Annotated in this window: 31 protein-coding genes and 4 pseudogenes; 23 read left to right on the top strand and 12 right to left on the bottom strand. The window is 37.2% G+C overall.

Going from position 1 to position 42407, the window contains the following annotated elements; translation table 11 throughout:
- Positions 1-68: 68 nt before the first annotated feature.
- Positions 69-506, top strand: a pseudogene (locus tag BC008_RS02280) (ATP-binding cassette domain-containing protein); the annotation flags it as partial.
- Positions 507-618: 112 nt separating this feature from the next.
- On the opposite strand, the gene BC008_RS02275 reads toward BC008_RS02280, so the two are convergent.
- Positions 619-1656, bottom strand: coding sequence for an NADP(H)-dependent aldo-keto reductase (locus tag BC008_RS02275; protein WP_027846956.1), 1038 nt, complete (start codon positions 1654-1656; stop codon positions 619-621).
- A gap of 504 nt (positions 1657-2160) precedes the next feature.
- Complete coding sequence (locus BC008_RS02270; protein WP_058183028.1) at positions 2161-2355, bottom strand: helix-turn-helix transcriptional regulator; 195 nt, start codon at positions 2353-2355, stop codon at positions 2161-2163.
- Between the two features lie 454 nt (positions 2356-2809).
- Between BC008_RS02270 and BC008_RS52590 the strand changes: the two are divergent.
- From BC008_RS52590 to BC008_RS02250, 5 genes and pseudogenes are all read left to right on the top strand, one after another.
- Positions 2810-3127: pseudogene (locus BC008_RS52590) on the top strand (N-acetyltransferase family protein); the annotation flags it as partial.
- Between the two features lie 27 nt (positions 3128-3154).
- The gene (locus tag BC008_RS51105) at positions 3155-3835 is read left to right on the top strand and encodes a hypothetical protein (protein WP_235595779.1); all 681 of its coding nucleotides are present in this window, start codon (positions 3155-3157) and stop codon (positions 3833-3835) included.
- A 1210-nt stretch (positions 3836-5045) separates the two neighbouring features.
- Positions 5046-6794, top strand: coding sequence for a group II intron reverse transcriptase/maturase (ltrA, locus tag BC008_RS02260; protein ID WP_235595778.1), 1749 nt, complete (start codon positions 5046-5048; stop codon positions 6792-6794).
- Between the two features lie 101 nt (positions 6795-6895).
- Positions 6896-7447, top strand: a pseudogene (locus BC008_RS02255) (ParA family protein); the annotation flags it as partial.
- Positions 7444-7710, top strand: a complete 267-nt coding sequence (locus tag BC008_RS02250) for a hypothetical protein (protein ID WP_027846101.1) — start codon at positions 7444-7446, stop codon at positions 7708-7710. The pseudogene BC008_RS02255 and the gene BC008_RS02250, both read left to right, overlap by 4 nt.
- A gap of 114 nt (positions 7711-7824) precedes the next feature.
- On the opposite strand, the gene BC008_RS02245 is transcribed toward BC008_RS02250, so the two are convergent.
- On the bottom strand, positions 7825-8793 hold the full coding sequence (locus BC008_RS02245; protein ID WP_058183024.1) for a hypothetical protein: 969 nt from the start codon (positions 8791-8793) through the stop codon (positions 7825-7827).
- A gap of 142 nt (positions 8794-8935) precedes the next feature.
- Positions 8936-9622 (bottom strand): annotated as a pseudogene (locus BC008_RS02240) (transposase); the annotation flags it as partial.
- Positions 9623-10141: 519 nt separating this feature from the next.
- Between BC008_RS02240 and BC008_RS02235 the strand changes: the two are divergent.
- The 3 genes from BC008_RS02235 (at position 10142) to BC008_RS02225 (ending at position 12899) form a co-directional block, all read left to right on the top strand.
- Positions 10142-10498: an Hsp20/alpha crystallin family protein gene (locus BC008_RS02235; protein ID WP_058183034.1), complete on the top strand. Its 357-nt coding sequence runs from the start codon at positions 10142-10144 to the stop codon at positions 10496-10498.
- Positions 10499-10658: 160 nt separating this feature from the next.
- The gene (locus tag BC008_RS02230; RefSeq protein ID WP_058183031.1) at positions 10659-11084 is read left to right on the top strand and encodes an Hsp20/alpha crystallin family protein; all 426 of its coding nucleotides are present in this window, start codon (positions 10659-10661) and stop codon (positions 11082-11084) included.
- A 261-nt stretch (positions 11085-11345) separates the two neighbouring features.
- Positions 11346-12899 carry an FAD-binding domain-containing protein gene (locus BC008_RS02225; protein ID WP_235595777.1) on the top strand — a complete coding sequence of 518 codons (1554 nt, stop codon included), beginning with the start codon at positions 11346-11348 and terminating at the stop codon, positions 12897-12899.
- A gap of 39 nt (positions 12900-12938) precedes the next feature.
- On the opposite strand, the gene BC008_RS02220 is transcribed toward BC008_RS02225, so the two are convergent.
- Together BC008_RS02220 and BC008_RS02215 are read right to left on the bottom strand one after the other, a co-directional pair.
- Entirely contained in the window at positions 12939-13574 is a 636-nt protein-coding gene (locus tag BC008_RS02220; RefSeq protein ID WP_027846878.1) for a glutathione S-transferase N-terminal domain-containing protein, read from the bottom strand.
- 375 nt (positions 13575-13949) lie between these two features.
- The gene (locus BC008_RS02215) at positions 13950-14597 is read right to left on the bottom strand and encodes a GerMN domain-containing protein (RefSeq protein WP_058183018.1); all 648 of its coding nucleotides are present in this window, start codon (positions 14595-14597) and stop codon (positions 13950-13952) included.
- A 235-nt stretch (positions 14598-14832) separates the two neighbouring features.
- Between BC008_RS02215 and BC008_RS02210 the strand changes: the two genes are divergently transcribed.
- Positions 14833-16305, top strand: coding sequence for a hypothetical protein (locus BC008_RS02210; RefSeq protein WP_027843989.1), 1473 nt, complete (start codon positions 14833-14835; stop codon positions 16303-16305).
- Positions 16306-16468: 163 nt separating this feature from the next.
- On the opposite strand, the gene BC008_RS02205 is transcribed toward BC008_RS02210, so the two are convergent.
- Entirely contained in the window at positions 16469-16957 is a 489-nt protein-coding gene (locus BC008_RS02205; RefSeq protein WP_027843990.1) for a cupin domain-containing protein, read from the bottom strand.
- Positions 16958-17233: 276 nt separating this feature from the next.
- Between BC008_RS02205 and BC008_RS02200 the strand changes: the two genes are divergently transcribed.
- The 4 genes from BC008_RS02200 to BC008_RS02185 all read left to right on the top strand — a co-directional run bounded on the left by BC008_RS02200 (position 17234) and on the right by BC008_RS02185 (position 25899).
- Entirely contained in the window at positions 17234-19996 is a 2763-nt protein-coding gene (locus BC008_RS02200; protein ID WP_058183016.1) for a PAS domain S-box protein, read from the top strand.
- 132 nt (positions 19997-20128) lie between these two features.
- Positions 20129-23218 (top strand): PAS domain S-box protein, encoded by a 3090-nt coding sequence (locus tag BC008_RS02195; RefSeq protein WP_058183014.1) that lies wholly within the window; start codon positions 20129-20131, stop codon positions 23216-23218.
- 371 nt (positions 23219-23589) lie between these two features.
- Positions 23590-24456, top strand: a complete 867-nt coding sequence (gene rsmA / locus BC008_RS02190; RefSeq protein WP_058183012.1) for a 16S rRNA (adenine(1518)-N(6)/adenine(1519)-N(6))-dimethyltransferase RsmA — start codon at positions 23590-23592, stop codon at positions 24454-24456.
- 114 nt (positions 24457-24570) lie between these two features.
- Positions 24571-25899: a tetratricopeptide repeat protein gene (locus tag BC008_RS02185; RefSeq protein ID WP_058183010.1), complete on the top strand. Its 1329-nt coding sequence runs from the start codon at positions 24571-24573 to the stop codon at positions 25897-25899.
- Positions 25900-26107: 208 nt separating this feature from the next.
- On the opposite strand, the gene BC008_RS02180 is transcribed toward BC008_RS02185, so the two are convergent.
- On the bottom strand, positions 26108-26866 hold the full coding sequence (locus tag BC008_RS02180) for a nucleotidyl transferase AbiEii/AbiGii toxin family protein (RefSeq protein ID WP_027843991.1): 759 nt from the start codon (positions 26864-26866) through the stop codon (positions 26108-26110).
- Positions 26863-27072 (bottom strand): hypothetical protein, encoded by a 210-nt coding sequence (locus BC008_RS02175; protein WP_235595776.1) that lies wholly within the window; start codon positions 27070-27072, stop codon positions 26863-26865. Before BC008_RS02175 ends, BC008_RS02180 begins: the two co-directional genes overlap by 4 nt.
- A gap of 220 nt (positions 27073-27292) precedes the next feature.
- Between BC008_RS02175 and ispE the strand changes: the two genes are divergently transcribed.
- Both ispE and BC008_RS02165 read left to right on the top strand, forming a co-directional pair.
- Positions 27293-28243 carry a 4-(cytidine 5'-diphospho)-2-C-methyl-D-erythritol kinase gene (gene ispE, locus BC008_RS02170; RefSeq protein WP_027843993.1) on the top strand — a complete coding sequence of 317 codons (951 nt, stop codon included), beginning with the start codon at positions 27293-27295 and terminating at the stop codon, positions 28241-28243.
- 52 nt (positions 28244-28295) lie between these two features.
- Positions 28296-28622, top strand: a complete 327-nt coding sequence (locus BC008_RS02165) for a DUF3082 domain-containing protein (RefSeq protein WP_027843994.1) — start codon at positions 28296-28298, stop codon at positions 28620-28622.
- 194 nt (positions 28623-28816) lie between these two features.
- Here BC008_RS02165 and BC008_RS02160 read toward each other — a convergent pair whose 3' ends face one another.
- Complete coding sequence (locus BC008_RS02160) at positions 28817-29677, bottom strand: sterol desaturase family protein (protein ID WP_027843995.1); 861 nt, start codon at positions 29675-29677, stop codon at positions 28817-28819.
- Between the two features lie 465 nt (positions 29678-30142).
- Here BC008_RS02160 and BC008_RS02155 point away from each other — a divergent pair, with 465 nt between their 5' ends.
- Both BC008_RS02155 and BC008_RS02150 read left to right on the top strand, forming a co-directional pair.
- Complete coding sequence (locus BC008_RS02155) at positions 30143-31312, top strand: sensor histidine kinase (protein WP_235595775.1); 1170 nt, start codon at positions 30143-30145, stop codon at positions 31310-31312.
- Between the two features lie 142 nt (positions 31313-31454).
- The gene (locus BC008_RS02150) at positions 31455-32093 is read left to right on the top strand and encodes a response regulator transcription factor (protein ID WP_027843997.1); all 639 of its coding nucleotides are present in this window, start codon (positions 31455-31457) and stop codon (positions 32091-32093) included.
- Between the two features lie 242 nt (positions 32094-32335).
- On the opposite strand, the gene BC008_RS02145 is transcribed toward BC008_RS02150, so the two are convergent.
- Together BC008_RS02145 and BC008_RS02140 are read right to left on the bottom strand one after the other, a co-directional pair.
- Complete coding sequence (locus BC008_RS02145; protein WP_063800733.1) at positions 32336-32752, bottom strand: formylglycine-generating enzyme family protein; 417 nt, start codon at positions 32750-32752, stop codon at positions 32336-32338.
- A 65-nt stretch (positions 32753-32817) separates the two neighbouring features.
- Positions 32818-33846 (bottom strand): KAP family P-loop NTPase fold protein, encoded by a 1029-nt coding sequence (locus BC008_RS02140; RefSeq protein ID WP_161938066.1) that lies wholly within the window; start codon positions 33844-33846, stop codon positions 32818-32820.
- 161 nt (positions 33847-34007) lie between these two features.
- Here BC008_RS02140 and BC008_RS02135 point away from each other — a divergent pair, with 161 nt between their 5' ends.
- The 5 genes from BC008_RS02135 (at position 34008) to BC008_RS02115 (ending at position 42365) form a co-directional block, all read left to right on the top strand.
- Positions 34008-34589 carry a YdeI/OmpD-associated family protein gene (locus BC008_RS02135; protein WP_027845558.1) on the top strand — a complete coding sequence of 194 codons (582 nt, stop codon included), beginning with the start codon at positions 34008-34010 and terminating at the stop codon, positions 34587-34589.
- Positions 34590-35110: 521 nt separating this feature from the next.
- Entirely contained in the window at positions 35111-36598 is a 1488-nt protein-coding gene (locus tag BC008_RS02130) for a hypothetical protein (RefSeq protein ID WP_058183007.1), read from the top strand.
- Positions 36599-37231: 633 nt separating this feature from the next.
- Positions 37232-39799 carry a DUF4114 domain-containing protein gene (locus BC008_RS02125; RefSeq protein WP_058183005.1) on the top strand — a complete coding sequence of 856 codons (2568 nt, stop codon included), beginning with the start codon at positions 37232-37234 and terminating at the stop codon, positions 39797-39799.
- 287 nt (positions 39800-40086) lie between these two features.
- Complete coding sequence (locus tag BC008_RS02120) at positions 40087-41118, top strand: substrate-binding domain-containing protein (RefSeq protein WP_058183003.1); 1032 nt, start codon at positions 40087-40089, stop codon at positions 41116-41118.
- A 776-nt stretch (positions 41119-41894) separates the two neighbouring features.
- Complete coding sequence (locus BC008_RS02115) at positions 41895-42365, top strand: AMP-binding protein (RefSeq protein ID WP_027845559.1); 471 nt, start codon at positions 41895-41897, stop codon at positions 42363-42365.
- Positions 42366-42407 lie beyond the last annotated feature (42 nt).

The raw sequence follows: 42407 nt of genomic DNA, 5'->3' as shown, positions 1-42407 counted from the left end.
TTGGAATTGTCCAGACTAATCACTTCTCGATCTATCTTACCTTACGTCCTAACTAAGCTGGCGATTGCTATATTTTTCAGGCTCACAACTTACTGGCTTGTTTAACTGCTCAACAAAATGTGGGTATGTCACTACGCTTACATCCAGATCTACCCCTTGAGACCCGAGTTTATCGCTCGAAAGCGATTCTAGAGGCGGTTGGTATGGGCGATCGGGTCAATTATTATCCCGATAATCTTTCAGGAGGACAAAAACAACGAGTTGCGATCGCAAGAGCATTGGTTAGCGAGCCGAAAATAGTTCTTGCGGACGAACCAACTGCAGCCCTGGATAGTAAGTCTGGGCGGGATGTGGTTGATATCATGCAAACGCTGGCGAAACAACAAGGTTGTACAATTCTCCTGGTAACACACGATAATCGCATTCTCGATATTGCTGATCGCATTGTGCATATGGAAGACGGTCGCTTGGCTCGAGATACAGCTCTAGTAGGTAGTGACAGGTAAATGACCCCAACTTGCTACGGGGAAGTTAGGTTCCAGTTTCTCATCCGCACGTAGCGTGCGTGAACAGAGGAATGTCGCTGCAACTTAGACTATTACGTATTGTTATAATTTATCAAGGAGTTGGATTGGGATAGCGGGCGTGAACCGCATTAATTTCTGTTAATATTTCCTCTGATAAATTGACATTAATACTATCAAGATTTTCCTTGAGTTGAGCCATCGTCGTTGCCCCAATAATCGTACTCGTAACAAACCAGCGTGATCGCACGAATGCCAGTGCTAATTGAGCCGGAGTTAAATTAAACTTCTCCGCAATTTCCACATAGGATTTCACTGCTAAAGGCATATTACCTTTGTCATAACGCATACCAAAGCCTTTAAATAAATCCAAGCGGGTGTTAGCAGGAATACCATTTAAATATTTGCCGGTTAATAATCCAAACCCCAAAGGACTATAAGCCATTAAACTTACATTATGAAACCGACAAGCTTCCGCTAAATGAATACTATAAATCCGATTAATTAAACTAAAAGCATTTTGAATCGACACAATCTTGGGTAAATTGAGTTGCTGTGCCAAATGAGTAAATTCACAGATTCCATAGGGTGTTTCATTACTCACGCCTAAATAGCGAATTTTACCTTCCTTAATTAAATCTGCAAACACTTCTAACTGTTCCACAATCGGAATCGTTTCCCGTTCTTTGGCGATATCATATTCCCATTCCCCAAATATCGGCGTGTAGCGGTCGGGCCAGTGAATTTGATATAAATCGATATAATCTGTTTTCAGGCGCTTGAGGCTATCATTAACCGCTTGGGTAATATTTTGCCGATCAACTTGGCATTTACCATCACGAATCCAAGTAAAATGACGGCTAGGTCCAGCAACTTTCGTCGCAACAATAATTTTATCGCGCTGTTGCTGATGTAACCATTCACCAATATATTCCTCTGTCCTCCCCTGAGTGTCTGCACTTCCCGGTACAGGATACATTTCCGCTGCATCGAGAAAATTTACTCCACAAGCAACTGCATAATCTAGCTGCTCCTTTGCATCTTCCAGGGTATTCTGTTTCCCAAAGGTCATCGTCCCCAGACAAATTTCCGAGACCAGTAAATCACTATCCCCTAGTTTGTTGTACTTCATCTGCTTGCCTATGAGGTTACGCTAAAAATTGTAAAAGATTTAAGTTTAGTGTGACGGTAAAACTGAAAAGCTTCTTCATCCTCGAACTTTTTTCAGCTTTATTTTATTTTCCCTGGGAAAGTCCCCTCTGTATTGTTTGATATGGGTAAAGCTTTTTGTAATGATGGTAAATGAATGGAACATCAGTCCCTGTGGAAATGACTTTCATCTCCTACGTACCTTGAATATCCCGTTGCACGGCAACATAGTAATATCAAAATGACCGACTTCGTCGGAAGGAAGAAGGAAGACGGAAGAGGGAAGATGTCAATAAGCGCGTTTTCCATAAACGCAGTGCTGGCGTAGCCAAAAAATCTTCCATCAAGCATTGCTGACGCAACGCTACGCTAACCGACCCCGAAAGGATGCAAGCCCCGTCCTTCCAGGACCCAGAAGGTTAGAGCCTACGGCGTCGGCGAAGCCTCTGACTAACGTCACGCTATAGCTTCGCTACCTACGGATCCGCTAAGGGAGGAGTACAAGCAACTTTGGACGCGCTGCGCGTTCAGCTTGCTGCGTGCAAACGGCAACATAAAACCTTCTTCCTTCTTCCTTCTTCCCTCTTCCTTCGCTGTGACCTGCATCTGAATAACCAATCTTGTCTGCGATCGCATAAACGTTTAAATCTGTTTCTAATAACAGCAGGCGCGCTGTAAACATCCGACCTTATTAATAAAGTAAATTGTGAATCTGAGTTTATGATGAGAATTTGTAGAAATCTACATAAGAAAGCCGATAGGGGATTCTAATCGTAAATATTTCCTTTGCTCTGAGTTAATAATTTTTCCGCGATAAGATAAGCCTAAACGATTAATATATAGGATTTGATAATTTGAGGACGAATGAGTCCTGCTTGCTTCATTCTATTTTTCTAAATTTGTTGAAATCTTTGCAGCCAATTACTTTCAGCTTATCAAGCGTGCCATTCGTCTATGAGACAAGACTGGTAAGTTCTCAAGTTCTGTTAATTAACCTCTGCAATTATTTGTGGTATTTGTACTTGTTTAAAGGTTTGTATAATAGGCTGAAGAATTACCAGCATACTATGTCCCAGATATCTGATGTCGATATTCGTCCAATGCGAGATGACGAGCGACAGAATGTGTATGCCATAATGCGTCGAGCTTTTCCACTTGTTGATCGATGGTTCTTTTCGTGGACACCGAATGTCCTGGTAGCTGAACAGGGTGGGCAACTGCTGGGAGCTATTGTGCTCAAGTTATTCCCTCTACCACATAATCGTAAAGGAGGTTCGATCTCTTGGGTGTTCACAGCACCAGAGGTACGCGGACGGGGATTGGGGCAACGTCTCGTTGAGAGTGGGCTCGACTTCTTTGAGCGGCAAGGTTGTGATGAGATTCTGACCACTGTTGAAGGTTTCAACACTAGCTCGAGTAAACTATTTGCCACGCGCGGTTTCAGGATACTTTCACCGGGAACTCAGTTCAGACGCTACGGATTGGCGACATTTGCAGTATGGGTAAAGGTCTTTCATTATTTGGATGTTGGTCACTTCTTGTGGGTACGACGTACCTCACCGGAAGCAGATAGTGCAACCTTGCAGTGGTGGGGGACTATTTTAGCAAATTCTTTGATTGGTTTGTTGATGTTATGGCGACTTGACGGTTCCAAGGCAATTAGTTTGGGTATGTGGATGGTTCTAACGCTGATGCTCGTTGTGTTGTTTGGTCTGCGTTATCTGGGCATGTGTTTGATGGCGCAGAAGCAAGGTCTTAAAGTTCGTTTCCGTGCATGGGAATCAGGATTTCCACTCAGCATAATCATCACACTGATATTTGCTGGGGCGATATACCCCATACCAGGTGGCGTTTATCCCACAACAAACCAATGGCGATATCGAGACTTGCTTCCGAAGTTGGGTTGGATCGCATTAGCTGGAACTCTTCCAGTATTAATCATGCTATGGGGAGTCTGTGCAATCTTGCAGTTGAACGTGCCACCACCTTACTTCAGACCTTGGCTGAGCATAATGCTTCTGTTGGGCAAGCCGTTGCTTCTCTTTGATATTGCAATCCCGTTTTTTCCATTTATCAGCTTCAATAGTCGGCGGTTGTGGGATTGGAACAAAATTATCTGGGTAGTTATGACTGCAACGGTTGTCGCGCTATTTTTGGTTTAGGTCTTATTAAATTAAAAAATATGAATGGTTGAATTGTAAGCAAGCAGTAAACACGTTTTTGGTGGGACTGTGCCAAAAGAAAAATTCTGTGGAATAAGATTGAACCCGTCTATAGATAAGTTGTATGGTCAATTTTTCAACCCCACTTCAACATCGTTTTTTCTAAAACCCTCAAAATCAGTCATGACATTTACTCCTATTTGAAAGCAAATTTCTACTCAAGTCATAGTTAAACATCTATATGTTTATTTTTTTAGCTACTTTTTCTTTAGCTCATTATTATTCAGCAATTTAAATATTAACTTGCTAATAATTAGTTTATTAAATTTATAAAAATTCAGATGTTTGAAACTTTAAATTTTACAGTTTTTAAATATATAAACATTTAAGTTCTATTTTGAATACTTGACAAATGTTGAAAAGCTGAGATACTTAAACATCTGAACATGTAGGCGTAGAGTGCTATTTGCCACAAATATTTTGGTGGGAGGATTAGAAACGAGAAAAATGATAGTGACCGTAGCAGCATTGAAAGGTGGTGTGGCAAGTGTGATTCGTTTTCTCTAAACCTTGTAGATTAGAACTTCAGCCGACTGAAGATAATCTCAAGGGGGACGAGAAGCTTGGTTTGAATTAATTTGAACCTTGATAACTTAATGTTTGATGTAAGGCGCGGAATATTACAAATTGTAAATTCTAATTCCTTACCTCCCTGGTGATGGGAGATAGCAATATCCCTATTTCGTCAACCTGACAACTGACGGGATAAAGCGGGATATAAAGCGGGTAATCTGAAATTCGGTAAGAAACCCCCGCAAGCTGGAAGGATATGATTAGCGAAAGCAAACCTATGTCTGAACCTACGTTACCTCCAACAAGCTCACCCGAATTTAGAAGCTTGAGTCAAAATGACACGGCTTAAATGTCTTCTAGGCTTTGCCAGCTAGAAGAATCACTCAAACTGTTCCTTTAACTTGCCGAGTAAAGGAAATCACACAGTATAAGCCCGTAGGATAGTAGGAATCTAACCCCTTCGTAAAACAAGCATTAGGAACGAAGTAACTTAATAAGTTTCTCTTAAGGAAGGTCGATTTCTTAAGTAGTCAGTCAGGCGCATGAACTTATTAAGCGGGATTGTATCAGAAGCAAATGCCTTGTTGTAATGACAAGGATACGCTGACGGATACACGGAATAGTGGAGATAAAAACCGTGAGTAAGAGTATACAAGTCATGAACACAGGAAATCTGATGTATGAATGGAAGGACATTCCCTGGCGCAAGCTAGAGAAACAAGTCTTCAAGCTCCAGAAACGAATTTATCAAGCCTCAATCCGTGGTGATGTCAAAACAGTAAGAAAACTCCAAAGGCTTCTACTAAAATCCAGAGCAGCAAAGCTACTCGCAGTAAGAAGAATAAGTCAGGATAATCGTGGTAAGCGAACCGCAGGGATTGACGGGATTAAAAACCTTAAACCCAAACAACGGTTGCAACTTGCGGCTAATCTTGAGTTACCTAAAAAAGCAATGCCCATACGTCGCGTCTGGATTCCAAAACCTGGAAAGGAAGAGAAGCGATGCAGCGCGGTCTTGGGGGTTTCCCCCATGAGCGACTGCATCAAGAAGCGACCGTTAGGTATACCTACAATGCGGGACAGGGCATCACAAGCTCTGGCAAAGCTAGCACTAGAACCAGAATGGGAAGCTCAATTTGAACCCCATAGCTACGGTTTTAGACCTGGAAGGTCAACCCATGATGCGGTCAAATATTTATTTCTCAGCATGCGCAGACAAGAAAAATACGTACTGGATGCGGATATCAGTAAATGTTTTGACCGAATAAACCACAAAGCACTTCTAAATAAGCTAAATACCTTCCCACTAATGAGAAGGGCAATAAAAGCTTGGTTAAAGTCGGGAGTAATGGAAGGAAATAAAATCTTCCCAACCAACGAAGGAACACCGCAAGGTGGATGTATTTCGCCATTATTGGCAAATATAGCTCTGCATGGATTGGAAGATTACATCAAATCATCCTTCCCTAAAAGTAAAAAACTGGGAAATATAAAAGAAGCAAGCTGGCAACCTACAATTGTCAGATATGCTGATGACCTAGTAATACTGCACCGGGATTTAGAAGAACTAAAAAAAGCTAAGAACTTAGCTCAGAAATGGTTGAATAAAATGGGTTTAGAATTTAGCCTCACTAAAACCAAAATCTGTCATACATTCTACGAATATGAAGGAAATGAATCTGGATTTAACTTCCTTGGATTTACCTTCAAACAATACCCATTAGGTAAAAGAAATCGTAGAAAAGTAGCAGGAGGTGGTTACAGTAGGGATGCATTACATAAGACCATAATTACGCCCACGCAAGATTCCATCAAGAGACATAAAGACAAATTAAGCCAAATTATTGATGGATATAAAACTGCAACCCAAGAAAAATTAATAGGAATTCTTAACCCAATAATTGTAGGTTGGGCGAACTATTATTCAGCAGTTAATTCCAAAGAAATATTTGGTGACATAGACAATTGGCTTTATATAAAACTCAGGAGATGGGCTAATCGTAGGCATCCTATGAAGCCAAAACATTGGATTGCGAATAAATACTGGAATGTTGATTCGTTAGGCAAATGGGAATTCTCTGAAGGTAACATTCCTCTCAAAGAACATAAAAAAACACCCATTAAAATGCACATCAATGTCAAAGAAAACCGCAGCCCATTTGACGGAGATTGGACTTACTGGAGCACCAGAAGAGGTAAGCATCCGGGTCTGAGACCAATATTAGCAAAACTTCTTCGGACACAAAAAGGTAGATGCGCACACTGTAAGTTAAACTTCACTTTAGAAGATGTGATCGAGGTACACCACATAGACCTCAATCACAAAAATCAGAAGTATAACAATCTACAGGTACTACACGGACATTGCCACGACCGCAAACATTGAGGTACTGTTGCGAGCCACTATTACGAGGAGCGCAGTGAATTGAAAGATTCATGCTGCGTTCTGAAGCCGAGTCAGAAAGGTGACTTTCTGGCTTAGGTTAACAATCTACAACTGCATTACATTTAGCTACTTATTTCCAACAAAAGGCTGATACTCTATTAATCGATGGTGACCTTAATCGCAGTGCATTGGATTGGTCTAATCGGGGTAGTTTGCCATTTAAGGTTGCTGATGAGAAACATGGAGTTGAATTAGCAAGCCTTTACGAACATATAATTATTGACACGGGAGTAATACCGAATAATGATGAATTAAAAACTGTTGCCCAAGGGTGTGATTTACTAGTTGTACCAACTACCCCTGATGCTGTAGCTTTGGCTGCTACCTTGCGAATGGTAGAAGCGTTAAAGGAATTTCAGGTTAATTATCGAATTTTACTAACCTTGATTCCTCCTAGTCCAAATAAAGCTGGAGCGGAGGTGAGAAAGGCTTGTATTAATGCTGGTTTACCGATGTTTAAATCTGGAATTCGCCGACTAGCAGTGTTCCAGAGAGCAGCTTTGGAGGGGGTTCCAGTTAATGTAGTAAAAGACCCTTATGCACAAATCGCTTGGCGATGCTACTTTGAAATGGGAAAGGAGATTTTAGCGTGAGTCCAAAGAGAAAAAATAGCCGTTTTGACGATTTAATTGATGCTGCTCAGAATCGTATATCTAGAGATAGATCTCAGTCTAATGATGTTAAAAGCAGTCCAAGGAGTAAAAGTACCGACCCCAACTATACTCGTACAACAGTTTATTTGCCGAAACAATTACACCGACAGCTTAAAACTGCTGCAGCTTCTGAAGTCAGACAAATGAGCGATATCATTATTGAACTGATTGAAGAGTGGTTCGAGAAAAGAAATGGGAAGTAACCAGGAGAGAGGATTCAGCAGCGATCGCACGTTCTCTGGGCGGAATTTCAGTTCCACAATGGGCTTTACATCTGAATTCTATATTTTTTTGCACGCCGACCAAGATAGCAAAGATTACTGATTTTTTTTAAGTACATTCTTAGTGAATCTCCATTTAGACGCAACAAAGGCGAAAAATCCAGTTCCTCCTAGTGCAATTGGAATTCCGATAACTTTATCCCAATTTTCCTTAAACCAATCTCTTTTGTTAACTGCGACTGTGATGGGGCGCTCAAATGTTTTTAAATCTACTAACTCTTCTGATTCATTTGAAAGCTTTACCCTGGCATAAACTATTAGAATTAATGTTTGCTGACCTGATTTTGTTGGTGTCACGCTCCAGCGCCACTTGACCGATTTTCCATCTAATAAAGCTCGATTTTTTTCATCAATGGGTTTGACCTCAAAGTTATTTCCATCGAGGTGTGCTTTCAAAAAATCACTTACTTTAATTTGAGCAACTTCAGCGTCCTTACCCAATTCTGACTTTAGGTCGCGTTTCAAATCATCGGTAATACGCATCTCAACTATTTCAGCTTCATCAACCTTCATTTGAGCAGGTGTTTTAAATGCAATCTGTCCGGGTCTGAGTTTACTAAAAGCTTTCCTTAAATCATTAGAGAAGTCATTGGAACGGTTGTTAGATCGCGATCGAGCAGCAGAAGAAGAAGGAGGAATAGAACCTGATTTGAAGCCATCAATGGATTCAACACGGGGACTATGAGGTATTGCTTCATTGCTAGGTCGTCTATACCCCTTATATCTTCTAGTTTTGGTGACTTGTTGCTTAGGGGTTAGTACCGGTTGTTCTATTTTTTTTGAATCAGTGGGAGAGCCGTTAGGTTGGGTCGAAGGGGAAACAGAACCTGACTTTTCTGGGGAATCTGCTGTACCCGATTGCACATCATGTGATTTCTCTGCTGATGTCTCTTTCCCCGCAAGGCGATATTGTTCTTCTTTGCGAACTATTAGTGAAAACACGCCTACAGAGGAAATAAGAATAACAAGTACTCCTAAAGTAATAAATAAAGAATAGCGTTTCATAGTCGTTAAAAGTTTTTTTATTGATTAATATGACCAATATTAAAATCAGTTCGTTAACGTGCTATTCCGCTTTTCTGATACAAAAAGAGAATTTGTGGGAAGAATAATAAACTTGATAAATGAGTGGGAAATTTGGCTGATATTTAGCTATTTTTAGATAATTCTTTTTGGCTATTTCTCGATAAGTTCTTGGTTTTTTCTCTAGTTTGTACTTCACTTGCTCATAAAGAGCATCTATAATTTTTTCTGTCTGCTTTCTAGCTTGATTTAATAATCCTAAATCTGTTGGGTAACTAATATCACTTGGCGCGCAAGTTGCATCTAATATCAGTTGACCACGATTTTTTGACTCACTTAATTCTTTTTCTTCTTTTTTTTTTCGTGCAAAGATGTTTCTTCTAACATCTTCTTCACCATTTGTTGATTTACTTTGTTGACTAGCTCTATACCTATTCTTTGGCGAAAGTGAACTAGCATTGATGCATCAAATGGAGTATCATTGCTATAAGATAAAATTCCTATAAAATACTGGAGATAAGGATTTTCTCTAATTTGTTCTACTGTTTCTCTATCACTTATTCCTAACTTTTCTTTAATAATTAATGCACCTAACGCCATCCTAAATGATTTAGCGGGTGCCCCCATTTCAAGAGAGAAAATTGAAGCATATTCTTCTTCAAATTCCTCCCAGGGTATTAAAGAAGCCATGATTACCCAACGATTATTTTCTGCTCGCGAAGCGCGACGACGTAGGAGTCATGAACTTCCCATCAAAGGGAAGTTCGAAATCTTCTGATGAGATTTGAGCTTGCTCCTCTTTGCGGTACATATATACTAATTAGACGCTTTAGTGTTACTCACAGTAATGCAAGGCTTTTGGCTTATTCTAGACTTTTTTCTTGCACCTGAATATATTCCTTCGGTCTGATACTGTACTGGGTATCACCTTTTTTTGTTTATTCAGCAAGCCCTAGTTATTGCGTCTCCGTTTAGGAGATAGCAATCTCACAGATGTTGGCGTTAGCGCTTAGCGGAAGCATAATGACGTAGTTAAGTTCATTTTGCGTAAATCCTGTATTGAAAATCCTAGGATAGTTGCTGAGAGAATAAAAAAAATAATATTACTACTAGTAATTATCTATCTTTAATATTTAGTCTTTTATTGTTAATACAGCAATATGAAAAACTATGATTGCAGTTAACCGAACTAATGTTTTTACAGCTAACCGAACTTTTTACTCTTCTCGTTTTATTGGCCGGTTCTCATCAATTATTAGGTGATATAAACCGAATTTACACCGCTTTTAATTATTACTAATATGGATATCAAAGGAAAACAAATTTAACCCTGAAAACNGATGTTCAAGCACCAGTATATAGAACTCCTGCTGCTGAGTTGACTGAAACAGATGATGCATTACATCTCAGACTGGAGCTTCCTGGAATTGAAGCTAAAGATGTAGATATTGAAGTTACTGAAAATGCTGTAAAAGTAATAGCACAGCGTAAATCAGAAACTAAAACCGAAGAGGAAGCTAAGACCAGAAGTGAATTCTACTACGGTAAATACCAGCGTGTAATTCCTCTCAAAGTAAGAGTTAAAAATACCGAAGTTACTGCTGAATATAAAGATGGCATTTTGAACTTGACATTACCGAAAACTGTTGAAGAAAAGAATAAGGTTGTCAAAGTTTCTCTGAATTAAGATTGCTATTTTACTGACCTTTGTAATTGGTCGGTTAGCATCAATAACAAAGTGATAATAACCGACTTTACACTACTTTTGGTAATCACTAAGATGGATATCAAAGGAATAAATCTTAAACCTGAAACTAATTAAACAAACACTTAGGAGTTAAAAAGTTATGACTATTGTACGTTACAATCCTTGGGCAGAAATGAACGCACTACAACGCCAAATTGATCGTATGTTTGAGGATGTTCAAGCACCAGTATATAGAACTCCTGCTGCTGAGTTGACTGAAACAGATGATGCATTACATCTCAGACTGGAGCTTCCTGGAATTGAAGCTAAAGATGTAGATATTGAAGTTACTGAAAATGCTGTAAAAGTAATAGCACAGCGTAAATCAGAAACTAAAACCGAAGAGGAAGCTAAGACCAGAAGTGAATTCTACTACGGTAAATACCAGCGTGTAATTCCTCTCAAAGCAAGAGTTAAAAATACCGAAGTCACTGCTGAATATAAAGATGGCATTTTGAACTTGACATTACCGAAAACTGTTGAAGAAAAGAACAAGGTTGTCAAAGTTAATTTGGAGCAAAATTAAGCTTTTCAGTGGTTGTAAATCTTTCTAGTAGTTGTGTGTAAATTATTATCTGAAGTTCCCCTCTGTTTAATGTGTTGATTTAAGTATCAGCCTGGTTGTGTGAGAGCAACTGGGCTTTTTTATTGAAAAAATATTATTCTGCTAAATAATTAACCTAAACTGTAAAGTAAAAAGTATAATAAGCAACATAGTGTTTGCGTGATTTTTTATTTGTGAATTTTTTAATTAATAATTAAATCTAATTAACACTCATCTCTCAACATGACTACTAATCCGATACATCTTCTTTGGTTTAGACGAGATTTACGGTTAACTGATAACGAAATTGTTACATTAGCAACTGCTAACAATGCTCCTGTTTTACCATTCTTTATTATCGATCCCTGGTTTTATCAATGGGCTGATATAGGTAAAGCAAGGGTAAGATTTTTATTTGAATCTCTTGAAGATTTAGATTGTAATTTACAAAATTTTGGTAGCAGATTAATACTACTTGAAGGAAACTCTATAGATGTCCTGCAAGAAATCACAAGACAATTAATAGAGGAAAAATATAAACCTAAGCTTTATTTTAATCGCGATGTACAGGTAGAATATGGTATCGACAGAGATAAGGCTATCATTGACTTATATGAGAATTTAAATCTCGACTTTCATCTTGGCTTAAGTACCTTTTTACAAGCGCAAGATAATCGTTCGCAATGGTTTCAAGAATATTATAGCTATCAAAGACAAAGCACTTTTTTAACTCCTGAAAGTATTAACGTTCCTTTAATTTCTCTACGTTTACCCCAAATTACATTTACCGAACTAAAGCATAAATATCATCATTTTTGGTCGACCAATAAAGTATATTTTAGAGGTGGAGAAACACAAGCTCAAGCAATGCTAGGCTCTTTCCTAGAAGGTAGGTTTAATGGCTATCACTGGAAGCTTTCACGCCCGTGGTTGGCGCAACAAAAAGCAACGTCTCATCTATCACCACATTTAGCGTTTGGTACCACTTCAACTCGTACTGTTTATCAACGTACGAAAATGAGAGCAGAAGAGTTAAAAACTGAAAATCAACCTAAGGCTGAATTTTCTTTGAAAGCTTTTCGCGATCGCTTACGTTGGCGCGATAGTTTTACACAACGTCTCTACTTCTACCCTGAGATTGCTTACAAAAACCGTTATCCAGAATTTGATGAGTGGTATACGCTGGAAAGTTTATCACCCCAAAAACAAGAGTTATTTCATGCTTTTAAGGAAGGTTTAACAGGATTTCCTTTAGTTGATGCAAGTATGAGACAACTCAAAGCTATGGGTTGGATGAATTTTCGGATGAGGGCGATGTGTGCCACTTTTTTAACAATTAACTGCGGGATTTCTTGGCATCATGGTGCAAAGCACTATATGAATTATTTAGTAGATGGAGATTTAGCAATTAATAATTGGCAATGGCAAATGCAGGCGGGTATAACCAATCCACTAAGCGAAACTTTTCGTATTTACAATCCCAACAAAAATATTCAAGATAAGGACCCCTACCTTAAATTTATTTACTATTGGGTTGATGAGTTAAGGGGTTATAGTTTACCAGAAATTATTCAAGCTAAATATGCTGGTAGTAGTTCTTACCCACAACCTATTGTAGATTGGTCATATACTCGTAAAGCCAATGGCAAAATTATCTCGCAACTGCGTAAAAAAGTAAGAGAACGCCTCATCTTGGAAGGAGGAGAAGAATACAAAAGTGCAGTCGCTGCAAAAGAAACTGTAGAAAAATATTGGCAGTATAAAGATAAGGAATACAAAAAAATTAAGGGGAATTGAGACGTAAAGAACAAATTATTGGAATTTGGTTTACCTTAATTAAGCAACTGCACCATAGTTACTGCTAAATTCTGGAGTGAGAATTGCCATTCCTATCTGGACTGCTTTGCGCGATCGCATTGTTTCTATCCAGCGTTGAACGTTGATATATTGATCTACAGAGACTAGGTAAGGAGAAATTAAAATCCAAGGAAAAGTTGCAATATCTGCTATTGAGTATTCTCCTGTGATAAATTCATTGTTTTCAAGTTGGTGCTCGAGAACCCCAAGCAGACGTTGTGTTTCTTTCTCATAACGCGCGATCGCATAGGGGATTTCTTCGGGAGCGGAATTGCGAAAATGACCTAGTTGACCGAACATTGGACCTATGTTTGCCATTTGGAACATTAGCCATTCAATAACTTGGGCTCGCTTTTTTGGTTCGGTGGGTAGCAATTTACCGGTTTTTTCGGCTAGATAAATCAGGATTGCACCAGACTCAAATATGCTTATGTCTGTGTCTCGGTCGATAATGGCTGGAATTTTACTGTTGGGGTTGATTGCAACATACTCGGAGCTGAACTGCTCTCCTTTACTGATGTTTACTTTATGAATGGTATAGGGTAGCTCTAGTTCTTCGAGCATGACTGCGGGTTTTCGCCCGTTGGGTGTGGTAAAGGTATATAGATCAATCATGGTAATGGGTAATGGGTAATGGGTAATGAGATAAGAATTCTGACTTCTGACTCCTGACTCCTGACTCCTGACTCCTGACTCCTGACTCCTGACTCCTGACTCCTGACTCCTGACTCCTGACTTCTGATTTCTGACTTCTGATTTCTGACTTCTGACTCCTGACTTCTGACTCCTAACTTCTGACTTCTTAAAAAAAATCGGTGGTAATTCTGCTTCTTGAAAAGAATTTATCCACCCGACAAATAAAATTATATTATTTTACATATAGCTTTTGCTTAGATACCGTTTGACATCTTTTACTTTTTTCTTAGCAAGAATGTCATAAGGGTGAATAAATCTTCTTCCCAGTCAACGATAAAACCGTTGAATACTACTTTACAAAACGATTTCTTGTCCTTTTTCAGTAAAACGGACATTCTTTACTTTCCATTGAGGATTTTTAGTTAATGTTGTGCGAACACTATTAAATAACGCAAACTGCTCGCAACTAGAAAGAGAGCTTAATTGTCTTTGAGAATTGGGGGATAAGCGAAAATCAACTGTGGCTACACCGTTTTTGACGTTAACTCGATAACCAGACAGGTTAAAGTCTCCTGAGTCTTGTTTTTCAATAATTTTCCCAACAGCACTTTCAATAGGTGTATTTGCAGGTAGCTCTACCTTTTGTGCAACTAGGCTTTGACACTGTGCATCACTTGTGTAGAGAGTTGCATTAATTGTTCTCTTTAAAGTATCTGAGGGAGCTGCTGCAATCTTTTTAGATGTGGAAGCAGAAGGTTGTTTCGGTGATGAGGATGGAGAAGCAACTGGTTTGGTCTCCGATTTTTCTGTTTCTGATGTCTCGGGATTGGGAGCAGGAGAAACTACACTGTTATTTGCTGTAGAATTTGGACTTTCAGGCGTGTTTGCTGGTGCAGTATTAGTGCTTTGCTCTTGAGTAACCGGAGTGGAGCTACAACTGCTGATGCCAAACACTATTGCAGCTACAATCAAAGGGGAAATATACTTTTTTTCTGTTCTCATCCGTGTACTTTTCATTTATGGATACCTATACTTCTTCCGTAGTCAGGGTGTTCTGTTTCTAACTTCGTATCAATTTACATCATTAAGCAAATTCTTTCTCCGGTATTAATCAATATTTTGTTTCTTAGTATTTCACCCTCATTTTTTGGCTACCAAAATTCTAAGAATCCGATATCTTAAGTCAAGTGAAGTCTGTATATTCTTATATTTGTTGTTAAAAGCTTAAATAAAAATTATGTCCGAATCGCAGCCTTGCAGTTACAACCCCCGTCATGCTCAATGGAATGAAATTCCTATTGATAAGTGGGAACCTGCAAAATGGAAGCAGTGGAAACCAAAACCACCTGCATCAGATCGCAACGCAAAAGTCGAACGCGAATACTTAAGAATCAAACATACTATCAATCAAGCAAATCTAGCTTTAAGTTTGGACAAGGTTAAAATTAAGTTGAAGTTAACAAGTGCCAAATCTATCGCTTTACAAGGTACTTTCCCCTGTAAGCCTGGAGATACTGGTAAAAATAATAGCCTGAATAAGCAGTATACGATTTCCTTGGGTTTTGTAGCAAATGATATCGGGCTCAAAACTGCGATCGCCAAAGCGAGAGAGCTAGATTTATTGTTGATTACGAATCAATTTGAATGGACTTCTGAATTATTGGGTAAGCATGCACGTCATATAGAATTACAAGAATGTACTGCACCACAAAAATTGATTGGAGAGTTAATTCAAGAATATAAAAATGAATTTTGGAAAACTCACGAGCAAAATCGTCAAGGTTTACGCACTTGGGAAACTCATTACCTCAGACATTTAAAAAAGCTACCCCATGATATTCCTTTATCTTTACCAGCATTGGAACAAGCTTTAAAAGCAACAAGACCCCACACTTCATCTAGATTTTACTTGACTTGGCAATTAAAAAAGTTTTGTGATTTCTGTAAGTTTGATGATGGTGGTTTGATTGACTCTTATACAACACCTTTACCTAATCCTAAGATGCGGAAAATTCCTGATGATGAGGAAATTATTAGAGGTTTTTCTCAAATTGGTCAGTCTTTGTCACCCTATACAAGTAAGGATAATGTAGCTTTACCCAAACAATGGCAATGGATATATGGAATGCTTGCGACTTATGGTTTAAGACCCCATGAGTTATTTGCAATCGATTTAGATGCTTTCATTAATCCCAAAAATACTTTTCATTTGGTTACTTTAGATCCTCATTTAACTGGAGGTACTAAAACTGGAGAACGAACTTGTGGTATTCCACCTTTGTACCCCCATTGGATTGATTTATTTAAGTTAAAGGATATTAAACCCTTACTGGATAATAGTGGAAGTTTAAGTAATAAAACTGCCAAAATTCAGATTCGATTTCGGAATACTAACATAGGTTTTAGACCCTACGATCTACGTCATGCTTATGCAATTCGCGGACATCGTTTAAGAATACCGATTAAGACAATGGCTGATTATATGGGTCATACGGTGCAAGAGCACACGAAAACCTACCAAAGATGGATGAATGAAGATACTAACTTAGAAATATATAAAGAAGTAGTAATTCACCGTCAAGGTACTAGTAAGGAAGCATTGAAAAGTCGAATTGCTGAATTGGAAGCTGAGAATTTGGCTTTGAAAGCCGAAAATGAATCTTTGAAAGGAATTTTAGTTCAACAGCAGTTAGGTGAGCTATTGAAGTAATAAGTAATAAGTAATGAGTAATGTTAGCGTAAGCGTACCGGAACCGTAGATATCGGCGTAGCAGCGCAGCTAGAGCGGAAGGGTGTCGGTCGGCGTAAATCTCTAGCGTTGCGTAAGCAATTGAGTAATGGGTAATGGGTAATGGGGTAATTGAGAACTAAGATTATTGTTTGACGTAGGGTTTTAATTCATTCCATAAATCTGGAAAATTCGAGCAAAAATTATCTGGTTTAGCTATTTCCATATCTCGGTAATCAAAACCTGGTGCAACTGCTTCTCCAAGTAAAGCAAATTCACCTTCTTCAAGTACCGTTGCTTTCCAACATCCTCCTGGTACTATAAGTTGAGGTAAGTCTCCTTTATGAATATCAAAGCCAAGTTTTACTCGCTCTAAGTTACCATCAGGATGAATAATTAAATATGTTAGAGATGATCCTGCATAGAAATAATGTACGATATCTGATTTATTTTTGTGGAAATAACCAATAGGTCTGTCATCGCTAAGCATATAATAAATGGAAGTCAATTGCGTTCTTTCGCTTCCTTCTCTATTTGTTTTTATTTTTAAATCCGATCTATAAGTTTCGCAAAAATATCCACCTTCTACATGTTCTATTAAAGAAAGTGTGGTAATTAAGTCATTTTTATTCATGACTGTCTACTCAATAAATCAGGCTGAAATTACTGCTATCATACTGCTATTAACAGCTTATAAATGTTGTTGTAAACATATAGTAAATTTGATATAAATAATTTTAATTCTCTTGACACAATTTAATTGATTTAGAAAATTTTATAAATTTTGCTAAGGAATTCATCACATAATAATGTACTAAATAGTAATACTTTTTTAATATATTAATTTGAATATCCCACTGGGATATAAGCTCATTATTTAGTGCTGTTTGTGTCAGTAGTTAATAACTTCATGGATGATAATTTCATTAGTATAAATCGGGATACTTATTCTTTTCTCCTACAAGAATTGAAAATCCTACGGGAAAAGGTTACAACTTTGGAGAATTCTCAAGATTTATGCAATGAACAAAAAATTTGGCACAGTTTAGAAGAACGCAATCGATTGTTGAGTGGAATTGTAACTGCTGCTAATTGTCTGCTGGCTATTGCGGATTATGATGATTCTATTGATGCTGCTTTAGCTGCTTTAGGGGAATCTGCTTTTGTTGATCGGGTATATGTATTTGAAAATCATTTTTCTGAAACTGGCGAACCTTTAACTAGTCAACGGTGGGAGTGGGTTAGACCTGGAGTAACGCCGGAAATTGATAATCCTTTATTACAAAATGTTGTCTACCAAGAACTTTGTCCCGGTTGGTATGAAAAACTTTCTCAAGGAAGATCTATTATTGGACTTGTTAAGGATTTTCCCGAGCCGGAGAGAGAAATCTTAGCATCTCAAGGTATCCATTCTATTTTTGCGATCCCAATTCAGATTAAAGGTGAATTTTGGGGTTTCATAGGTTTTGATGACTGTCAAAAGGAACGTCGATGGTCTGGGTGCGAACAGTTAATATTAAAGTCTGCAGTTGGTAATTTGGGTGCTGCGATCGCGCGTCATCATACTGAAGTAAAGTTGCGGGAGTCACAACAATTATTGCAGTTAGTGATGGATAATATCCCCCAATTTGTTTTTTGGAAAGACTGCGATTCTGTTTATCTTGGTTGCAATCGTAAGTTTGCTCGCGCTGCTGGTGTTGGGGAACCAGAAAGAATTATTGGTTTGAGTGATTACGACCTAGCTTGGAAGCGTTCGGAAAGTGATTGGTTCCGTGAGTGGGATCGTCGAGTGATGAGAAGTGGGGTTCCCCAATTAAATATTGTTGAGCCTCAACAACAAGCTGATGGAAAACAATCTTGGCTGAATACAAATAAGATACCACTTCGAGATACTCAAGGTAATGTGGTGGGTATTCTTGGTACTTTTGAAGATATCACCGAACGAAAACAAGCTGAAGAAAATCTAAGGTTGATTCAGTTTGCGCTAGACCGAGTTCAAGACAGTGTATTCTTGGTTGAACCGAATGCAAGTTTTTTTTATGTCAATGAAGCTGCTTGTCGCAATCTTGGTTACTCTCAGGAAGAACTTTTGAGTATGACCGTGTTTGATATTGATATTGCACTACCTCCTGGTAATTGGTCGTCACATTGGGAGGGAGTTAAGCAAAAACATTTTTTAAATTTGGAGTCGGTTCACTGTCATAGGAACGGTAAAGAATTTCCTGTATCGATTTCCATTAACTATGTGAAATTTAATGATAAAGAATATAGCTGTACAATTGCTCGTAATATTACAGAGCAAAAGAATACAGAAGCAGCATTAAAGCAATTAAATGAAGAATTAGAATTTCGTGTCGAAAAACGTACAGAGCAGTTATTACGCGCTAAAGCAGAAGAGCACAAACTAATTGCGCTAATTGAAAATAGTAATGATTTAATTGCAATTGCTTCGCCAAATAACGAATTACTGTATATAAACACTGCAGGTTGCGAGCTTTTGGGAATTAGTGATGAAAACGAATTCAAAAACAAAACAATCAAGCAGCTGCATTCCCTTGGAACCTGGAAATATCTTTTGCAGGAGGTAAGACCAGCACTTTTACAGTCTGGAGCTTGGAAGGGTGAGTTAAATCTTAAACATTGTCTTACTAGTGAAATTATTGAAATTGAAAGTAGTATTTTTCTGATTCGTGACGAAATAACTGGGAAGCACATTTACACTGCTAGTATTGGTCGAGATATTCGCGATCGCAAAATAGTAGAAATGAAATTAAAGCAACAAGCAGAAGAGTTAGAACAAAGTCTGTTTGAACTGCGACGCACCCAAGCCCAATTGATCCACAGTGAAAAAATGTCTAGTTTGGGTCAAATGGTAGCGGGAATTGCCCATGAAATTAATAATCCTGTTAGTTTTGTTTATGGAAATCTCAGTCCTGCGTTCAGATATTTTCAAGATTTACTTGGATTAGTCGAGCTTTATCAACGGTTTTATACCCATCCCCCACCAGAAATTCAAGCAGAAATTGAAACCATAGAGCTTGATTTTCTCAAGCAGGATTTAACAAAATTGCTGGAGTCAATGCAAGAGGGAACCCGTCGAATTAAAGAAATTGTCATTTCCCTGCGTAATTTTTCCCGCTTGGATGAATCTGAATTTAAGAAGGTAAACATTCATGATGGGATTGACAGTACTTTAATGATTTTGCGCAATCGTTTGAAAGCTAAACCTAATCGTCCAGAAATTGCGATCGCCAAGCATTACGGTAGTTTACCTTTGGTACATTGTTATCCCAGTCAGTTAAATCAAGTATTTATGAATATCCTAAGCAATGCAATTGATGCTTTGGACGAATATAGTAAAACCCTTTCTTTAAAACATTTGGAAACCTATCCCAGTCGCATTCATATCTATACTGAACATATTGCAGAGAATCGTGTAGCAATTAAGATTATAGATAATGGTCCTGGTATTGCTACAGATATTCAAGACCGTTTATTTGAGCCTTTCTTTACTACTAAGGATATTGGGAATGGTACGGGTTTAGGATTGTCTATTAGTTATCAAATTATTGTTGAAAAACATCGTGGAAAATTATCTTGTCAATCTAACCCCGGTCAAGGGACTGAGTTTTTAATTGAAATTCCTATCACCCATGCTATTAATCAAAATTAATAAATATTGAATTATTACATATTTTTGTAATAGTATTTTCACTGAAAAAATAGATGTTTTTTGTCTGTGGATATTGGGAAATATAAATATTAAAGCAACTCAAATATTTCCCTATAGACAGCTAGAAACATCATGACTGAAAATTTGATGATTTCGGATTTATATCAAAGGGTCGATTCACCATTACAAAATGAACAATCTTTACAAACTGAACTAAAATTACTCCGTCAAAAGATTTCTTGTTACGAACAAATAGCTGCGGAATTTGCCATACTAGACCGTCAGATGCGTTACTTAGCTATTAGTCGAAATTGGCGCGACCGCTATGGTTTAAATGGGGAAGATTTAATTTGTGCTGAGGATCTATGTTCTGTTGATGCATTTTTCGATCAGGAAACCATACCAAATGTTTCTGAGCGCTTACAGGAAATATCTCAAGATTATTTGGATGGGAAAAACGATACATATGAAGAGGATTTTTTCGTTTCCCTTGGTGGTGTTACGCAACAGTTAAATTGGGAAATCAATCCTTGGTACGACGATGATGGTGAATTTGCTGGTTTAAGTGTCATTCAAGAAGTGATTTCTGCTGAAGATTCTAATTCTTCAGGTTTCAATTCTCCCAAATTAGCGCAAAGACTACTCAATCTCCAATTTAGTGTAACTGAAGTATTGTCAGATTCAATTGATTTAGATCCAGCAATATCGAAACTACTCCAGTTGTTTTGTGAGGTTTTAGGTTGGGACTTAGCTGAATTTTGGATGGTTGATAACCAAAATGATTCCCTGAGTTATTTTACTGGATGGGATGTTTCTACTCAAAAATCATCTGGTTTTACTGCTTTGTCATTGGGAAGGAAAATTGCAATTCAAACTCAAAGCTGTAAAAGGTCAGTTTGGATCGACGACATTAACGAAAATAACGGAACTAAAAATACATTCCACGCTGTTTTAAGTTTTCCTATTGTTTGCGGTGGAGAGATATTCGGTATCACTAATTTATTTAGTCAATCGATAAGATGTCAAAATAACAGTCTTTTGCAAATATTGGACGTACTTGGGAAACAACTCGCTCAGTTTATTAAGTGTAAACGAGCAGAAGAATCTTCAATTAAGAATAGAACCCGAATGCAGCAAATGGCTGAAAATGTACCGGGAATGATTTATGAGTTTCGTCTTGGTGCTGACGGTCGTCAATCTTTCCCCTACGTTTCAGCTGGATGTAAAGAAATCTATGGAATAGATGCTGCTCAAATAGTAGAAGATGCGGATATTTTATTTAATACGACTCATCCTGACGATCTAACAGGTTTTTTGCAAACGGTAATTGAATCCGCTCAAACACTAGAAAATTGGACATATAAATGGCGAGTAATTACTCCTATAGGTAAACAGAAATGGGTGAAAGGTGTATCTCGACCCGTACCCCAAACTGGAGGTGATATCCTTTGGTATGGTTGCATCATTGATATTAGCGAGCAGCAAGCTGCATTGCAAGAACGTAAAATCGTAGAAGCTTCACTGAAAAAACTAAATGAAGAATTGGAAGCTAGAGTGGAGGAACGCACGCAACAGTTAAGTCAAAGTAAGGAACAGTTTCAGCAATTAGCAGATAATATTCCGGGGATGATATATGAGTTGCGTTTCAATCCCAATGATACGATGTCCTTCACCTATGTATCTTCTGGATGTTGGGAGATTTACGAATTAGATCCTTCTCTGGTACAACAAAATCCTCAAGTTTTATTTGATATTGTTCATCCTGAAGAGCGAGCAACCTTAAAGCAAACAATTTATGATTCGGCTCGAAATTTACAAAATTACGAACACAAATGGCGAATTAATTTACCTTCAGGTAAGCAGAAATGGTTAAAAGGATTTTCTAAACCACAAGCTCAACCGGATGGTAGTATTCTTTGTCATGGTTGTATTATTGACATTACAAAAAGCGAATTAGCCGAACAAGAACGACAAATTTTTGTATCGTTGATTGAAAATAGTAGCGATTTAATTGGAATTGCGACTTTAGAAGGTAAATTTCTGTATGTGAATGAAGCAGGTTTAAAACTGCTGGGAATTAATAGTTTAGCTGAAGCTAAAAAAAGTTATATCGCTCAAAGTTTTTTACCGGAAGATAGAAAAGATGTACAGCAACGTATTATTCCAACTGTAATGGATAATGGTTTATACCATAGTGAATATCGTTTTCGACATTACCAAACAGGTGAGACCATACCGGTTGATTGTAATATGTTCTTGATTAAAAATCCGCAAACCGGTGAGCCTTTATATTTTGCGACCATTACCCGCGATATTCGCGATCGCAAACAAGTAGACATAAAATTCAAGCAACAAGCGGAAGAATTAGAAAAAAGTTTGCTCGAACTTCAGTCAACTCAAACCCAACTTATTCAAAGTGAAAAAATGTCTAGCTTGGGTCAAATGGTTGCAGGTATCGCCCATGAAATCAATAATCCAGTTGGTTTTGTTTATGGAAATATTGCTCCCTGTCGCGAGTATACTCAAGATTTACTCCAACTAATCGAGCTTTATCGACGTTATTATGCCCATCCCCCAGAAGAAATTCAAGAACTAATCGAAGCTGTCGATTTAGATTTTATAAAAACAGATATCTTACGATTGCTCGGATCGATGCATGAAGGAACCCGTCGCATTCGAGAAATTGTCCTCAGCTTGCGTAACTTTTCACGTTTGGATGAATCGGAATTCAAACAGGTGGACATCCATACGGGAATTGATAGTACTTTAATGCTCCTCCAAAATCGTCTGAAACCAAAACCAGGATATCCCGGTATTGAAGTAATTAAAGACTATGCTGAACTTCCTTTGATTCAATGTTACCCCAGTCAACTGAATCAAGTTTTGATGAATATTTTAGTAAATGCGATTGATGCAATTGATAGCCAAATTAAAAACCAAGAAGGACAGAAAAATGCTCAAATCCATATCCTAACTAAGGTTTTACCTAGCGGTTGGGTTGCAATTAATATCTCTGATAATGGTCCGGGTATTCCAGAAAAGATTAGTTCTAAATTATTTGACCCTTTCTTCACTACCAAAGATGTTGGTAAAGGTACCGGACTGGGGTTATCCATTAGTTATCAGATTATTGTCGAGAAACATAATGGTAAACTATATTGCCAATCTAATCCTGGAAAAGGGACTAGTTTCACAATCGAAATCCCGACTAAACAAGGGTAAGAAGATGGAATAAAGGACTAGGGAGATAGAATAAAATCTAAAAAATTATTAGCAATAACAGGAAAAATATATTTAAAATACAGAGTCAATAAATCCAAACTTAAAAATTAATCATTTTTATTAACTTTCAATTTTCTGAAAATGAAAAAAATAATATAGGTTAGTTCGCTCGCGTTCGGGTATTCCTTTACTATATATATGAAAGATAATTAGTTATTGCTGTTATCCATTATCAAAAAAATATGGATATTGAACTAAATTTGACACCGAATCACATTAGTACTTTAGTATTAATGAAATGAGTCAAAAATCTATTTTTTAGTTCATGCGTTCTACAATAATTGGGTTAAAAAGTAAGAAAAAAGTAAGAAATGGATAAAAATCAAACAGTTAAAAAGTCTAAAAATAGGTTATCCCAAGAGGCTAAACCGCGCAAGGTCTTTGCGCAGCATTGGCTCCAGGATGATAGGGTTTTAGGTAAAATTATTGGTGCTGCGCAGTTGGAACCGGAGGACAGAATTTTAGAAATTGGTCCGGGAACGGGAATACTTACCAAGCGTTTATTGCCTTTGGTAAAGTCATTGATTGCGGTTGAAGTTGACCGCGATTTATGTAAAAAATTAGTCAAAAGTTTGAGGGATAAGAAGAATTTTTTGTTATTGCAGGGTGATTTTTTGACCCTTGATTTAGATGCTAATCTGGTGAGTTTTGCAGCTTTTAAAAACCCGAATAAAGTTGTGGCAAATATTCCTTACAATATCACTGGACCAATCATTGAAAAGCTATTAGGAAAAATTTCTCAGCCCAATAGTAATCCTTACGATTCCATCGTACTTTTAATTCAGAAGGAAGTTGCTCAAAGATTAGTGGCGAAACCTGGGACAAAAGCTTTTGGGGCGCTATCAGTAAGGGTACAGTATTTAGCTGAAGGAGAGATAATTTGTAATGTTCCGGCTAAGGCGTTTTATCCCCCACCAAAAGTAGAGTCAGCGGTGGTGAGATTGACTCCTAGAGCGATAGATATTCCTGCTAACAATCCCCGTTATTTGGAAACTTTAGTTAAGTTGGGATTTAGTTCAAAACGGAAAATGTTACGTAATAATTTACAATCGATTATTGAGCGAGATAATTTCACAGAATTGCTCGAAGAATTAGATATAAATCCTCAAGTTCGAGGAGAAGATTTAAGTGTTGCTCAATGGGTTAATTTGGCGAATAGGTTGGGGGTTGGGGATTAGGGATTGGGGATTGGGGATTAGTAATAGTAATTTTTGACTTTTGACTTATGTCCGTAGGACACGCTATAGCTATAGCTGCGCTACCTACGGAGCCGCTACCTTACGGATCCGCTAATGACTTTTGACTTTCTGTTGAGAGGTATTTTAGGGGAACAAAGGGTAGATAAAGAACTTGAAACAACTAAAAATTTATGTGAATGGCTGGGTTATTTACCTCTTGGTTTAGAATTAGTCGGACGATATTTGCAAGAAGACCCAGATTTATTGATCGCAAATTTGTTGGAAGAGTTGGAACAAGAGCGATTAGGTCAGAAAGCGATCGCTCAGTCGTCAGAAAAATTAGCAGAGACAGAAATCACAGCAAAGTTAGGAGTTCAAGCAGCATTTAACTTGACTTGGGAAAGACTTGATGCAAAAACTAAGGAAGTTGGAGAATTATTAAGTTTATTTGACCCCAATGCAATTGCTTGGAAATATGTAGATTCTATCAGTGACTCCTTAAACTGGAGCAAGAAAGATGTTAGAAACGGGAAAAAGCAACTTTATCAACGTCATCTAATCAAAAGGTTAGAACAAGAAGAAGCAAATTATCAAATTCATCCTTTAATTCACGAGTTTTTAGGATCTAAATTACAAGCATCTACACAGACACAGGAATTAAAACAAGCATTTACTAGTACTTTTATTGAAATTGCTCAAAAAATTCCTGACGTAACAACCTTAGAAATTATCAATTCTGTCCAAAACGCTATACCCCATTTAACACAAGTTGCAAAAAACCATCTAGATGGACTCAATCATACAAATTTATTTTCGGTTTTTCTTGGTTTAGGGAGATTTTACAGAGGACAAGGTTTATATGCGTCAGTACAACCTTGGTTTGAGCAATGTGTATCAGAAGTAAAATCCCGTTTGGGAGAAAATAATCTTGATTATGGATGGAGCTTGAACAATTTAGCTTTACTCTACTCCGACCAAGGAAAGTACGCAGAAGCAGAACTCCTTTTTATCCAAGCATTGGAAATCACAAAACTGCAACTGGGAGTAAATCATCCCCAAACCGCAGACAGTTTGCACAATTTAGCTATTCTCTACTACTCCCAAGGAAACTACCTTCAAGCAGAGCGCCTTTATATCCAAGCTTTGGAAATCAGAAAACTGCAACTGGGAGAAAATCATCCCCACACCGCAGACAGTTTGAACAATTTAGCTATTCTCTACTCCGATCAAGGAAAGTACCCTGAAGCAGAACCCCTTTATATCCAAGTATTGGAAGTTTTAGAGCGGGTTTTGGGGTCAAATCATCCTAATACTAAGATGTATCGACGAAACTTGGAAAAATTACGCACAAAAAAGCGAGAAGTACCCGGACAGCAACAGCAAAAGCAAACAAGTAAGAATGATTCTTGGTTGAGAAGATTGAAGAAGCGGTTTTTTGGATGATAGGTAAAATTATTTCTGTACTTCGTCGGACAAAACCCGAACCTGTCATTGCGACGAGGAACGAGGAAGCAATCTCACCGACTTGTTTTTATTAAAGATGTTGGGATTGCTTCCTGACGTCGCAATGACAGGTTAAGTTTTTTGTTGTGAGTATTAGAGATATTGGAATTGTTATTTCCTTACGGTTAATGACGATAATTTTAATTGGTCACGAATCGAGGGACTCACCAAAGAGATCGTGTTGCTCTTGAAAAGTTCTTCCTATCTCAGGTAAACCTAAATCTGCACAAAGAAAATCAACTCCATCGATAATCTTAGGTATTTGAACTTTATCAACTTGTAAATTAGCAAAACACTTTTCTCTATAATCAGGTCTGTCTTGAAAGTTTTGTATGCTTCGTTCTAAAGGTCGTATAACTTCGTAAGCATTTTCAGCCTTATCAATTGAAGATTGAGGAATTGAATAATTTAACCTAAGAACCGCTAAATCAATTAAATCTCTAGCTTGTACGCTATCATCCATGTATCGATCAGAATTGGATAGTAACTTAGAGGTAAAACAGTCAATTAAACTTAAACAGGGAACAGATGACCATTGTGTGTATCTTGGTAAATCTAATTGAAAACGAGTTTCTGCAATAATTTCGGTTTTGATAGGTACATTATCTACAGAAACTATCATCCGAATACCATACTGGTCAGTTGTAGAACGTCCAATTTTGATTTTACTCAAATCACGAAATAGTACCTCGTGTCCATTGTCAAAAATCTTTGTTCGTAAATATTTATAACCTCCCGTACTAACAGAAGATAAAAAATCAATATCATTGCTGCATCGGTATTCTTGAAAATCAAGAGCAAGCAGAGTTCCACCACCAAAATAAGTAGAACCTTCCTTAAGAATTTCACAATCTAAAGATTCAATAATTGTCAGAATTTTGTTGTGGTGGTCTAATCTAAAGTTCATAACTCAACTTTCAACCAGGAATCATAAATATCGGCAATTTTCTTAATAAACTCAAGTTCATCACCCTCAAGATTATTGAACAAACTTTTATATTTCCAACCACGCTCGTAACAACTGAGCATTTCTTCTGGGGTAAACTCATAAACATTGGTAATCTGCCAACAAATTGATTCTAGAAAAGGTAGGTTGCTCGGAATATTAGTCATTTCAGTCACCATGAATTAAATTATTCGTTTTGTTATATCAAAATCAATATTTTTATTTTCTGAAATACTTTAGTCCATTAAAAATGGACTTATGCTATTTGACAGAGAATTAATTCTAGCAGGGGGTTCTTTTAGTTGAATTTTAAATTCTGTTATTGTAAGCATGACCCAATGGTCATCATCAGCAAATATGGTTCCAATCGCTAATCCCCCAATCCCCATGCGCAGCTACACTTTACTTGCACCAGCTAAAATCAACTTATATTTAGAAATCATTGGCGATCGCCCCGATGGATATCACGAGTTAGTGATGATTATGCAAAGTGTCGACCTTTGCGATCGCATAGATATTGCAGCTAGTTCCCAAGATATAATTCGCGTTCGTTGCGATGTTCCCGATCTACCCACAGATCGAGGTAACTTAGCTTATCGCGCAGCAGAGTTAATGACACAAAAGTTTCCCGAAGCATTTGCTCAATATGGTGGAGTAGACATAACCATTCAAAAAAGAATTCCCATCGCAGCAGGTTTAGCAGGGGGTTCCAGCAATGCAGCAGCCGTATTGGTGGGGATAGATTTACTATGGAACTTAGGGTTAACCCGTGCAGAACTTGAAGAATTAGCAGCAGTATTAGGTTCCGATATCCCCTTTTGTATTGGTGGGGGAACCGCGATCGCAACCGGAAGAGGCGAAAAAATTGCTCCTTTAAAAGGATTAGACAATATATATATAGTATTAGCTAAATATCGCAGCTTAGAAGTATCCACCCCTTGGGCATATAAAACTTATAAACAACAATTTGAAAATACCTATCTTCGGGATACCAATAGTTTAACCGAACGAGCCGCAGCCGTACATTCAGGACCAATGGTACAAGCAATTGTCCATCAAGATACTGCAGAAATTGCTCGAAAACTCCACAACGATTTAGAAAAAGTTGTATTACCAGCTTATCCCCAAGTATTGCAACTAAGAGAAACATTCGCCAACGCTGGAGTATTAGGAACAATGATGTCCGGTTCCGGTCCCAGTGTCTTTGCTATTTGCGAAACCCAAAAACAAGCAGAAGAAGTAAAATTACAAGTTCTTCATACAATATCTGATGAAGATTTACAATTATTCGTGGTTAGATCGATTAAAAATGGTATCCAAGTAACATCTCAAAGTTAATTTTTGAGTGAACTTGTTTAGTTATTTTTTTAGTTAATTTTCAACTAACTACATGAATGAATCAAAAACAACCGAGGAAACTCCAACCACCACAGAAACACCAACTAGTCCTTTACGCAGTCTTACCGGTGCTGTAATTTCCGGTGGGTTGGGATATGCAATGTACAACTTGATGATTACTATCGCTACAAACTTTGCAAACAAACCCATTCATTCCGATAACCCAGTGACATTGAGAATTTCTTCGTTAATCCGAACAGCAATTGTCGGAATGATTGGATTGGGAACCACAGTTTTTTGCGTTGTCGCTCTTGGTTTATTCGCTTTAACCATACAACTCATACTCGAACAAAAGAAACAAAAAGAAGTTGACGGTTAATTATTTGTTGCTTATTTGAACGGTAGGGTGTGTTAGACGCAAGTCGTAACGCACCGCCATATAAGATTAATTACAGGGTAGGTAGGTTGGAGTTTGTTTGTATATTCGACGGTGCGTTACGGCAAAACAATATGCTCATCATTCCAAAAACTTTAACATGCCGTAACACACCCTACGATTGAATTTTGGTAAATCTATATTTCACTTAAGCTTCTTTGTGACTTCCGCGTAAACTTCCATTCGGGAGGAGCAAACAGATAACAAAAGCGTTTCGACCAAGAGTTAGTAGAAGTAATATCTTTATAAATTTCTATCCATTCATTAAAAACAACTTTGAAAGGATTATTCGATTTTATGGGGTGAGTTAAACCATAAACCGGAGGATTTGACGTTTCTTCTGCTGCAAAAGTTCCAAATAAACGGTCAAAGATAATTAAAACTCCCCCATAATTACGATCTATATATGCAGAATTAGAAGCGTGATGTACTCGATGATGTGATGGAGTATTCAAAAACCATTCCAAAATACCCAGCTTGGGAATTAGTTCGGTATGAATCCAAAATTGATAAACCAAGTTTAAAGCTAGGGCGGTTATAACTGCAATTGGTTGAAAACCAATCCAAACAAGCGGTGTAAAAAATAAACCTGCACCAGAGATACCACCCGTCCATCCCAAACGATAAGCTGCTGACAAATTAAAATATTCCGGTGAATGATGAACAGCGTGAGTAGCCCAAAACCAACGAATGCGATGTGATGCTCGATGGTACCAATAATATACAAATTCTAATCCAATAAATAGTAGCAGTATATTCCACCAACTATCTAGAGCAATAGTTGAGATCCGATGCTCCCACGCAAATGCGATTAAACCCGCAGTGGGAACTATGGGAATGAGTTTGGATATGCGATTTCCCACAGCGATCGCCAGGGAAATCAAACTTTCTCGAACTGAATACTTTTGTTTCTTCCACCGCACTATCCATAAAACTTCAATTGCAATGGAAATTAAGAATAAAGGAAGAAATTTGAGAGTTATATGAGCGTAATTCATATTTTTGTTAGACGTAATTGTTTATTTTTCTGAGGAGACGCAAAATTAATGTGACAAATGCGAAGATCCATGTATACACAATACGTCGGGTAACACCTTGAAAACATGAGTCAGGAGTCCTCAATTAAATCAGGACTTTAGTCCCTAAACTAGTCATGACTAATGATTCTGGTTTTTGTCAAAACTGTTAAGTAAACTAGTTTATAAGTTATGTAATAAATCTGATACAGCAATCATATTTGATTTGTGAACAGATAAATACTGTAGAGACGTTGCATGCAACGTCTCTACAGTATTTATTTTTATGAATTATTTAGGATTGCTATATTGAGATTAAATTGAAAATAAAATTTAAGAATAAGAAATTAGAATTAAAACTGTGACATGATTGCTCTAATTAAAACTCGGAAATATCCCCTAAGATTTTTACTTTATTTAGAATGGGTTTTGTTGGGGATTATCATTATGGGTGAAGTGTTTGCATCTTCATTTAATGTTGCTTCACTTTTACCAAGAAACCCACCGATGAATATTGTTTTTTTATTTATATTTGGAATTATTGGTTTAAAATTACCATCACAAAACAAATTACATAAAATTATTTATACAAGCTTAGAAATAGGCTTAATTATTATTGCTTCATTTTCCGGAGGAATTCTTTTAGTACCGCTACTTTATATTATTTTGATTGCTCGTAATTGTGTGATTTTTCGAGGTATTACCCGTTACTTAGTCAGCGGACTAGCTATATTTTTATCTTTATTTACACAGCTTCACCGCACCCAAATAGTACAGTATATTCAACCTTTAGCAATCAAAAAACAATTTGCAATTGTCATATTCGCCTCTGTATTAATATTAGGAATCAGCGCTATTTTTATGCAAATGGCGATTAATGCATTACTCAATGAATTTCAAAGTCGGCAAAAATTAAGCATTGCAAACGAACAACTCGCGATCGCAAATGCTCAATTAAGTGAATATGCATTAAAAATTGAAGAATTAGCAACTTTACAGGAGCGTAATCGCATCGCTCGAGATATCCATGATTCCGTCGGTCATGCATTAACAGTTTTAAATTTACATTTAGAAGCTGCTGTAAAAATATGGCAAACTGACCCAGAAGAAGCAACAGAATTTTTAATTGAATCAAAAAGATTAGGTTCAAATGCTCTCAAAGAAGTTCGTCAATCAATTTCGACTTTACGTGCAGATCCATTAGCTGAATTATCTTTGGAAGATGGAATCATTTCTTTATGTGAGGATTTACAACGTTCCAGTAATATTTCCCCAACTTTATATTTAAATTTAAATGGTTTAAATTTTAACTTAAACTTAAACCTTAAACCTGAAATTAAAATTGCAATTTATCGCATAACTCAAGAAGCATTTACTAATATTTTTAAGCATGCAGAAGCTACAAAAGTTAAGATTAAAATAAACGTTAAAAATCAAAAATCTAATAGTTTACAGCTAATTATTGATGATAATGGTAAAGGATTTAAGCCGAATCAAAACACAACCGGTTTTGGCTTGCAAAGTATGCGCGATCGCGCCCTTACTGTTGGTGGTACTTTAAATGTAGAAACAGCCCCAAATTCTGGATGTAAAATTACTGCAACTTTTCCAATATAGAAATTTTTGCTTTTGCTCTACTTCCCGGGTGAAATGCTAAACGCGTCTTAGTACAGAAGATAATAACCCCCTCCTAACCTCCCCTCGGGGAGGAATGGGAATAATCAATAAATTTATCAGTTCCACAATTCCACAATTTAATATGATTCGTTTATTATTAGTCGATGATGAAAACTTAATCCGTCGCGGACTCAAAGCCTTACTCAAATTAGAAAAAGATTTAGAAATAGTCGGAGAAGCAGAAAACGGACAAACTGCAATTGATTCCATTCCCACTTTGCAGCCCGATGTTATTTTAATGGATATCCGCATGCCGATAATGGATGGTGTTGCAGCCACAAAAGAAATAACAAAAGCTTTCCCGCAAATTAAAATCTTAGTACTTACCACCTTTGCAGATGAAGATTACGTTACCCAAGCATTACATTATGGTGCTGCTGGATATTTGCTTAAGGATACACCTTCTGAAGAATTAGCCCAAGCAATTTGTTCAGTACATAAAGGTTATACCCAACTAGGACCAGGACTAGGTAAAGTTATGGCTCAAAAACTTTCCGTTTCCAAATCTCCACCACCTGGTTGGGATGAACTTACAGCAAGAGAAATCGAAATTTTACAGTTAGTTGCGAAAGGTTCGAGTAATCGGGAAATTGCTGAGGCTTTGTACTTGAGCGAAAAGACTATCAAAAATTATATGACTCGAATTTTGAATCGGTTAGATTTACGCGATCGGACTCAAGCTGCAATTGTTGCTAATTCATTTTTTGGTAATGAAAGGTAAAAGGTTGCAATGGATAGAGATTTTTAACTTCAAGGATTATCACTATCATCAAGCAAATAACACTGGTTGTTAATAGTCTCGATAGTGGCAATAAATTCTCCCACATCACCAGTAAATTCTCCAAGGGAATTATCGACTTCATTTAACATTAAATTTGTAAAAAAATTCGACTCGATTCGCGAGATAAGGAAGGGTAAAGAGAAGAAGAATAGAAGAGAAAAGAGCAAAAGTATAAAGGGCTACTAAGGACCCCTGAGGGAAACAACGCAAACAACCCGAAAACCATTGAGGAGATTCCTACCGTCGGGAATGTACCAGTAGCGAGTAGCAGAACGGCAGTAAGGAGGAACGTAGTACCACGAACCACCACGCAGTACACGATAACGATTATCATTATCAATACAAGCACTACCATTTGTCGGCGCTCCATGATAATTTTCATGCCAGGTATCTTGACACCATTCCCACACATTTCCGTGCATGTCGTACAAACCAAAAGCGTTTGGTGGAAATTGTCCCACCGGAGTCGTTTCTTGAATATTTCCCCCGTAATTTGCTAATTCAGGAGTAATCGTTTCACCAAAATGAAATGGGGTTGTTGTTCCTGCTCGACAAGCATATTCCCACTCTGCTTCCGAAGGGAGGNAAATCCCACTCATAAATCGGAAATTAGAGATTTGAAAAAAGATTTAGAAATTATTGTTCCAAAGGCAGCTTGAGCATTTCATTCACGGGTATTGTACTTAAGTGCGAAAGCTGCTGCGACCTTCTCCCTATCCATACCAAGGATGAAAATTAGTTGTGGATCATTCGATATCATCAAGTTTATAGCCTGCATCAGTTCAGCGGACTTAGGAACCTCACAACGATCAAGGTCATCAATGAAAACATAGACTTTATTTATACCCGCATATGCTTCCACAATCTTTCTGAAGTCTTCATGGAATTTCTCAACAAAAGGGAGTTTGCTATTATAGTTAGGGGATGTCAGATATTTTGTTAAATCGTTTTTTGGAGATCCAACAACAGAACTTTTTAATTTGAGTAACAAAGAAATGAAACCGGCTACTGAAATTAAGGTTACTAAAGATCTAACTAGCCACCGTAGAAAATCTTGATTTTCTTTATTTGTAGATATTTGTTTAAATAAATTATATAAATCAGTTCCTTGTTGATGCAGATCTTCTGCTTTGTGATAAACCAGAATCAGCAGGGTTAGCACAACAGATAAGCTTAAAACGAATAATATAATTTTCTGTAATCCATTGTTCCAATCAAAGCGGAACCAAAAAAGTTTAATATTTCCTATCAGAATAGGAAATATATCACGAAAATCACGAGGACGAGAGATTTGGCGGATAAATTCGAGTGCAAAAGCTGCCCATAGAGCTTCAGCTTTATCGTACCTCCAAGCATTGAACCACACTACTTTCGGTTTAGGTTTTATTTTATTGAACCATAAGATACACAATCTGAAGAAAAAATTCCTACTTTTAGATTTGTGTTTTTTTTGCTCTTTTTTTAATGCCTCTGGTGGAATATCTTCAATTACTTTTTTGAGTTGTTTCATAAAAGAAGATTTACCGCTACCCCATTCACCTTCAATAGAAAGAGTGAGTGGGGGTTTGGTATCAGGATTGGTTAAAAATTCTGCAATTGCTGTAACATAAGGTTCAAAACCAAGAGCATCTTCCTCTGCAGCTCGGTCACTAACACCAGCGTTAAAAACGTTATTTTTTCTCGCTTCTTCCATTAATTGTAATTGAAAGTTATGATACTTATCTTTAATAAATATCATACCTACAAATATTGCCTAATAATCAAATATGGGGTGAAAAGCATTATTTTAAATACTTGTAAACAAAACAACAAGTACATCAGTGTGCATCCGTAGAAAAATATTTCAAACGATTTATGCCGAAATTCGAAGAGCAACTCGACAGTATTTACGCAGCAAATCGCCAAGAATGGCGCGAATGGTTAGAGAAAAACCATAGTACGACCATTGGAATATGGCTGATTTACTACAAAGTAAAAAGCAGTAAATCCAGCGTAAAATATAGCGAAGCAGTCAAAGAAGCCCTATGTTTTGGCTGGATTGACAGTAAAGTCAAATCAATTGACCAAGAACGCTACATGCAAATATTTACACCCCGCAAACCAAAAAGCGTATGGTCGAAATTAAATAAACAATACATAGAAGAACTTATAGAACAAAACTTGATGACTGCAGCTGGTTTTGCAAAGATTACAGCAGCAAAAGAAGATGGTTCCTGGGAAGCATTAGATGCAATTGAAGCTTTAATTATCCCTGAAGACTTGAAACAAGCATTGGAAAGCAACGAAGCAGCGAAGAGAAATTTTGAAGCATTTAGCAACTCATCCAAGAAAAGCATATTATTTTGGATTTCCAGCGCTAAGCGTCAGCAAACAAGGTTAAAGAGAATTGAAAAAACAGTAAATTCAGCAGCAGAGAATAAAAATCCTTTAGCGTGATGTATCTCTCAAGGAAGATAAAAGGTCAATTAGTCAAAAACAAATAAAAACCCTCGAATACATCAAAAAATTAATTTATCTTACTAAAGTAGTATGCTTCAATTTGCAATAATACTTGAGCACTTCATATTCGTATCTATCCTGAGAATGATAAATAGATATATATCATCCACAACAAAAAATATGCTTATTTGCGCGTATATAGCTTAAGAATCAAAATAAATAAGTTGCGTGTCAATAAGCTATATAATATAACGTTTGCGAATAAAAATCTAAATGAACTGATTTTAAGGACTAAGTAAAGAATCTGAAAATGTATTGTGTTTGGTGACAAGTAGCTATTATTTTTGAAGTGTATAAGTCACACAACACACATTATTCATCAGTCGAACACCATAGTAGAGATTTATTTTAAAGCTCTAATTATCAGGTTCTGATTATAAAGTTATGACTTTTTAAGGTTCTATTCTTGTTAGATACCTAATTTTTGTAACCCTAATTTTTGTAACCCTAATTTCTTAATGCATATCCATCGCAAACAGTTTGTTATTGGTCCAGAAAAATTTCTTCTCAATGAAACCTGGAAATCTTACCAGCTAAGTCATTCAGTTTGGCTTTCATGTTGTCCCGACCTTCAAGTTACCACCATCAAAGATAACAATGGAGAAGCCTGGTATGTTTTGGGTATAGCCATACAGACTTCGCAAAACAAAAAATCCCCAGCAGAGGAAATTAAACAAACTAGTAGCGATCAAGTTCCAGAACTGTACTCCACCTGGAGCGGACGGTGGGTTTTAGTTGGTAATGGAAAACTACACCTAGATGCAAGCGGATTATTGGGATGTTTCTACCACCAAAATTCTCAAGGACAAGCATGGATTTCCAGTAGTGTAGCCCTCCTAGCTCAAATTGTATTTAAGGGGCGATCGCCAGTTATTGATTCTCGTCAACTCAAACATGAGGTTGGTATTTCCTGGTATACTCCTCCATTTTCCCGGTTCGATGGGATATCCCAACTACTACCAAGCCAATTGTTAGATCTATATTCTGGAGAGATCCAACCGAGACAATTAATGCCAGAAATTTACCTCGATCGCGATTATGAAGATATCCTCGAGGAAATTCAAGAAATTCTAGTTACTACCCTACAACAACTAGCAAAAATATCTCCCGAACTATGGTTAGGAATAACAGCAGGATATGATTCCAGGTTGATACTAGCTTTAAGTCATGCTGCGGGGATAAAAGTTCAACCCTTTACGCGAATAGCTGCGCGGATGTCCATTGCAGATATGATTATTCCCCCAAAGCTCACTCAAGACTGTGGTTATTCCCATATATTTACCCGTAATTCTAAATATTATCCCCAAAGAAGCAAACTGGCTCAGGAACATACTGGTGGTCATGTATCCCAAGGAGATGCAGAACCTTTTGTTAGTGGGGTTCGAGATAACTTGAAAGGGATTTCCTTCGGAGGTCATGGATTTGCAGTTGCAAAAAGTTTTGTACCGACCTTACCAGAAATCCTCCCCAATGCAGAGGTAGGAGCAAATATGATTGCAGATCTATTTCAAGAATCAAAAAATTCCACAGCCACTGCTGGTTTAAAAGAGTGGTTAAACTGGATAATTGAGAACCCTCAAGAAAATTTGAATTGGAGAGATCGTTTTTATCTTGAGCAGAGACAAGCTGGTTGGTTAAGTAGCAAAGAACAACTTTATGACTTAAATGATTTTTCTCGATTTCCAATTCTTAATTCCGCGTATTTATACTCATTATTTTTAAGTATTAAAGAAGAAAAAAGATTTGCTTCAACAATCCAGATCGATCTGATCAACAAGATAGCTCCTCAACTCAACCAATATCCTTTTAACCCTCCCGAATCATATTTTAATAGTTTCCAGATATTCACCTCTAAGATTGTCAAATTCAAGAAAAAAGATTTATCAAATAAAATACTTAAAAAGTCACAAAAAATACTACATAATTCATTTTTTGGATTGATTTAAAAAAATAATAATCATATTTAGTTTTTTGAAAAACAACTTTTGTATAGATTTTACCGTTTATACAAAAGTTGTTTTATATGTCCGCTTAATACCGTTGCCTGATACCAGTACTTTTAAAGCATCTAAATCACTCAAACATCCTAACAAAATTAAAAGCCAAAATCAAAAACTATCAAGCTCACGCCACACTTGAAAACAGATAGTAATAATTCATTAAACGAAGAATAAAACACCTACAATAAGAATCTTGTCTATAAATTTAAAATTCCTGGCCAATTATGAAGGAATAGTGTTAGTATCTACAGCAAACATAGCAATTTATATATCCACAGAGATATTTACTTTGCTATGAGAATGATAGGGAAGGGGTAACAATGGTGGGATTTTTGTAGTTCCGTAAAAAGAGCTAATTCATAAAGAAGCACCCATCAAGAGATGCGATAGAAAATAGAAAATTTGTAGTCTTAACGACAAAGCATTTGTTATTACAAAGCTCGCTGCTTGTAGTAATATTTACCGGCTATCCTGCCAATAGATGCAAATGCTACTCAAACTGTAGAGAACAAGCAGAATTGAGCAGTGTATTGCATTCCGTCAAAGGAAAGAATACTTCAACTTACCTCTAACCCATTCATGGCTATCATCACAGTTACCAATACGAAAAATAATGGCGTTGGTTCACTACGCGAGGCGATCGCTAAATCCGACGATGGGGACAAGATAGTTTTTTCACCCAAACTTGCGGATAAAACCATTCGGTTGGACGAACAACTTGTAGTTGATAAGAATCTTACGATTGATGGGGGTAATGCACCCAATCTCACCATTAGTGGCGAGAATAAAACGCGTATTTTACAGATTACCTACGATTACTCAGACGTAGTACTGCGAAACCTCACCTTTGCCAATGGTAAAGCAGTTGATGACAATCCCGATAAGATTGTTCGAGGTGGGGCGATAGAACTGGTTGACTCCAATACCTTAGTAGTCGAGAATTCTCGCTTCATTGATAATGTAGGCGAACGGAGTGGGGCTATTTTCGTTGGTTATGGTTCTAATGCAACCATCAAGAATAGTGTGTTTGATGGAAATGATGGTTCGGTTGCAAACGATGATTTCAGTGCGGGTGCAATTTCCACCTACGGAGGTGGAGAAGGAGCAAAAGTTGTTAAAAGTAATGGCGAACGCAACGTCGGTGGAGATGCTTTTCTCAAGATTAGTGATAGTACCTTTACAAATAATAAAGGTTACTATGGTGCTGTTTATACTTTACTCAACGAACTAAAAGTAGAAGATTCGGTATTTAAGGATAATGAAGGCTTAAATGGAAGTGGAGCTATTTTCACCGATGGAGCTAGTGGAAGTGCAGAGCGGGACGGTATTGGTGGAACAACTCTGATTAACAATGTTGTCGCTGAAAATAACAAAGGTGGTGGAGATTATGGTGGAGCCTTTTTTCTCAGCGGATATTCAGATGACAAAATTATTGTTGAAAACAGCAAAATAACTAACAATAAGGCTTATAGAGGTGGCGGTTTAGCCGTTCAATCCTATCGAGATGAAGACGATCCAGTCTCATTAGTCATCCGCGATTCCACAATTGCTAATAATACTTCCACATCTCAAGGTGGTGGTTTATGGACAGATGTAAAAGGTGGAGTTACAGTTGAAGACTCGACCTTCTCTGAAAATAAAGTTACAAGTTCTGGTAAAAATGGAGACATAGGCGGAGCAATTGTTTTAAATACTCCCAAAAAAGCTAAATCAACGATAAAAAATACGACATTTGTTGAAAACTACGCCGACCGTCAAGCAGGAAGTATTTGGATCGCTGGGAAAGACAACGCAAAAAATCTCACCATTACTGAATCTCGTTTCGCAGATAATCGAGCAGGTGGTCAAGAATTAGAGAATACAGTTAATTTCGTAGTTAAGGATGGTGGTAAGAACGTTGTTCAAAATAAAAACGGCGTTCAAGATGCAAACGACGGAGAACCTGCGATTACTGGAGCTAAACTTACTGAAGATTTGGACATTGACCCGATTACCTCAAATGGTGGTAGTTCTGGTATTCCAGGGGCTAAACCAAAAGTTAAACCTATCCCTCAACCAACCGTAGAAGTAGAAGAACCCAATCCAACCTTTACACCTGTCAAGGATAATCCCTTACATTATGAAGCCGAAGAACTTAACCTTAATGGCTATCGCGTCGAAAATATCGCAGGTTCCAATGGATCGGGCGGAAAATATATTTCTCTGAAAAAAACTGGTTACAATCGAGGTTCTGCTACAGGTACATTTCGGGGAGAAGCCGGAACTTATCAAGTAAAAGTCGGTTACTATGACGAAAACGATGGTCAATCCCAAGGGAAAATAACTGTTGGAGGGAAAACAGAAAGCTTTATTTTTGACCGCGATTTACCCAGCAATCTACCAAAACCCTCCACAAAAACTAGCTATATCGCCATAGAAGAAGTACAACTAAAACCAGGAGACATCTTTAAAATTGAAGGTGTTAGTGACAGCAAAGAATTTGCTCGGTTTGATGAGATTGAATTTATTCCTACTGAAAAGGTTAATAATAAGGGTAAAGTCGATGCTAATGAAATATTAGACTCGAGTGATGATATTGAATCTATTCCTACCCAAGATATAAAAGATAAAGGTAAAGTCGATTCTAATGGAATAATAGACCTGAGTAACGTCGATCTTGATGGAAATGGCAAAACTGACGATACAGTTTCAGTGAGCTTAGACAAGATTTTCAGTCGCGCATCCTATAAAAATTCCGGAGGTTTCTACCAGGTACTGGATACAGATGGAACAGTTGTCGACCCAATCACAAACAAGTCGATTCGACCGGGAGAAACAGGATATGAAACAGCAGCATTCAAACAACGTATCTCCGAACTGGATTTTAATGCAGACGATCGCAGCGTGACGACACAGGTTGATGGGGGAATATTCTTAGCACCTTACTTAATTGCAGACGGTACCGTAGAAGAATTTCTCGAGCAAAACCCAACTAATCAGTATAGAAACGGAAGTGGATTACATGCTTACTTTGGGTTTGAGAATGGGAATCCAGATGGGATACAACACCTTCAACTCTCAAATAACAAATTTGGTTTCGAGGATGTGTATGGTGGAGGTGATCGGGATTTTCTTGATTTAACCTTTAATGTCAATGTAGAGAATTAATTAGAAGTAGTTAATCGTACTTGATAAATTTCAGCCTCTAGACTCTGAAATTTCAGTTTTCTAAGGGTTTTACTCTTGCTGTTATTTCTATTGAAGTATCTTAATTTACGGACTGAAGGCTATATTGAAAAATATAGCCAAATTTCACATTTTTAATGTGTTAACTAAAATATTAAATTTATTCAATGATTTCCAATAAAAATTCCTAAATACTTTACTATAAGCACCTAATTAATTGCTATTGCTGCTGTTAAAATTATTATGCTTTACATCGTTGGGTGCCATAGATGAAAAAGTATTGGTTTTATCTTATAGTATTGAGTCTATTTATAGGCGCAAATCTATACTATATTCATAACGATTCTTATCAAGAAACTTTAATTGCTTACGTTGAAGAAGATACTAAAGAAGATGACTTCGATGATATAAATCTTCCCCAAGGAACATGGCGTTATGGAGGTAGTAGCAGTTGGGTACCAATACGCGAACAATTTGAGAAAGCAATCGAGACTACCCATCCTCAATTTAAATTAGAATATGTGGGCTCAACTGAAGAAGCTCCCTCTTCTGAAACTGGAATCAAAATGCTATTAAATGACGAAATTGATTTTTCTCTATCTTCTCGAATTCTGAAAAAAGAAGAACACCAAATAGCAAAACAGAAAGGTTTTAAACTCAAAGAAATTCCAGTTGCTGTTGACGGAATTGCGATCGCAGTAAATCACAATCTTAATCTTCCTGGCTTAACCATTACTCAGATCAGAAGTATTTATACCGGCAAAATTAGTAATTGGAAAGAGTTGGGTGGACCTTCGCTTCCCATTACACCCTATTCTCGCCCTTTAGGAGAATCAGCAACAGTTGAATTTTTTAAACATGAAGTTCTTCGCGATCAAAGTTTTGCTGACAACGTTAAATTCGTTGACATTACTACACAGGGATTACAAAAAGTAGCAAACGAACCTGGTGCGATTTACTACGCTTCTGCACCAGAAATTGTTCCACAATGTAGCATTAAATCTTTGGCTATTGGAGAAAGATTAGATCAATTAATTAGTCCTTATAAAAAACCATTTATTCCAACCGAGGAATGTCCGCAACAACGCAATCGGGTCAATCTGCAAGCATTACACAGTCATACTTATCCATTTTCTCGACCATTATATGTAATTGTGAAAGATGAAGATGACAAGAAAGTTTTACAAAAAGATAAATACAAAGCAGCACAAGCTTATGCAAAGTTATTCCAAACAGATCGAGGACATAGCTTAATTCAAAAAGCCGGATTTATTCCGATTGCAAATCAAAATAACAAATAGGTTTTATTGAAAAAATTTGTTGGAGTTAACCTACTACTTGGGTTCCCCAAATTTCCCATACCTTCAGCAGTATTTGGATATTAGTCATATCTTCTAGATTAGTTAGTACATATTAACCAATGACTAAAGTCATGGATGCAGGTATGACTTTATGTACATATCTCTGCTGGAAATTTATGACTTTCTGCTCATGTGTACTTGGACTTCAATTCTTATGATGATGAAGTCAAAACAACAAGGACACCTATGGGTCACGCTCCTGTAAATATCTCCCTGAATAAAATTCATTTTTCTTCAATATTTACTTCTGATGACAATTTTGTTGGGATAACGGTAGTATTGGGAGCATAATCCTGTTGTTTGCGAAATTTTAGAGCGACGTACTGTAATTGTTACAAAAAAAACTAACACCCAGCACTATAAGCTAAAACTCTATTTAGATGATAGCAAGTAATGAATCATTTCATTGGGTAATTTGTGATGTTACGTCCGTTTAATTACTGACTAAAGAATATGTTTATAGTTACAAGTTTGCAGTTACAAGTTTGTAGTTGCAAATATATCTTGCACTAAATTGTTTCTATTTTGCTAGTAAATTAAGTTGATAGTAACAAATATGTCGGATTTCGATCCATCTATTCTCTTTGAAAAGGTGGAAAGTTTTTAGCAGAAATGATGTATTAAACAAATAGTTTTTTCTTTGTTGAAATTTAAAACTGACTTTAGAAGCAAATTTCTAATTTCCGTACCTTTTTCCTTATTACGGAGGTGTATCCATGAATATAGGATTAGATAATTCAACTTTAAGCGATCTATTACACTATAGAGCTATCCATCAGCCCAACCAAATAGCTTATACTTTTTTGACCGATGGATCTACGAAAGAAATCGCCATAACCTATGCAGAATTAGATCTAAAATCGCGAGCGGTCGCTTCTAAATTGCAATTAAACAGTAATATTGGTGCTCGCATTTTACTGCTGTATCCCCCTGGTTTGGAGTTCATAGTAGCTTTTTTTGGTTGTATATATGCTGGAAGAGTAGCAGTTCCGGTTTATCCTCCCCGTCCCAACCATTCCCTATCCCGCTTACAAGCAATAATTGCAGATGCTCGGGCGACTATAGCTCTAGCAACTACCAGTGTATTATCTAATGTAGAGCAAGGATTTGCAGAATTTCCAGACTTACATAACATCTCCTGGATTACAACTGACAATAGACTCTTCCGAAAATTTGCAACACGCTAGCCGTCTGGTTTTGGACAGTGTTAACTGTGAGCCAGAACTAAC

This window comes from Mastigocoleus testarum BC008 (genome assembly GCF_001456025.1).
In the GTDB taxonomy this organism is placed as follows: domain Bacteria; phylum Cyanobacteriota; class Cyanobacteriia; order Cyanobacteriales; family Nostocaceae; genus Mastigocoleus; species Mastigocoleus testarum.
The sequence above is the reverse complement of the archived record's forward strand: the minus strand, read 5'-3'. Positions and strand labels throughout refer to the sequence as shown.

What these genes read in the sequence shown, in the direction of transcription:
- BC008_RS02275 (WP_027846956.1), bottom strand. Translation starts at nt 1,656, where the DNA reads ATGAAGTACAACAAACTAGGGGATAGTGATTTACTGGTCTCGGAAATT.
- BC008_RS02270 (WP_058183028.1), bottom strand. Translation starts at nt 2,355, where the DNA reads ATGTTTACAGCGCGCCTGCTGTTATTAGAAACAGATTTAAACGTTTAT.
- BC008_RS02245 (WP_058183024.1), bottom strand. Translation starts at nt 8,793, where the DNA reads ATGAAACGCTATTCTTTATTTATTACTTTAGGAGTACTTGTTATTCTT.
- BC008_RS02230 (WP_058183031.1), top strand. Translation starts at nt 10,659, where the DNA reads ATGACTATTGTACGTTACAATCCTTGGGCAGAAATGAACGCACTACAA.
- BC008_RS02225 (WP_235595777.1), top strand. Translation starts at nt 11,346, where the DNA reads ATGACTACTAATCCGATACATCTTCTTTGGTTTAGACGAGATTTACGG.
- BC008_RS02220 (WP_027846878.1), bottom strand. Translation starts at nt 13,574, where the DNA reads ATGATTGATCTATATACCTTTACCACACCCAACGGGCGAAAACCCGCA.
- BC008_RS02215 (WP_058183018.1), bottom strand. Translation starts at nt 14,597, where the DNA reads ATGAGAACAGAAAAAAAGTATATTTCCCCTTTGATTGTAGCTGCAATA.
- BC008_RS02210 (WP_027843989.1), top strand. Translation starts at nt 14,833, where the DNA reads ATGTCCGAATCGCAGCCTTGCAGTTACAACCCCCGTCATGCTCAATGG.
- BC008_RS02205 (WP_027843990.1), bottom strand. Translation starts at nt 16,957, where the DNA reads ATGAATAAAAATGACTTAATTACCACACTTTCTTTAATAGAACATGTA.
- BC008_RS02200 (WP_058183016.1), top strand. Translation starts at nt 17,234, where the DNA reads ATGGATGATAATTTCATTAGTATAAATCGGGATACTTATTCTTTTCTC.
- BC008_RS02195 (WP_058183014.1), top strand. Translation starts at nt 20,129, where the DNA reads ATGACTGAAAATTTGATGATTTCGGATTTATATCAAAGGGTCGATTCA.
- rsmA (WP_058183012.1), top strand. Translation starts at nt 23,590, where the DNA reads ATGGATAAAAATCAAACAGTTAAAAAGTCTAAAAATAGGTTATCCCAA.
- BC008_RS02185 (WP_058183010.1), top strand. Translation starts at nt 24,571, where the DNA reads ATGACTTTTGACTTTCTGTTGAGAGGTATTTTAGGGGAACAAAGGGTA.
- BC008_RS02180 (WP_027843991.1), bottom strand. Translation starts at nt 26,866, where the DNA reads ATGAACTTTAGATTAGACCACCACAACAAAATTCTGACAATTATTGAA.
- BC008_RS02175 (WP_235595776.1), bottom strand. Translation starts at nt 27,072, where the DNA reads ATGACTAATATTCCGAGCAACCTACCTTTTCTAGAATCAATTTGTTGG.
- ispE (WP_027843993.1), top strand. Translation starts at nt 27,293, where the DNA reads ATGCGCAGCTACACTTTACTTGCACCAGCTAAAATCAACTTATATTTA.
- BC008_RS02165 (WP_027843994.1), top strand. Translation starts at nt 28,296, where the DNA reads ATGAATGAATCAAAAACAACCGAGGAAACTCCAACCACCACAGAAACA.
- BC008_RS02160 (WP_027843995.1), bottom strand. Translation starts at nt 29,677, where the DNA reads ATGAATTACGCTCATATAACTCTCAAATTTCTTCCTTTATTCTTAATT.
- BC008_RS02155 (WP_235595775.1), top strand. Translation starts at nt 30,143, where the DNA reads ATGGGTGAAGTGTTTGCATCTTCATTTAATGTTGCTTCACTTTTACCA.
- BC008_RS02150 (WP_027843997.1), top strand. Translation starts at nt 31,455, where the DNA reads ATGATTCGTTTATTATTAGTCGATGATGAAAACTTAATCCGTCGCGGA.
- BC008_RS02140 (WP_161938066.1), bottom strand. Translation starts at nt 33,846, where the DNA reads ATGGAAGAAGCGAGAAAAAATAACGTTTTTAACGCTGGTGTTAGTGAC.
- BC008_RS02135 (WP_027845558.1), top strand. Translation starts at nt 34,008, where the DNA reads ATGCCGAAATTCGAAGAGCAACTCGACAGTATTTACGCAGCAAATCGC.
- BC008_RS02130 (WP_058183007.1), top strand. Translation starts at nt 35,111, where the DNA reads ATGCATATCCATCGCAAACAGTTTGTTATTGGTCCAGAAAAATTTCTT.
- BC008_RS02125 (WP_058183005.1), top strand. Translation starts at nt 37,232, where the DNA reads ATGGCTATCATCACAGTTACCAATACGAAAAATAATGGCGTTGGTTCA.
- BC008_RS02120 (WP_058183003.1), top strand. Translation starts at nt 40,087, where the DNA reads ATGAAAAAGTATTGGTTTTATCTTATAGTATTGAGTCTATTTATAGGC.
- BC008_RS02115 (WP_027845559.1), top strand. Translation starts at nt 41,895, where the DNA reads ATGAATATAGGATTAGATAATTCAACTTTAAGCGATCTATTACACTAT.